Source organism: Kitasatospora sp. NPDC057015, assembly GCF_042673745.1.
GTDB lineage: Bacteria > Actinomycetota > Actinomycetes > Streptomycetales > Streptomycetaceae > Kitasatospora.
Genome location: NZ_JBHUSG010000026.1, coordinates 1 through 57,671 on the forward strand (window position 1 = coordinate 1; position 57,671 = coordinate 57,671).

The 57,671-nt window shown below is 74.5% G+C and carries 42 protein-coding genes (1 of these 42 running past the window's edge); 17 read left to right on the forward strand and 25 right to left on the reverse strand.

The annotated features are described in order from the left end of the window. Positions 1 to 200 precede the first annotated feature (200 nt). Together ACFTWP_RS23170 and ACFTWP_RS23175 are read left to right on the forward strand one after the other, a co-directional pair. Positions 201 to 926, forward strand: a complete 726-nt coding sequence (locus tag ACFTWP_RS23170) for a TetR family transcriptional regulator (RefSeq protein WP_380266578.1) — start codon at positions 201 to 203, stop codon at positions 924 to 926. Positions 927 to 1,295: 369 nt separating this feature from the next. After that, complete coding sequence (locus ACFTWP_RS23175; protein ID WP_380266579.1) at positions 1,296 to 1,778, forward strand: hypothetical protein; 483 nt, start codon at positions 1,296 to 1,298, stop codon at positions 1,776 to 1,778. Positions 1,779 to 1,906: 128 nt separating this feature from the next. Here ACFTWP_RS23175 and ACFTWP_RS23180 read toward each other — a convergent pair whose 3' ends face one another. Together ACFTWP_RS23180 and ACFTWP_RS23185 are read right to left on the reverse strand one after the other, a co-directional pair. Continuing rightward, on the reverse strand, positions 1,907 to 2,356 hold the full coding sequence (locus tag ACFTWP_RS23180) for a MarR family winged helix-turn-helix transcriptional regulator (RefSeq protein ID WP_380266580.1): 450 nt from the start codon (positions 2,354 to 2,356) through the stop codon (positions 1,907 to 1,909). A gap of 465 nt (positions 2,357 to 2,821) precedes the next feature. Then, positions 2,822 to 3,610: an AAA family ATPase gene (locus ACFTWP_RS23185; RefSeq protein ID WP_380266581.1), complete on the reverse strand. Its 789-nt coding sequence runs from the start codon at positions 3,608 to 3,610 to the stop codon at positions 2,822 to 2,824. 292 nt (positions 3,611 to 3,902) lie between these two features. Between ACFTWP_RS23185 and ACFTWP_RS23190 the strand changes: the two genes are divergently transcribed. The 7 genes from ACFTWP_RS23190 to ACFTWP_RS23220 all read left to right on the forward strand — a co-directional run bounded on the left by ACFTWP_RS23190 (position 3,903) and on the right by ACFTWP_RS23220 (position 21,344). Then, on the forward strand, positions 3,903 to 5,765 hold the full coding sequence (locus ACFTWP_RS23190; protein WP_380266583.1) for a N,N-dimethylformamidase beta subunit family domain-containing protein: 1,863 nt from the start codon (positions 3,903 to 3,905) through the stop codon (positions 5,763 to 5,765). Between the two features lie 99 nt (positions 5,766 to 5,864). Further along, positions 5,865 to 7,265, forward strand: coding sequence for a condensation domain-containing protein (locus tag ACFTWP_RS23195; protein WP_380266584.1), 1,401 nt, complete (start codon positions 5,865 to 5,867; stop codon positions 7,263 to 7,265). 127 nt (positions 7,266 to 7,392) lie between these two features. Next, positions 7,393 to 8,916 (forward strand): class I adenylate-forming enzyme family protein, encoded by a 1,524-nt coding sequence (locus ACFTWP_RS23200; RefSeq protein WP_380266585.1) that lies wholly within the window; start codon positions 7,393 to 7,395, stop codon positions 8,914 to 8,916. A 120-nt stretch (positions 8,917 to 9,036) separates the two neighbouring features. Next, entirely contained in the window at positions 9,037 to 12,141 is a 3,105-nt protein-coding gene (locus ACFTWP_RS23205) for an amino acid adenylation domain-containing protein (RefSeq protein ID WP_380266586.1), read from the forward strand. Next, positions 12,138 to 12,440 (forward strand): acyl carrier protein, encoded by a 303-nt coding sequence (locus ACFTWP_RS23210; protein ID WP_380266587.1) that lies wholly within the window; start codon positions 12,138 to 12,140, stop codon positions 12,438 to 12,440. The genes ACFTWP_RS23205 and ACFTWP_RS23210 overlap by 4 nt, the downstream gene beginning before the upstream one ends. Beyond that, positions 12,437 to 18,010, forward strand: coding sequence for an amino acid adenylation domain-containing protein (locus ACFTWP_RS23215; RefSeq protein ID WP_380266588.1), 5,574 nt, complete (start codon positions 12,437 to 12,439; stop codon positions 18,008 to 18,010). Before ACFTWP_RS23210 ends, ACFTWP_RS23215 begins: the two co-directional genes overlap by 4 nt. Next, complete coding sequence (locus ACFTWP_RS23220) at positions 17,997 to 21,344, forward strand: amino acid adenylation domain-containing protein (protein ID WP_380266589.1); 3,348 nt, start codon at positions 17,997 to 17,999, stop codon at positions 21,342 to 21,344. The genes ACFTWP_RS23215 and ACFTWP_RS23220 overlap by 14 nt, the downstream gene beginning before the upstream one ends. A 146-nt stretch (positions 21,345 to 21,490) precedes the next feature. Here the strand turns inward: ACFTWP_RS23220 and ACFTWP_RS23225 are convergent, their stop codons facing one another. From ACFTWP_RS23225 to ACFTWP_RS23245, 5 genes are all read right to left on the reverse strand, one after another. Beyond that, positions 21,491 to 23,752, reverse strand: coding sequence for a DUF4332 domain-containing protein (locus ACFTWP_RS23225; protein WP_380266590.1), 2,262 nt, complete (start codon positions 23,750 to 23,752; stop codon positions 21,491 to 21,493). 247 nt (positions 23,753 to 23,999) lie between these two features. Continuing rightward, entirely contained in the window at positions 24,000 to 25,817 is a 1,818-nt protein-coding gene (locus ACFTWP_RS23230; RefSeq protein WP_380266591.1) for a S8 family serine peptidase, read from the reverse strand. Between the two features lie 292 nt (positions 25,818 to 26,109). Further along, a complete protein-coding gene (locus ACFTWP_RS23235) occupies positions 26,110 to 26,631 on the reverse strand; it encodes a GNAT family N-acetyltransferase (protein WP_380266592.1) in 522 nt (173 codons plus the stop codon). 71 nt (positions 26,632 to 26,702) lie between these two features. Beyond that, positions 26,703 to 27,302 carry a helix-turn-helix domain-containing protein gene (locus ACFTWP_RS23240; RefSeq protein WP_380266593.1) on the reverse strand — a complete coding sequence of 200 codons (600 nt, stop codon included), beginning with the start codon at positions 27,300 to 27,302 and terminating at the stop codon, positions 26,703 to 26,705. Between the two features lie 46 nt (positions 27,303 to 27,348). After that, the gene (locus ACFTWP_RS23245) at positions 27,349 to 28,371 is read right to left on the reverse strand and encodes a LysR family transcriptional regulator (protein ID WP_380266666.1); all 1,023 of its coding nucleotides are present in this window, start codon (positions 28,369 to 28,371) and stop codon (positions 27,349 to 27,351) included. A gap of 207 nt (positions 28,372 to 28,578) precedes the next feature. On the opposite strand from ACFTWP_RS23245, the gene snpA reads away from it, so the two are divergent. Further along, positions 28,579 to 29,238 carry a snapalysin gene (snpA, locus tag ACFTWP_RS23250; protein ID WP_380266594.1) on the forward strand — a complete coding sequence of 220 codons (660 nt, stop codon included), beginning with the start codon at positions 28,579 to 28,581 and terminating at the stop codon, positions 29,236 to 29,238. A 99-nt stretch (positions 29,239 to 29,337) separates the two neighbouring features. Here the strand turns inward: snpA and ACFTWP_RS23255 are convergent, their stop codons facing one another. The 7 genes from ACFTWP_RS23255 to ACFTWP_RS23285 all read right to left on the reverse strand — a co-directional run bounded on the left by ACFTWP_RS23255 (position 29,338) and on the right by ACFTWP_RS23285 (position 36,975). Further along, positions 29,338 to 30,807, reverse strand: coding sequence for a PHB depolymerase family esterase (locus tag ACFTWP_RS23255; RefSeq protein ID WP_380266595.1), 1,470 nt, complete (start codon positions 30,805 to 30,807; stop codon positions 29,338 to 29,340). 391 nt (positions 30,808 to 31,198) lie between these two features. Continuing rightward, positions 31,199 to 32,149 carry an alpha/beta hydrolase gene (locus ACFTWP_RS23260; RefSeq protein ID WP_380266596.1) on the reverse strand — a complete coding sequence of 317 codons (951 nt, stop codon included), beginning with the start codon at positions 32,147 to 32,149 and terminating at the stop codon, positions 31,199 to 31,201. A 40-nt stretch (positions 32,150 to 32,189) separates the two neighbouring features. Further along, on the reverse strand, positions 32,190 to 33,299 hold the full coding sequence (locus tag ACFTWP_RS23265; protein ID WP_380266597.1) for a branched-chain amino acid ABC transporter permease: 1,110 nt from the start codon (positions 33,297 to 33,299) through the stop codon (positions 32,190 to 32,192). Then, a complete protein-coding gene (locus ACFTWP_RS23270; RefSeq protein WP_380266598.1) occupies positions 33,296 to 34,183 on the reverse strand; it encodes a branched-chain amino acid ABC transporter permease in 888 nt (295 codons plus the stop codon). The genes ACFTWP_RS23265 and ACFTWP_RS23270 overlap by 4 nt, the downstream gene beginning before the upstream one ends. After that, positions 34,183 to 34,947: an ABC transporter ATP-binding protein gene (locus ACFTWP_RS23275; protein ID WP_380266599.1), complete on the reverse strand. Its 765-nt coding sequence runs from the start codon at positions 34,945 to 34,947 to the stop codon at positions 34,183 to 34,185. The genes ACFTWP_RS23270 and ACFTWP_RS23275 overlap by 1 nt, the downstream gene beginning before the upstream one ends. Further along, positions 34,944 to 35,738, reverse strand: a complete 795-nt coding sequence (locus ACFTWP_RS23280; protein ID WP_380266600.1) for an ABC transporter ATP-binding protein — start codon at positions 35,736 to 35,738, stop codon at positions 34,944 to 34,946. The genes ACFTWP_RS23275 and ACFTWP_RS23280 overlap by 4 nt, the downstream gene beginning before the upstream one ends. Positions 35,739 to 35,742: 4 nt before the next feature. Further along, positions 35,743 to 36,975, reverse strand: a complete 1,233-nt coding sequence (locus ACFTWP_RS23285) for a substrate-binding domain-containing protein (protein ID WP_380266601.1) — start codon at positions 36,973 to 36,975, stop codon at positions 35,743 to 35,745. Positions 36,976 to 37,297: 322 nt separating this feature from the next. On the opposite strand from ACFTWP_RS23285, the gene ACFTWP_RS23290 reads away from it, so the two are divergent. The 4 genes from ACFTWP_RS23290 to ACFTWP_RS23305 all read left to right on the forward strand — a co-directional run bounded on the left by ACFTWP_RS23290 (position 37,298) and on the right by ACFTWP_RS23305 (position 40,289). Further along, positions 37,298 to 38,059: a CoA transferase subunit A gene (locus ACFTWP_RS23290; protein ID WP_380266602.1), complete on the forward strand. Its 762-nt coding sequence runs from the start codon at positions 37,298 to 37,300 to the stop codon at positions 38,057 to 38,059. Between the two features lie 2 nt (positions 38,060 to 38,061). Then, on the forward strand, positions 38,062 to 38,715 hold the full coding sequence (locus tag ACFTWP_RS23295; RefSeq protein ID WP_380266603.1) for a CoA transferase subunit B: 654 nt from the start codon (positions 38,062 to 38,064) through the stop codon (positions 38,713 to 38,715). Between the two features lie 132 nt (positions 38,716 to 38,847). Further along, positions 38,848 to 39,600, forward strand: a complete 753-nt coding sequence (locus ACFTWP_RS23300; RefSeq protein ID WP_380266604.1) for a VIT family protein — start codon at positions 38,848 to 38,850, stop codon at positions 39,598 to 39,600. A gap of 359 nt (positions 39,601 to 39,959) precedes the next feature. Further along, the gene (locus ACFTWP_RS23305) at positions 39,960 to 40,289 is read left to right on the forward strand and encodes a hypothetical protein (protein ID WP_380266605.1); all 330 of its coding nucleotides are present in this window, start codon (positions 39,960 to 39,962) and stop codon (positions 40,287 to 40,289) included. 102 nt (positions 40,290 to 40,391) lie between these two features. Here ACFTWP_RS23305 and ACFTWP_RS23310 read toward each other — a convergent pair whose 3' ends face one another. After that, on the reverse strand, positions 40,392 to 43,151 hold the full coding sequence (locus tag ACFTWP_RS23310; RefSeq protein ID WP_380266607.1) for a LuxR C-terminal-related transcriptional regulator: 2,760 nt from the start codon (positions 43,149 to 43,151) through the stop codon (positions 40,392 to 40,394). Positions 43,152 to 44,082: 931 nt separating this feature from the next. Here ACFTWP_RS23310 and ACFTWP_RS23315 point away from each other — a divergent pair. After that, the gene (locus ACFTWP_RS23315) at positions 44,083 to 45,054 is read left to right on the forward strand and encodes a collagenase (RefSeq protein WP_380266608.1); all 972 of its coding nucleotides are present in this window, start codon (positions 44,083 to 44,085) and stop codon (positions 45,052 to 45,054) included. A gap of 314 nt (positions 45,055 to 45,368) precedes the next feature. Here ACFTWP_RS23315 and ACFTWP_RS23320 read toward each other — a convergent pair whose 3' ends face one another. Both ACFTWP_RS23320 and ACFTWP_RS23325 read right to left on the reverse strand, forming a co-directional pair. Beyond that, positions 45,369 to 45,824: a DoxX family protein gene (locus tag ACFTWP_RS23320; protein ID WP_380266609.1), complete on the reverse strand. Its 456-nt coding sequence runs from the start codon at positions 45,822 to 45,824 to the stop codon at positions 45,369 to 45,371. A gap of 444 nt (positions 45,825 to 46,268) precedes the next feature. Beyond that, positions 46,269 to 47,303 carry an NlpC/P60 family protein gene (locus ACFTWP_RS23325; RefSeq protein WP_380266610.1) on the reverse strand — a complete coding sequence of 345 codons (1,035 nt, stop codon included), beginning with the start codon at positions 47,301 to 47,303 and terminating at the stop codon, positions 46,269 to 46,271. Positions 47,304 to 47,778: 475 nt separating this feature from the next. Here ACFTWP_RS23325 and ACFTWP_RS23330 point away from each other — a divergent pair, with 475 nt between their 5' ends. Continuing rightward, on the forward strand, positions 47,779 to 47,928 hold the full coding sequence (locus tag ACFTWP_RS23330) for a helix-turn-helix domain-containing protein (protein WP_380266667.1): 150 nt from the start codon (positions 47,779 to 47,781) through the stop codon (positions 47,926 to 47,928). Positions 47,929 to 47,997: 69 nt separating this feature from the next. Here ACFTWP_RS23330 and ACFTWP_RS23335 read toward each other — a convergent pair whose 3' ends face one another. Continuing rightward, positions 47,998 to 49,698, reverse strand: a complete 1,701-nt coding sequence (locus ACFTWP_RS23335; protein ID WP_380266611.1) for a DUF885 domain-containing protein — start codon at positions 49,696 to 49,698, stop codon at positions 47,998 to 48,000. A gap of 198 nt (positions 49,699 to 49,896) precedes the next feature. Next, positions 49,897 to 51,198: an amidohydrolase gene (locus ACFTWP_RS23340; protein ID WP_380266613.1), complete on the reverse strand. Its 1,302-nt coding sequence runs from the start codon at positions 51,196 to 51,198 to the stop codon at positions 49,897 to 49,899. A 207-nt stretch (positions 51,199 to 51,405) separates the two neighbouring features. Here ACFTWP_RS23340 and ACFTWP_RS23345 point away from each other — a divergent pair, with 207 nt between their 5' ends. Further along, the gene (locus ACFTWP_RS23345; protein WP_380266668.1) at positions 51,406 to 51,582 is read left to right on the forward strand and encodes a thiazolylpeptide-type bacteriocin; all 177 of its coding nucleotides are present in this window, start codon (positions 51,406 to 51,408) and stop codon (positions 51,580 to 51,582) included. 89 nt (positions 51,583 to 51,671) lie between these two features. Here ACFTWP_RS23345 and ACFTWP_RS23350 read toward each other — a convergent pair whose 3' ends face one another. The 6 genes from ACFTWP_RS23350 to ACFTWP_RS23375 all read right to left on the reverse strand — a co-directional run. Then, a complete protein-coding gene (locus ACFTWP_RS23350) occupies positions 51,672 to 53,585 on the reverse strand; it encodes a TOMM precursor leader peptide-binding protein (RefSeq protein ID WP_380266614.1) in 1,914 nt (637 codons plus the stop codon). Beyond that, positions 53,582 to 54,334, reverse strand: a complete 753-nt coding sequence (locus ACFTWP_RS23355) for an ABC transporter permease (RefSeq protein WP_380266615.1) — start codon at positions 54,332 to 54,334, stop codon at positions 53,582 to 53,584. Before ACFTWP_RS23355 ends, ACFTWP_RS23350 begins: the two co-directional genes overlap by 4 nt. Next, positions 54,331 to 55,269 (reverse strand): ABC transporter ATP-binding protein, encoded by a 939-nt coding sequence (locus ACFTWP_RS23360; protein WP_380266616.1) that lies wholly within the window; start codon positions 55,267 to 55,269, stop codon positions 54,331 to 54,333. The genes ACFTWP_RS23355 and ACFTWP_RS23360 overlap by 4 nt, the downstream gene beginning before the upstream one ends. 68 nt (positions 55,270 to 55,337) lie before the next feature. Continuing rightward, positions 55,338 to 56,582 carry a peptidase M50 gene (locus tag ACFTWP_RS23365; RefSeq protein ID WP_380266617.1) on the reverse strand — a complete coding sequence of 415 codons (1,245 nt, stop codon included), beginning with the start codon at positions 56,580 to 56,582 and terminating at the stop codon, positions 55,338 to 55,340. Next, complete coding sequence (locus ACFTWP_RS23370; protein ID WP_380266669.1) at positions 56,579 to 57,592, reverse strand: lantibiotic dehydratase C-terminal domain-containing protein; 1,014 nt, start codon at positions 57,590 to 57,592, stop codon at positions 56,579 to 56,581. The genes ACFTWP_RS23365 and ACFTWP_RS23370 overlap by 4 nt, the downstream gene beginning before the upstream one ends. A gap of 76 nt (positions 57,593 to 57,668) precedes the next feature. Then, on the reverse strand, positions 57,669 to 57,671 hold the 3' portion of the coding sequence (locus tag ACFTWP_RS23375; protein WP_380266618.1) for a lantibiotic dehydratase. Its footprint extends 2,892 nt past the window's final position; 3 of the gene's 2,895 nt are visible here — the last part of the coding sequence; the start codon falls outside the window, past its right edge — the gene reads right to left on this strand; it ends in the stop codon at positions 57,669 to 57,671.

Here is a 57,671-nt window from a genome sequence, read left to right on the forward strand (position 1 = left end):
CGGCCGCGAACGGAGCGATCTTCGCCTCGGCCAGCGAGCGCACCGCCTCCCGGAGCATGTCGTGCTCCTCGGTGGTCCGGAAGAGATCGAAGTCCTTGTTCATGGAAAGCTCCCTCGCGATGGCACTCAGTACCCTGAATTATGCACACTCAGTGTCGGCTGTCCCAGTTCGCGAGGGTACTCGGTGCTACCGTCCCTGCATGAGCGAGGTGCGTAAGCAGGATCAGGCCGCGGCGGCGGTCGTCGAGAAGCCGACCATGCGGGACGCGCTGGTGACCGCGGCGTTCCGGCTGTTCATGGAGCGCGGTTTCGAGCAGACCACCATCGACGACATCGTCGCCGAGGCGGGGGTCGGACGCCGTTCCTTCTTCCGGCACTTCCCCTCCAAGGAGGACGTGGTCTTCCCCGACCACGACGGCTGCCTGGCCGAGATGACCGCCTTCCTCCAGGACGCCGACGACGCCGGCGATCCGGTCGAGCAGGTCTGCGACGCGGCCCGGCTGGTGCTGCGCGCGTACGCCGTCAACCCCGCCTTCTCGGTGCAGCGCTACCTCCTCACCAAGAAGGTCCCGAACCTCCGCGCGCACGAGCTGTCGGTGGTCTGGCGCTACGAGCGGGCGCTGGCCGCCCATCTGAGGGCGCGCTACGCGGCCCGGGCCGACGGCGCCCTGCGGGCCGACGTGATCGCCGCCGCCGTCGTGGCGGCGCACAACCACACCCTGCGCACGTGGCTGCGCTCCGGCGGCGAGGGCGACGTGACCGCGGCGGTCGGCGAGGCCCTGAGCTTCGTGGCCGAGACCTGGAGCGGGTCGCCCGGCCCGGGTGCGCCGGAGTCCCAGGACGACGAGGTCGTCGTGGTGGTCGCCCGCCGGGGTACGCCGATGTGGCGCGTGGTGCGCGGAGTGGAGTCGGCCCTGGAGGGCTGAGCGTCCGGGTGCCGACCGGATCGGCCGTGGGCGCGGCGGAGGGCGACCGGCCCGGGCGCCGGTGGCGGCGGGGGTGGACGGGTCGGTCGGGGGCCGGTGGCACTCGGTTCCCCGGCAATAGGCACTGAGTGCCTTTACAGGTCGACACCGAGTGCCATATGGTCCCTGGGTAGACGGGTCCTGGCCGCCGGCTCGGCGCGAGCGGCGGCCGGGGCGCGCCCCACCGGCGGCGATGCGTCTGATCGGCTCCCCCTGCGGTACCACCCGCCGTCCGGCCCGCCGGTCGGGCCCGTCCGCGGTTCGGCACCACCCGCCGACCCCGGTCACGGCCGGCGAATTCGTGTTCTCCTCATCCCTCAAGGAGTCACCATGGAACTCACCATCGCCCCCGCTCCCGGCCTCGCCACGGATGTCGTCCCGGGCTTCCCCGTCGACCGGACGGGCATCGAAGTCGACCTCCCGGACACCGAGTTGACCCACCTGCGCTGCCGCTGGTGCCGCGCCGCGACGGCGTCGACCTGCCTGCTCTGCCCGGTCTGCGGATCCGCCGACCTGCTCACGGAACGCGGTGCCGGCCACGGTACGGTGCAGCGCCTGCTGCCCGCCGCCCAGCGCGGGCAGCACCGCCTGACGCCCTACGTGATCGCTCTGGACGAGGGGTTCACCGTCCGGGCCGCCGTGGTGGGCGCCCTGCCCGGCGCCGTGACGGCGGGGACCAGGGTCCAGCTGGCCACCGTGTCGGGCGCCGGACGGGTCCTCACCTTCCAGGTCTCACCGGACCAGCTCTACGGTCACCTCCGCACCCAGGCGCCGGCCCCGCATTCCGTCCGGTCGAGCCTCTGGGACGTGTGACCACGGCGGTTGCGGGCTCTCCCGCCTCCCGCCTCCCGCCTCCCGCCTCCCGCCCTCGCCCCGCGGGCCCTTCGGCGCTCGGGTCGGCCGGGTGCCGGGTGCCGGGTGCCGGGTCTCGTGGCCCGGGCTCACGGCCGGGGCGGGGTGAGCTCCTCGGCGAGCCGCCAGAGGTCGGGGATGGCCGCCGCGATCCGCTCCAGGGCGTCGGCCGGCAGCGCCGCCAGGGCTCCGGTGACACCCAGGTGGAGGTTGGAGTCGATCCGCCGGCGGGCGTCGAGCGCCGCGCGCGTCGGCCGGAGCTGCGCCGTCCGGCGGTCCTCGGGGTGCGGGGCGCGGTCGAGGAGGCCGTCCCGGACCAGCAGGGTGACCAGGGTGCTGACGTTGTGCGGCTGCATGTGGAGCGCTGCGGCCGCGTCGCGCACGCTGATGCCGGGCTCGTCCAGGACCAGCTGGAGCAGCTCCACCTGGGCGGGCGGTCGGACCGGCTCGCCGCCCGGCGGTCGCCGCGTCTGGTTGAGGACGCGGTGGAGTGTCCAGACCAGGCGGGTGAGTTCGGCGGGCACGTCGCGAGTGCTCATGGTTCGGATTCTACGTCCGTGGAATCCTTGGCCGACCTGGCCCGTTCGCTGACGAACCCACCGATCCGGGCGGCCCGGGCCGCCGGTCGCCGTCCCGTCGGGCAGGCGTAGGATACGGACAGCTCTAGCGATAGAGCGTTCTGTGCGGTGACGGCGGTGCGGCCTCTCCCGGAGCGGGCGGGCCCGTCGTGCCACGCGGGAGCGGTCGGCCGGCCGGGAGTGGAACCCGAAGAGGGACCTGGTCGGACGGCTTCGCGTGCGGGGGAGTCGTGGCCGTCCGCGGCGGCGGCTCCGCGATCGCGCGAGACGGCCGGCACACCGTGGGGACGGGATGCCGGCCGTTCGTCCGCGGCGGGCGATGCCTGGGGGGTGCAGCCCTCGCCGGACCTGGCCCGCGCGGACCCCCCCGGCAAGGGCCGGGCCGCGCGCCGAACCGGGCGCCCGGCACGATCCGCCGGACAGGCCCTAGGCTTCGGTGCTCTCCCGCGCTCCGCCGCCGGGCCGGCCGAAGTCGGCACTCGCGTGCTCCCGCGAGCTCCGGTCGAGCAGCAGCACCGAGGTGGCCTCCGCCAGCGCGGGCGGGACGGGCCCCGGTGCCGGCCGGCTCCCGTCGTCCGCCGGCAGGCTCCGCAGGAGGCGCTCCAGGCCCCGGCGGTGCCGGGCGAACACGCGGGGCGAGGCCCACCGGCCGCGCGCCCGCTGACCGGCCAGGGCCTCGGCGGGGCTGAGGTCGAGCAGGACGAGGTGCAGCTCGCGACCGTACCGGGCGGCGCCTGCGGCCAGCCAGCGGCGCAGCCACGGCCGGCTGCCGCAGTCGTGCACCAGCAGCGGGCCGCCCCGGCGCAGGGCGCCGGTCAGCCGGAGGAACAGCAGCACTCGGGCCCAGGGGCGGTAGGCCGCGTAGGGGATGCGTGCGGGCATGACGGCCTCGCAGGCGAGGTGGACGTCGCGCGGGTCGATGACCGGCGCCTCGGTGGACCAGCGCCGCAGCAGCGTGCTCTTGCCGCTGCCGGGCAGGCCCGAGATCACCACCACGGCGTCGGGCGGGTAGTGCGCGGCGGGTGCCCGGCCGGGGCGTCCGCGCAGGTCGATCAGCCCGTGCTGGTACCCCGGGTGCCGGTCGGGCGGTCGGGCGTCGCGGCCCGCGGTGGCTCCGGCCGCCTCCTCGGGGGCATCCGTCCGGCCCGGCTCGTCGCTCTCCTCGTGCGCCGAGGTCCGCACCCTCGCCGCACCCGCCTTCCGCGTACCGCGCACTGCTGCTCCCTGCCCCGAATTCACTGCTCACAGCCTTGCACAGTGGGTCGAGCAGCCCTCCGGCGGGCGGTCGGCCGGTGGGGGCGGGGGTGGACCCGAACCTTGACGTGATCAATGGTCTATGCCAATCTCCCTGCAGGTCCGGACCTGTGCGGCAGTCCGGAGCCGTTTCAAACATTTCTGACGCGTCGTCAGTGCAGCCCGCACCACGGGGGAAGGATGGCGTGACATGGCCCTGGTGGCCCATGCGGCGGCGACTTCGTGTACGCAGGGCGGGACCCTGCTTTTCACGGTGAAGGGACACGGGCACGGCCGGGTGACGGTGGAGGACGCCGTCGAGGGCCGCCCGGTGCACCGCGCCGAGGTCGACCCCGGCCCGTGGGAGCTGGCGGTTCCGGCCCACTGGCGCAGCTCGCTCTACCGCGCGGTCTTCACCCCGGGAACGGGGGAGGAGAGCGAGGTCTGGTTCGTGGTCCGCCCGGCCGAGCCGGGACTGCGCTCACCCGTCCTGCTGTCCGTCCCCTTCGCCACCTGGCAGGCCTACAACCGGGCCGGTGTGCCCGGGGAGGGCCTCTACTGGACCGAGGATCCGGAGCGCGCGGCCCAGGTCAGCTTCGACCGGCCGGGCGGCGGCCCGCCCCCCGAACGCTGGGAGGAGGGGCTGATGCGCTGGCTCCGGGCGCACGGCCCGGACGTCGAGTACTGCTCCAACCTCGACCTCCACCTCGACCCGCAGGCCCTGCTGCCGTACCGGCTGCTCGTGGTCAACGGGCATGACGAGTACTGGAGTTGGGAGATGCGCGACCGGGTCGAGGGCTTCGTCCGGTCGGGCGGCAACCTGGCGGTCTTCGGGGCCAACACCGCGTGGTGGCAGATGAGGCTGGAGGACGGCGGTCGCACCATGGTCTGCTACCGGGACGCCGCCGCCGATCCGGTCGCGGCGGTGGCGCCGGAGCGAGCCACCGTCGAGTGGTCCAGCGAGCCGGTCAACCGGCCGGAGAACACCCTGACCGGCCTCAGCTTCCGTCGCGGGGCCGGCTGTTGGGGGCCGGGCATGCCGCAGATGTACCGCGAGGCGTACACCGCCGCCTTCGCCGGGCACTGGGTCTTCGAGGGCACCGGACTCGCGGACGGGGACGCCTTCGCCCTCGGCGCGCTCGGCTACGAGACCGACGCCGCCGACCTGGAGTTCACCGACGGCGTGCCGGCCGCCACCGGACGGGACGGCACCCCCGCCTCGTTCACCGTGCTGGCCACCGCCGACCTGCGGCACTGGGACGCGTACGGGCAGGGCGGCTGGGCCGTCATGGGCGTCTTCGACTCCGGCGCCGGGACGGTCTTCAACGCCGGCACCGTCAACTGGGGTGCGGCACTGGGCGATCCGGTGGTGGACCGGATCACCCGCAACGTGCTCAGCCGGCTCTCCGCCCCCGCCAGGGCCGACCGGTGGACCGCGATCGGCGCCGCGCCGGGCACCACGGCGCTGGCCGGGGCCGGATCCTGGCTGTTCGCGGTGCGGGCCGACGGCACGCTCGGCGTCCGACCGGCCGGGCCGCAGAACCTGCCGCTGCGCCAGCTCGGGCCCGCCCCCGGCGTCCTCGCGCTGGCCGCGCCCCGCGAGGCGGTGACCGGCGGACCGTACGCCCTGTACGCGGCGGACGACTCGGGCCGGCTGCTGCTGCGCCCGGCCCGCCCCGAACCGGCCGACTGGACGGCGGTCGACCGCTGTCCGGCCGGGACGAGGGCGCTGGCGGTCTGCGACGGCCGGCTGTACGCGCTGGACGGCCGGGGCGCGCTCTGGTCCGCGCCGCAGGGGCTGCCGGCGGGGGAGGCGGCGCGCACCTGGACGCGCCTCGCACCACCCGCCGGCCTGGTGGCGCTGACCTCGGTGAACGGCCGGCTCTACGCCGTGGACGGCGGCGGCACGCTGCTGCACCGCCGCCCGGTGGCGGACGCCGGCTGGCAGCGGCTCGGGCCGGCCGGCGGCAGCGTGCTGCTGGCCGGGCAGGCGGGCCGACTGGTCGGCCTCGGTGCGGACGGGACGCTGCGCTCGCGCGGCGTGCTGCAGGCCGACGGCGTCGGCGGCGCGCCGCACACCCGCCCGGCCGTCACCGCCGGAGTGCGCAGGGCCGGGCCCGACGGTGCACGGGACTGAGAAGGCACCGGCCCGCCGGGCCGGGCGACACCGGCCACGGCGGGGCGCGCGCACGGGTGCGGCCGGTGGGAGGAACTCGTACGTGAGGAGCGCAGGGTCATGACGGAACACGCCGTGGAGGACCGCATCCGCCTGGAACCGGTGGAGTTCGCCGCCCCGTGGGCCGGCACCGCGCCGCTGACCTGGGGTCAACGGGCGATCTGGTCCGCGATCGGGCGGACCAGGCCGGGGGACTGGTACTTCAACTTCTGCCGGACGCTGATGCTGCCCCGCCGGTACGACCTCCCACAGGTGCTGGCGGCGATCCGGTTCGTCCTGGAGCGGCACGAGTCGCTGCGGACCAGGCTGGTCCAGTCGGACGGCGAGCCGCTCCAGTCGGTGAGCGCCACCGGGGTGCTGGAGGTCGAGGTCGTGGAGGTCACGGCGGGGGACCGCGAGGCGGGCGCACGCGCCGCCGAGCGCCATGCGGCCCGGGCGTTCGACTACGAGCGCGAGTGGCCGGTCCGGATCACCGTCCTGACCAGGGACGCGGTGCCCACCGAGGTGGTGCTGGGGTTCTGTCACCTGGCCGCCGACTACGAGGGCACCGGCTTCCTGCTGAGGGACCTGCGGGCCGCGCTGGCCGGCCGGGGCGCGGCGCTGCCGCCCGCTCCGCGCCCCTCGGCGCTGGCCCTGCACCAGGAGTCGGCCGAGGGGCGCAGGTTCGCCGAGGCGGCCGCCGCGCACTGGGAGCGCTCGTACCGCCGCATCCCGGTGTCGATGTTCACCGAGGAGTGCTACACCCCCGCCGAACCGCGTTTCCAGCGGCTGGAGTTGCGCTCGACCGCGCTGGCCGTGGCGGTGCCGGCGGTGGCCGCGCGGCTGGCCGTCAGCAGCTCGACCGTCCTGCTGGCGGCGGCCGGCGCGGTGCTGCGCGAGCGGACCGGGCACGACACCTGTGCCCTGCTGGCGATCGCGGGAAACCGGGTCGCGCCGCAGACCAGGGAGATCGTCTCGACCATGTCGCTGGAGGCCTTGGTCGTCCTCGGGTTCGAGGGGGTGACGGGCTTCGAGGAGGCCGTCCGGGCCACCGGGCGGGCGGCGATGGCGGGTTACCGGTTCGGCTCGTACGACGAGCGCGACCGGGACGCGGTGGTGGCCGCCGAGAGCGCCCGCCGGGGCGAGCCGGTGCACCCGTACGCCTGCGTGAACGACCTGCGCGGGGCCCGGCAGGGCGCGGGCGCGCAGGCCGCGCCCGAGGGGGTCCGCCCGGCGGAACTACTCGACAGCACAGAGCTGTTGGAGCTCGCCCCGCTGGAGCAGCTGAGCTGCCGGTTCTGCCTGCACTTCGCGGATGTCGACGAGGCGCTGTCGATCCGGCTGACGGCGGACACCGGCTACCTCCCGCTGTCGGGGATGGCCGGGTTCCTCGGGGAGATGGAGCGGCTCGTGGTGGCCGCGTACGACGGTGACGTCCCGCTGCCGGGGCTTGCCGCCCATGTGGGCGCCGATCCGCGGTAGTTCCTCCGGGTCCGATCCTTGACCGCCTGAGTGGTCTATGCCAACCTCTCAGCAGGTCTGGACCAATGTCTCATGTCGAGGCGCCTGGGGCTGATCTGAAAGAACAACGGGGAGAGTGTCGAGTTCCATGCACAGAACCAGATCCGACGACCCTGAAGAACCCTCCGTGCGGACGCCCGCCGGAACGGTGCACGGGTTGCTGGAGGCCAGGTCCCGGACCCAGCCGGACCGGGTGGCCATCACCACCGACGACGGCCGAGCCCTGACCTTCGCCGAGTGGCACGAGCGCTCCACCGCCCTCGCCACCGCCCTGGAGCGCCGCGGGATCCGCCGCGGGGACCGGGTCGGCCTGCTCTTCGGCCTCCGTGAATGGCCCGAATTCGCCGTCTGCTACTGCGCGGTGACCATGGCCGGCGCGGTCGCCGTACCGATCTCGGACCGCCAGCCGGCCGAGGCCGTGCGCCACCTGCTCGACCACTGCTCGGCGGCCGGCCTGATCGCCGCACCCGGCGCCGACGGGCCGGCCGGGCCCTGGTGGACGAGCCGGCCGCAGGAGCTGGCGGCCGAGGCCACGGCCGACCCGCAGGCTCTGCCCCGGGTCACCGCGGGGGACCTCGCGCAGCTGATCTACACCTCGGGAACCACCGGCCGACCCAAGGGTGTCGCGGCCGCCCACGGCAACGTCACGTACGGCACCAGGCCCACCGCCCGGCACCGGCCGCTGGCCCACTCCGAACAGTTCCTGCACTCCTTCGCGGTGGGCACCAACGCCGGCCAGACGATGCTGGTGAACGCGCTCGACGCGCACGCCGGAGCGCTGGTCGCCACCCACTTCACCCCCGGCCGCTTCGCCCGACTCATCGAACAGCGCCGCGTGGGCAGCGTGTTCGTGGTCCCCGCGATGGCCGCCGAACTGCTGCACGCCAAGGTGCAGACCCGCTTCGACCTGTCCTCGGTCCGGCTGCTGGGCTCCACCGCCGCGGCGCTGCCGCCGAGCGTCGCCACCGGGCTCACCGAGGCATTCCCCAACGCCACCGTGGTCAACTACTACACCTCCACCGAGGCCGCGCCCGCCCAGACCGCGATGGTCTACGACCCGGCGCGCCCGACCGCGCTCGGCCGGGCCGCCCAGGGCGCCGTCATGGTGGCGGGCCCCGACGGCCGGCCCCTGGCCGCGGGCGAGAGCGGCGACGTCCACCTGCGCTCGCCCGGAGCCCAGCGCTCCTACTACCGGGACGCCGAGGCCGGCGCCGCCGTCTTCCGCGCCGGCTGGGTCCGGATGGGCGACGTCGGGTTCCTGGACGAGGACGGCTACCTGCACCTCCTCGACCGTGAGTCGGACGTCATCAAGTCCGGTGCCCACAAGGTCTCCACGCTCCAGGTCGAGGCCGCCGCACTGGAGCACCCCGCCGTCGCCGAGGTGGCCGTGGTCGGCCTCCCGCACCCGGTGCTCGGGATGAGCGTGGGAGCCGTCGTCGTCCCCGCCCCCGGAACCCCCTTCGACCCCGCCGACCTGCGCGCCTTCCTCACCCTGCGACTGGCCGCGCACGAGATCCCGACCCGGATCACCACCCTCGGCGAACTGCCGCGCAACGAGGGCGGAAAGCCGCTCAAGCGCGCCCTCCGCGAGCTGCTCGGCGCCCTCGCCTGAGCCCGCCGCGCGTGGCCGGAGCCGCCCGGGCCGCCCGCCCCGGCTTCCGCACCCGTCTCCTCCGTCGTCCTTCCCCAGCCTCCACGCCTCCCGGCACACCGATCCCGAAGTGAGCACCTGATGAACCATCAGAGTCCGGAGCGCACCACCACCACGGCCAGCGCCGCCCAGCAGGGGGTCTGGCTGACCGAGCGGCTCGGCGCCGCCGGCGACACCTACCACATGCCGGTGCTGATCAGCTTCGACAGCATCGACACCGCCGCCCTCACCGCCGCCTGCGCCGCCGTGGTGGCCCGCCACCCGGGCCTCGCCTCGTCCTTCGCCGAACGGGACGGCCGGATCGAACTCCGCCACCACGAGCAGCCGTTCACCGTCTCCGAGATCGACGCCCGGACGGACGGTCCCGACTCGCTGGCGAAGCGGCTGGCCGAGGAGTGCGGCAGGCCGTTCGCGCTGGACGCCGGGCCGCTCGTCCGCTTCACCCTCCTGCACGGCCCGCGCGGCCGCGCCGACCTGTTGGTCGTCGCCCACCACGCCGTCTTCGACGGCATGTCCAAGGACGTCCTGGTCGCCGACCTCGCCGCCGCGTACAACGCCCTGGTGGCCGGCCGGCCGCTGCCGATCGGCGTACCGGGCGCCGCACCGGCGAGCCCGTCGGCGCCCGCGGAGGAACTCCTCCGGGAGGCGGCCGCCTGGTTCGGCCCGCACTGGTCCGACCCCGCCGAGGTCCTGCTGCCCGGCGGTCGCCGCACCGTCCGCGGCGCCGGCCCCGGCGAGCAGGTCACCCGCCGGATCGACCACACCGCACTCGCCGACGCGGCCGCCCGGGCCGGCGTGACGGGCTTCGAGTTCCTGCTCACCGCCGTCCACGCCCTGCTGCGCCGCTACGGCAACGCGGACACCCCGGTGGCCGTCTCGATGTCCACCCGCACCCCCGAACTCGCCGCCGAGACGGGCTGCTTCGTCAACGAGCTGCCGCACCACGCCCCCGAGCCCGCGGCCGGCGCGAGCTTCGCCGCCTTCGCCGCCGGCGTCCGCGGCCGGCTGCGCGAGCTGTACCGGTTCCGCAGCGTGCCGTTCGGCGCGGCCGTCGGCGGGCTGAGCCCCCGGGTCGGCCTGACGCCCGTCTCGCTCGGCTACCGCCGCCGCGGCGCCGAGCCGCGGTTCGACGGCACCGGCTCCCGGGTGGACTGGATGGTCTTCAACCGGACCGCCCGCAACACCCTGCACATCCAGGTGGTGGACGCCGACGACAGCTGCACCGTCAGCCTCCAGTACGACCCGGCCGTGATCCCGTCGGAGGACGCCCGCCGGATCTCCCGCCAGCTGGACACCCTGCTCGGCGCCGCCGTCGCCGACCCGGCCGCCCCGCTCGACGAACTGCCGCTGCTGGACTCCGAGGAGCACCGGCTGGTCACCGAGGCCTTCAACGACACCGAGCGCTCGTACCCCGCCGACCGCACGGTGGTGGACCTGTTCGACGAGCGGGCCGCCGCCTCGCCGGACGTCGTCGCCGTCGCCATGGGCGGCCGCACCCTGACCTACCGGGAGCTGCGCGAGCGCTCCACCGCCCTCGCCGGGCGACTGACCGCGCTGGGCGTCGGCCGGGGCGACCTGGTGGCCCTCTACCTGGAGCGCACGGCCGAGCTGCCGGTCGCCCTGCTCGGCGTCCTGCGCACCGGCGCCGGCTACCTCCCGCTGGACCCGGGCTACCCCGTCGACCGGCTGGCCTTCGTCCTCGCCGACTCCGGCGCCGCGCTGCTGCTCGCCAACCGGGAGCCGGCCCCCGAGGTGGCCGCGGCCGCCCCCGCCGTGCTGCGACTGGACGCCGGCGCCGCCGACGGCGCCGGGCCGGACGCCGCCGCGGACCCGGCCGGACTCGAAGCGCCGGCCGCCCGCCCCGGGCCCGCCGACACCGCCTACGTGCTCTACACCTCGGGCTCGACCGGCCGGCCCAAGGGCGTCGCGGTGGGTCACCGGGCCCTGGTCAACCTCCTCACCTCCTTCGCCGGCCGGCTCGGCTCCGGGGCGCAGGACGTCTGGCTCGGCCTGACCTCGCTGTCCTTCGACATCTCGGCCCTGGAGATCTACCTCCCCCTGATCACCGGCGGCCGCCTGGTACCGGCCCCGGACGGCCTGGCGGTGGACGGCCCCGGGCTGCTGGAGCTGATCGGGCGCGAAGGCGTCACCCACGTGCAGGCCACGCCCTCCGGCTGGCGGGTCCTGCTCGGCGCCGACCCCGGCCGCACCGCACTGACCGCGCTGGTCGGCGGCGAGGCCCTGCCGCTGCCGCTGGCCCGCGAACTGCGGGGCGCCGTGGCCCGGTTGTTCAACGTCTACGGCCCCACCGAGACCACCATCTGGTCCACCTGCGCCGAGATCCCGGCCGACCCGGAGAGCGTCACCATCGGCCGCCCGATCGCCAACACCCGCGCCCACGTCCTGGACGAGCTGCGCCGTCCGCTGCCGATCGGCGTGCCCGGCGAGCTGTACCTCGGCGGCGACGGCGTGGCCCAGGGCTACCTCGGCCGGCCGGAGCTGACCGCCGAGCGCTTCGTCGAGGACCCGTACGGACCGGACGGCGCCCGCCGCTACCGCACCGGCGACCTCGCCGCCTGGACCGCCGACGGCGAACTCGACTTCCTCGGCCGGATCGACAACCAGGTCAAGATCCGCGGCCACCGGATCGAACTCGGCGAGATCGAGGCCCGGTTGCTGGAGCACCCGGCGGTCGCCGAGGCCGCGGTCACGGTGATCGAGGACCCGGCCGGCGATCCCCGCCTGATCGGCTACCTGGTGTCCGCCGGCCCGGCGCCGGCCGCCGCCGAGCTGCGCGAGCACCTGCTGCGCACGATGCCCGCCGCGATGGTGCCGCAGGTGTTCGTGCCGCTCCCGGCCATGCCGCTCACCCCGAACGGCAAGCTCGACCGCCGGGCGCTCCCCGCCCCGGAGCCCGCCGCCACGACCGAGGACACCCCGGTCGGGCCGGCGGCCGAGGCCGGCGACCCGGTGGAGGCCGGGCTGCGCGAGATCTGGTCCGAGGTGCTCGGCATCCCCGAGATCGGCCTCGACGAGGACCTCTTCGACCTCGGCGGCCACTCGCTGACGATCATTCAGATCTCCGCCCGGATCCGCAAGGCGTTCGGCGTGGACGTCGACTTCGACGTGTTCTTCGACTTCCCGACCGTGGCCGGCATCGCCGCGGCCGTCAAGGAGCTGCTGTGACCGACATCCCAACGGCCGCCACCGCGCCCGGCGGGCTGCGGACGGCACTCGCCGCGCTGGCCGCCGACGCCTGCGACGGCGAGCCGTCCGCCACCGAACTGCTGGCCGCCGCGAGCACCCCCTTCGTCCTGCTGGGCGTCGGATCACTGGCCCAACTGCGCCTGCTGGACGCGGTGGAGAGCACCTACGGGGTGTACTTCGACCTCGCCGGCCCGAACGGCTTCCCCGGCAGCCTGGACGCGCTCGCCGAAAACCTGGTCGCCGAGCACGGCGTCACACACCCCGAGGACACCGCATGAGCGACACCCAGGCCCGCGCCACCACCCTGTCCGACGCCAGACGGGCCCTGCTCGCCCAGCGGCTGCGCGGCGGCGCCGCGCCCGTCCGGGTGGTGGGCCCCAGGCCGGAGGGTACGGCGGCGCCGCTCTCCAGCGGGCAGGAACGGCTCTGGTTCATGGAGCAGTTCGCGCCCGGCAGCACCGCCTACGCGCTGGCCCCGTCCCGCCGGCTGCGCGGTCCGCTGGACCGCGCCGCGCTGGACGCCGCGCTCACCGACCTGGTGGCCCGGCACGAGGCCCTGCGGATGGCCTTCCCCACCACGGAGGAGGGCACCGCCGAGGTCACCGTCGCCGAACCCGCCGCGTTCGCCGCGCGGTTCGTCGACCTGTCCGAGCACCCGGACGCCGAGCTGCGCGCCACCGACCTGGTCGGCGCCGAGGTCGCGGTGCCGTTCGACCTGGCCGCCGGTCCGCTGCTTCGCGCGCTGTTGGTCCGGATCGCCGACGAGGACCACGTGCTCTCGCTGGTGCTGCACCACATCGTCTGCGACGGCTGGTCGGTCGACCTGATGCAGCGCGAGCTGGACGCGCTGTACGCGCAGCACGCGCACGGCACCCCGGCCGCACTCGCCGAACTCCCGGTGCAGTTCGGCGACTACGCACACTGGCAGCGCGGCCGGCTGACGGACGGCCCGCTGGCCGCCTCGCGCGAGTACTGGCGCAGCGAGCTGGACGGCGTCCCGGCGCTGGAGCTGCCCACCGACCGGCCGCGGCCCCCGGTGCTGACCTTCGAGGGCGCGGGGCACGGGTTCCGCTGGGACCGCGAGGTGGCCGAGCGGATCGGCGAACTCGCCCGTACCTACGGCGCCTCCGCCTACATGGTCGTCCTCGCCGGGTTCCAGGCGCTGCTGGCCCGGCACAGCGGGCAGTCGGACTTCGCCGTCGGCTCGCCGGTCGCCGGCCGGCTGCACCGCGAACTGGAGGGCGTGGTCGGCGCCTTCGTCAACATGCTGCCGATCCGGGCCCGGCTCGGCGACGACCCCTCCTTCGGCCGGCTGGTCAGCCGGGTGCGGGAGCACACCCTGGACGCCTACACCCACCAGGAGGTGCCGTTCGAGCAGATCGTCGCCGACCTCGACGTCGAGCGGGACGTCAGCCGCTCCGCCGTCTTCCAGACCACCTTCGCCTTCCAGAACTACGGCGAGCGCGGTGTCGGCCCGGCCGCCGGCGGCCTGGACACCGAGGTGTTCGGATTCCGCGGCGCCACCACGCACTTCGACCTCGCCCTGTACCTGAACGAGGGGGAGGACGGCTACTACGGCCTGTTCACCTACCGGACGGACCTCTTCGACGCCGGCACCGTCGAGCGGCTGGCCGAGCGCTTCGGCGTGCTGATGGCGGGCGCGCTGGCCGACCCCGAACTGCCGGTGTCGCGGCTGCCGCTGCTGACGGAGACCGAGTCGGCGCTGGTGCTCGGCGAGTGGGCGGTCGGCCCCGAGCTGCCGGCGGACGGCCCGGCGACGCTGACGGAGCTGATCGAGCGCAGCGCGGCGGCCGACCCGGGGGCCCCGGCGCTGGTCTTCGCGGGCCGGACGCTGTCGTACGGGGAACTCGACCTGCGGGCCAACCGGTTGGCCCGGCGCCTGCGCGACCTCGGCGTCGGTCCGGACGCGCGGGTGGCGGTCTGCCTGGAGCAGTCGCCGGAGCTGGCGGTGGCCCTGGTGGCCGCACTGAAGGCCGGCGGGTGCTACCTGCCGCTGGACCCGGAGGCCCCGCCGGCGCGGCTGGACGCGCTGGTGGCGGACGCCGACGCCACCGTCCTGGTCACCGACACCGCGCTCGGGGCGCGGTTCGCGGCGTACCAGGGGGCGCGGGTGCTGGTCGACACCGAATCCCAGGAGGGCGACGCTTCGCCGCTCGCGCAGGTCTCGGGGCCGGACGACCTGGCGTACGTGATCTACACCTCGGGCTCCACCGGCACCCCCAAGGGCGTCGCGGTGCAGCACCGGCAGATCCTCAACTACCTGGCCGGCGCCGGGGAGCGGCTGCGGATCGTACCGGGGGCGGCGTACGGGCTGCTGCAGTCACTGTCCTTCGACTTCAGCATCACCATGCTCTACCTGGCGCTGGGCTCGGGCGGACGCGTCCACCTGCTGCCGCGCCGGATCGCCGGCGTGGAACTGGCCGAGCAGATCGAGGCGCTGGGCATCGACTACCTGAAGATGACCCCCTCGCACCTGGCCGCGCTGACCGCCGACGTCCCGGTGGAGCGACTGCTGCCGCGCCTGGCCCTGGTGCTGGGCGGGGAGGCGAGCGCCTACGGCTGGGCGCGCGAGCTGGCCGACCTGGGCCGCTGCGCGGTGTTCAACCACTACGGGCCCACCGAGGCCACCGTGGGCGTGACGGTCCACGAGGTGTCGGCGGGCGGCGGCGACGCCCCGGCGGCCGGCAGCACCCCGATCGGGCGTCCGCTGGCGGGTGCGCGCTGCTACGTCCTGGACGGGAACCTGGGACCGGTCGCACCGGGCGTGACCGGTGAGCTCCACCTGGGCGGCGACCGGCTGGCCCGCGGGTACCTGGGCCGGCCGGACCTGACCGCGGAGCGGTTCCTGGAGGACCCCTTCGCCGCTCCCGGCGGGCGGATGTACCGGACGGGCGACCTGGCGCGGTGGCGGGCGGACGGGACGCTGGAGTTCCTCGGCCGCGGCGACCACCAGATCAAGGTCCGCGGATACCGGGTGGAGCCGGGCGAGATCGAGGCGGCGCTGACCGCCCTGCCGGGCGTCACCCAGGCGGTCGTCCTGGCCCGGGGCGAAGGCGTCAAGCAGACCCTCGTCGCCTACCTGGAGCGCCCCGAGGCGGACGGGCCGATCGTCCCGGCCGAGATCCGGGCCACCCTGCTGGACCTGCTGCCGGACTACATGATCCCGGCCCGCTACGTCTCCTTGGAGCAGTTCCCGCTCCAGGCGCACGGCAAGGTCGACCGCAAGGCGCTGCCCGCACCCGAGGACGCCCCGCTCACCGGCTACCAGCCCCCGCAGGGCGCGGCGGAGGAACTGATCGCCGCGATGTGGGCGGACCTGCTGGACCTGCCCCGGGTCGGCGCCCTGGACGACTTCTTCGAACTCGGCGGGCACTCGCTGCTGGCCACCCAGGTGGTCGCGAAACTACGCCGGGCCTTCCCGGAACTCCCCGTCCCGGTCGGGGTGATGGACCTCTTCCAGCACTCCACCGTGCGGGCGCTGGCCGCCCTGGTCTCCTCGCCGGCGGCCGACCGCGGCCCCCGCAAGCTGCTGCACCGCCTCACCCCGCAGCGGCAGGTCACCGCCAGCATCGTCTGCGCGCCCTACGGCGGCGGCAGCGCGCTGATCTACAAGCCGCTGGCCGACGAGCTGCCGGCGGACTGGGCACTGCACTCGCTCGCCGTCCCCGGACACGAACTCGGCGAGGAGGCACGGCCGTTCGACGAGGTGGCCGCCGACTGCGCGCAGGAGATCCTGGACGACGTCCAGGGCCGGGTGGTGCTCTACGGGCACTGCGGCCTCGGCGTCATGCTCACCGTGGAGATCGCCCGCCGGCTGGAGGAGGCCGGCCGCGAGGTGGAGGCCGTCCACCTGGGCGGGATCTTCCCGTTCGCCCGACCCAAGGGCCGCAGCGCCGAACTCGCCGACCGCTGGGCCAGGTTGGCCGAGCGGCTGCGCAGCGACCAGGGGATGATCAACGCCCTGACCGCGGCCGGCATGGACGTCGACGAGGTCGACCGGGAGCAGCTGCGGCTGATCGTCAGCAACCGCCGCTCCGGCACCCGGGAGGCCGAGCGGTACTTCAGCGAACTGTTCGACACCGAGGGCGGCACCCTGCGGGCGCCCGTCTACTCGGTGGTCGGTGACCGCGACCCGGCCACCGAGTTCTACCAGGAGCGGTTCCGCGAGTGGCACCGGATCACCGGGACCACCGGGGTGGTCGTGCTGGACGAGGCCGGCCACTTCTTCCTCAAGTACCGCGCCGCCGAGCTCGCCACCATCCTCACCGGCGTGCACCGCTCGATCGCGGCCGGCACCGAGGACGAGCACCGGCGCCGGGAGGACTCGACCTGGTGGCTGGAGGACGTCTCGCGCTCCCCGCGGCCGGCCGCCGACTCCCCGCCGGCGGTGGCCGACCCGGAACCGGCGGCCCGACCCGACCCCGACCGGGAGGCGGTGCGCGGCCCGGCCCGGGCCCGCGGGCGCCGGGGGGAGGTGCGTCCGAGCATGGGCCGGTTCCTCACCGTCGCCACCGGCCAGCAGCTGTCCATCATCGGCTCCGCGCTCACCGAGTTCGCCCTGCCGGTCTGGATCCTGCTGCACACCGGCTCGCTGGCCCAGTTCGGCCTGCTCGCCGCGTTCGGGCTGGTGCCCGGGATCCTGGTCGCCCCGCTGGCCGGAGCCGTGGTGGACCGCGGCGACCGCCGCCGGATCATGCTCGCCGCCGACCTCGCGGCCGGCGCCACCCAGGCCCTCACGCTCCTCCTGGCCGTCACCCACACCCTCCAGGTCTGGCACGTCTACCTGCTGATCTCCACGCTCTCGCTGGCCCTGACCTTCCAGCGCTTCGCGTGGGGTTCGGCCGTGCCCCAGCTGGTGCCCAAGCGCTACCTCGGTCGGGCCAACGGCGTGGTGCAGATGGCCTTCGGCTTCGCGCAGTTCCTGGTACCGCTGTTCGCGGTGAAGCTGCTGGCGGTCGTGGGGCTGAGCGGAATCCTGGTGTTCGACGTGGCGAGCTACGCCTTCGCGGTCGCGGTGGTCGCGCTCGTCCGGTTCCCCAAGACGATGGCCTGGAAGCGCCGCGAGTCGATGAGCGCCGAGATCCGCGCCGGGTTCCGCAGTTCGCTCGGCAGCCGGCACTTCCGCGCGATGCTGGTCTTCTTCGCGGTGCTGAACATCTTCCTGTCGCCGCTGTTCCTGCTCACCTCCCCGCTGGTGCTGTCCTTCGCGGGGCTGCAGGACACCGGCTGGGTGGCGATGGGCGGTGGCCTCGGCGCGCTGCTGGCCGGTCTGACCATGCTGGTCTGGGGCGGCCCGCGCCGCCGGCGGCTGCGCGGCGTGATGCTCTCCACGCTGGTGCTGGCCGCCGCCGCGGCGGTGACCGGACTGCGCCCCACCCTGCCGGTGGTCGCCCTCGGCGCCTTCGGGATGGCCTTCGGCCTCGCCCTGGTCAACGGCGTCTACGCGACGATCATCCAGACCAAGGTCCCGCAGCGCTTCCACGGCCGGGTGATCGCGGTCAACACCATGGTCGCCTGGTCGACCCTGCCGATCGGCTTCGCCGTGGTCGCGCCCTTCGGGCCGAAGCTGCTCCAGCCGCTGATGGACGACGGCGGCCTGCTCGCCTCCACGGTGGGCCGGGTGATCGGCACCGGTGACGGTCGCGGCATCGGGCTGCTGTACCTGGTGTTCGGCCTCGCCATGGCCGTGCTGGCCCTGATCTGCCTGCGCCTGCCCGTACTGGCCCGGTTCGACCGTGACGTGCCCGACGCGGCGTCGGACGACCTGGTCGGACTGGAGACCCTGCAGTCCCTTACCACCGGTGAGGTGTCCCGTGCCCGACAGTGACCCGACCCGCGCGGTCCGGACGCCGTCCGGACCGTCCGGACCGTCCGGCCCGGCCGCCGACGCCGGGGGCCTCGGCCCCGACGTCGTCCGCAGCTACCCGCTGACCGCCGAACAACGACGGCTCTGGTTCCTGCAGCAGCTGCGCCCCAAGGACGCCGGCTACAACATGTACCTGGCGCAGCGCTGGCGCGGGCCGCTCTCCGTCCCGGCGCTGACCGCGGCCCTCGCCCGGCTGGTCGCCCGGCACGAAGTCCTGCGGACCCGATTCGAGATGGTGGGCGACCAGCCGCTCCAGCTGGTCGGCCGACCGGCCGCGATCGCGGTCGAGGTGGTCGACATCGAGCCGCCGGGCGGCGAAGGGGCACCCGTCCCGGACGAGTTGATCACCGAGGTGGCGGGGCTGCGGGCCAACGCGCCCTTCGACCTGGCCAGCGGGCCGCTGCTGCGGCCCACCGTCTACCGGCTCGGCCCGGACGACCAGGTCTTCACCCTGGTGATGCACCACATCATCTCGGACGGCTGGTCCGCCAAGATGATGTGGGAGGAGCTGCTGGCCGGCTACCGCGCGGAGCTGGCCGGCGGACCGGCGGTCGAACCACCGCCGGTGCAGCGGCAGTTCGGTGACTACGCGCTGGCCGAGGCGGAGCGCCTGGCGGGCCCCGCGGGCGACGCGGACTTCGCGTACTGGCGCGAGAAGCTGGCCGGGGTGCCGCCGCTGCTGCTGCCCACCGACCGGCCGCTGCCCAAGCGGCCGGGCCACGAAGCCGAGTTCACCATGATCCGGCTGGACGCCGAGCTGACGGACGGGGTGGAGCGGCTGGCGCGCGAGCAGCGCTGCACGCCGTTCATGGTGCTGCTGGCCGCGTACCAGGTCCTGCTGTCCCGCTGGTCGGGGCAGCACGACTTCGCGGTCGGCACCCCGGTGGCGGGCCGCAACGAGGTCGAACACGAGGCGATGCTCGGGTACTTCAGCAAGACCGCGGTCGTCCGGGCCGACCTCTCCGGAGACCCGGACTTCCGTACGGTGCTGCGCCGGGTCCGCTCCGCCACCATGGGGGCGCTCAGCCACCAGGACGTACCGCTGGAGCGGCTGATGCCGGCGCTCGGCATCGCCCGCGAGCGCAACCGGCCGCCGGTGTTCCAGACGCTGTTCGTGCTGCAGAGCCAGAACGAGGTCACCGGGGGAGCCACCGAGGCACCCGAGGGCGTCGTCCTGGAGCCGGTGGACGCGGGCTTCGCCCAGGCCAAGTTCGAAGTCCTGCTGGACATCTGGCGGGACGCGGACGGCATGCTCGCCTCCTTCTGCTTCAGCCGCGAACTGTTCGACCGGCAGACGGTGGAGGCGGTGACGGACCGCTACCGCGAGCTGCTCGCCCGCGTGGTGGCCGACCCGCTGCTGCCCGTCCACGGGGACTGGCTGGTCGGCGGCGAGGAGCGGGCCCGGCTGCTGGAACTCGGGACGGGGCCGGCACTGCCTGCGTCGGTGCCGACCGCACTGGAGCGGTTCGCCGCGGCCGTGGCCACCACCCCGGAGGCGGTGGCGCTGGAGTGCGACGGGGAGACCCTCTCGTACGCCGAACTCGACCGGCGGTCCTCGGTGTTGGCCGGTCAGCTCGTCGATCGGCTGGCCGGTCCGCGTCCCGCCGACCCCGAGGTGGTGGTGGCCGTCCGGATCGAGCCCTCCTTCGAGCTGGTCACCGCCCTGCTGGCGGTCTGGAAGGCGGGCGCGGCGTACCTGCCGCTGGACGACGCGCACCCGCGGGAGCGGCTGCGGTTCATGGTCCGCGACAGCGGCGCCGCGCTGCTGCTGAGCACGGACCGGGACCCCGAACTGGACGTCCCCGTGCTGTCGGTGCCCCGGCAGTGGCCGGACGGTGTGTCGTCGCCGACGCTGCCGGAGGTCGGGCCGGACGCGCCCGCCTACCTGCTGTACACCTCGGGCTCCACCGGGGTGCCCAAGGGGGTGCTGGTCGACCACACGGCGCTGGCCGCACGGGTGCACTGGATGGTGGGGGACGGCTACGGCATCGGCCCCGCCGACCGGGTCGTCCAGTTCGCCTCGGTGGGCTTCGACACCCACGCGGAGGAGCTCTGGCCCGCCCTCGGCGCCGGTGCCCGCTGCGTCCTGCTGCCCGGCGGCGGCCGGATGCTGCCCGACTTCCTGCGCTCGGCCCGCGCCGACCGGGTCACCGTGCTCGATCTGCCGACCGCGTACTGGCACGAACTCGTCGACCTTGGTGCCGAGGTGAGCTGGCCGGCTGACCTGCGACTGGTCGTCCTGGGCGGCTCGGAGGCCCGGGCCCAGGCGGTGGCGGCCTGGCGGGACAGGCACGGTGACCGGGTCCGTCTGGTGAACACCTACGGCCCGACCGAGGCCACCGTGATCGCCACCAGCACCGACCTGGGGGCCGCCGACACCGCGGGCCGCCCGCCGCTCGGCCGCCCGCTGCCCGGAGTCCGGGCGTACGTGCTGGACGAGCAGGGGCGGCTGCTCCCGCACGGGGTCGAGGGCGAACTGGCCCTCGGCGGCGCCGGGTTGGCCCGGGGCTACCGGGGCAGGCCGGAGCTGACCGCGGAGCGGTTCCGGGTCGACCCGTTCGCCGAGCAGGTGGCCGGCCCGCCGGTCGGGCCGGGCGCCGGGCCGATCGGCGCGGGCCCGGCAGCGCGGATCTACCTCACCGGCGACCGCGCCCGCTGGCGCAGCGACGGGCGGCTGGAGTTCCTCGGCCGGGCCGACGACCAGGTGAAGATCCGCGGCTACCGGATCGAGCCGGCCGAGATCGAGGCCGCGCTCGGCGAGCACCCCGCCGTCGCCCGGGCGGCCGTGGTGGTCGCGGACGGCAGCCGGCTGCTGGCCTACGCGGTACCGGAGCCGGGCGCCGCCGCCGACCCGGCGCACCTGCGCGACCACCTGGCCCGGCTGCTGCCGGCGTACATGGTCCCCGCCGGCATCGCCCTGGTGGACGCCCTGCCGCTCACCCCGAACGGCAAGCTCGATCTGGCGGCGCTCCCGGAGATCGACCCGACGGTGACGGTCCGGGAGTACCTCGCGCCGCGGTCGGACGCCGAGACGCTGATCGCCGAGATCTGGCAGGAGGTGCTCGGCGTCGACAAGGCCGGGGCGCTGGACGACTTCTTCGACCTCGGCGGGGACTCGCTCCTGGTGACCAGGGTGGTGGCCCGGATCCGGTCGGCGGCGGGCCTGGAGGTTCAGGTCCGGGACGCCTTCGACCGGCCGACGCTGGCGGCGCTGGCGGAACGGGTCGAGGAGCTGCTGATCGACGAGATCGCCGGCCTGAGCGACGGCGAGGTGCAGAACCTGCTCGCCGACTGACCTCCACCGGAGCACCGCCGCGGAGCCCCGCGGGAGTGCCGGCGCCCCCGTCCCGACCGTTCCAACGGCCGGGGTGGGGGCGTCCGGTGGCGTGGGCCCCGCGTCGACGGATGGTGGCGGGGTGAGGTGAACGCCGATCGAGGCACTCAGCCGACGCTCGCGCCCGGGGCGGTCGGCAGTCGCTGAGTCGACTGCCGGACGACCCCGAGAGCGGTTTGCCAGCCTTCCGGAGCCGTGAAGGCGGACAGGCCGTTGAGGCCGTAGCGTTCGGTTGCCTCCGTCGCGAGCTCGCCGACCAGTCCGCCGTTCGCCGCCACCCGACGTCTCAGCTCACTGCGGCTGGCGATCCCGGCGTCCAGGAGGAGCTGGAGCACCTCCACACTGGACAGATCACGGTGTGTGGTGGCCAGTTCCGCGATTTCCGCGAGGTGGGAGACGACCAGGGGAGAGGCGTCCAGGTAGGCCGCCAGGGTCGAATGGGCGTCAGTGCCGTTCAATCGCCGCTGCAACTGTTCGAACGTGGTGATGCCGACGGCGGTGAGCCTGTCCGAGTAGGCCCTGAACGGCGGCAGATCCAGCATGCCGGGCGGCTTCAGGCCGAGGGCGCTCTCGACAGGTTTCCTCCTGCACGGGTCGCGCATGAGCTTCCAGAACGCGGGGTCCTGTCGGAGGAACCGGCGGTCCTCGGTGGTGGCGCAGGCGAAGGCGAGGTGGGCGAGCGTGTCGCCGAGATCGCCGCGCTGAATTCCGTACTCGTCCACCAGCCCGGCCAGCGTGGCGTAGTAGCTCGCGACCAGAGGGGAGGGGTACCGGTCGGGCTTGGGAGGGGGCCAGGTCCACTGCCCGCCGTTGAGGAGCTGTCGGACCTCGTCGACGAGGAAGGCGATCGCGCTCTGCAGGCTCTCCGCCTGCGGCCGCATGTAGTCCGCGAACTGGCCGACGTCCTCGCTGCTCCGATAGCGGTTGCACACCTCGACGAGCTCTCCTGCGGCCGTGTCGGCCTTGTCGAGCACGTCCTTGTGCCGGCTGCTCAGCTGCTGGATCCGCTGTTCGCCTGCGCTTCGTGCCATCAGGTAGGCGTTGACCCGCATCGCCGCCCGGCTGTACTGGATGTGCATGTGGATGAGCTCCCACCCTCCCTTGATGGACTTCTTGTCCTTGGTCAGGGTGAGCGGGAGCTGCGCGTCCATGAGTTCGGCGAACCTGAGCCGGTTCTCGATGGTCTTGGGTGTGACGGCGATGAGCGTCTCCAGGTAGTTGAGGCGGCCCGGGCCGTACCTCGGTTCCAGGGTCACGGAGTCCTGCAGCAGGGTGAGCCTGGTGTCGAGATCGTCCGTCAGCGCCGGTTCGGTGGCGATCACCTGGAGTGCCACGCTTCTCCACTGCCGTGCGCCGCACAGGCCGGCTCGGAGATGCGGGTGCGTGCGGCTGAGTTCGACGAGGATGCAGGCGGCGACGCCGGTCAGGAGTTGGGCGCGGGCCCGGCCCCTCTCCTCCTCCAGCTCTGGCGTGTCCTTGGCGGCTCGCAGCGGGGCCAGTCCGAGGTTCCGCCGGCTGATCACGTCGCTCCTCACGTGCTGGCCGTTGCGGGTGAGGGTGATCGTCACGCGGTTGATGTCGACGAGGGTGATCCGGGCGCGCCAGGTGAGGCCGGGGCGGAACGCGTACATGACGCGCGCCACCGTGGATGCGACCGCACCGGCCGGAATGGCGCTGAGGTTCTCGCTGAGCAGGTTGCTGAGCTGATTGGCCCGGGAGACCGGAAGGTCGGGCACCTTGGAGCCGAGTGACTGCAGTCGGGCCAGCACGTAGTCGGATGCGGCGCCGTCCGCGTTCCCGTCCGCCCCGTGCGCCTCGATCTCAAGGCGCAGGTTCTGCCCGAGGGCGGTGGCCGTGGCGGTGATCCCCAACACGGCCAGGGCCACGTACGCGACCAGCAGGCGGTCGTGCACCCCCCAGGAGAAGAAGCAGGAGACCAGGAGCGCCCACACCAGCAGGAGGATCCAGGACGTCGGCCGGGGCATCGTCACCGGTCTGACCATGTCGACCCTGATCGGGTAGCGGATTCGTAGCCCGGAGGCCAGCACGGCCAGGGTGACACCGGGAGCCACCACTCCGAACAGGAACGCCCAGGGCAGCCACCGGCCGTCGGCGAAGGGATGGAACATCGGGTAGACGGAGAGGAAGGTGGCGGCGGCGAGCACGGCCAGGCCGCCCACGACCGACCAGAAGGATCGTGCGGGCCTGCTCCAGGCCAGTGCGTCCCTGTGCACCACGAACCGGGTGAGGAGGCCGCTGACGGCGACCAGGACGACCAGGGCGATCGCCAGTGGGATGAGGAGTTGTGCGACTGGTCGCAGCCAGGAGCTGTAGAAGGCGTCCCAGTCGCTCGTCCTGAAGGCGATCACCGAAGCTGGAGTACCGGCTAAGGGCATCATCTCGGCACCTCGGTCCTGCGGAAACACTCCCTGGGATCGACGCTAGGCCATTCCGGTGAGGTGTGCACACCGAGTCCCGGGGTCGGCGCTCACAGTTACGCAGGGTCATCCGGTCGGCCGGCGCTCGGCGGTCGACTGCCGGCCCCGGGGTGTCCGGGGCCGGCAGCGGCGGGGTCTGGAACGCTGTCCAGAAGGTCGCCGGGATCTGGAACGGCGTCTAGAAGGTGAGGTTCCAGGCGTCGATCGTGCCGGTGTCCTGGGTGGCGATGTCGCGGACCCGCAGCTTCCAGGTGCCGGCGGCGACCTCGGCGGAGGCGTTCACGGTGTAGGTCTTGGCGACGTTGTCGGCGCTGTCGCTGTCGGTGAAGTCCTCCAGGAGGTAGACCGTGCCGTCCGGCGCGACCAGGGAGACCACCAGGTCACCGCGGTAGGTGTGCTTGATGTCCACGCCGACCTTGAGGGTGGCGGGCGCGTTGCCGCTCACCCCGGTGACGGTGATCGGGCTGTCCACGGTGGTGTTGTCGGGGACGGCCACGTCGGTGAGGTTCTCGAAGTAGCTGCCGGGCGGCGGGGTGGCGCCGACGGCCTTGAGGGCGTCGACCTGGCCTTCGCCGAAGAAGCCGTTGACGGCGGTGGTGCCGGTGCAGCGGCTGTCGGCCGGGCAGGCGGTGTCCGCGGCCTGGGCGGCGAGCTTGGCGCGCAGGTCGGCCGGGGTGGCGCCGGGGTTGGCGCTGGCCAGCAGGGCGGCCACGCCGGTGACGTGCGGGGAGGCCATCGAGGTGCCGTTCTTGCTGCCGTACTTGCCGCCCGGGAGGGTCGAGTACACGCCGTTGGCGCCGTCGCCGCCCGGGGCCGCCACGTCGATGACGCCGGTGCCGAAGTTGGAGTACGAGGCCTTGACGTTGCCGCTGCCCATGGCCGCGACGGTGACCACGCCCGGGAGTTCGGTCGGGATGTCGATGCAGGCGTTGGTGATGGTGCGGGTGGTGGCGGTGGAGTCGTTGGGGCTGGCGGTGTCCGTGGTCTTGTGGGCCAGGTCGTAGTTGGCGTTGCCGGCCGCCGCGACCTGCAGCGAGCCCTTGCCCTCGGCGTAGGCCTGAGCGCGTCGGACGCCCTCGATGATGGCGGCCTGGTCGACGTTGTCGGGGCAGTTGAACTGCCACGGGTCGGTGTAGTAGCTGTTGTTGGTGACCTTGAAGCCGTGGTCGCCGGCCCAGACGAACCCGCAGACGGTGTTCTCCGCGAAGAACAGCGTGCTGGTCGGCTCGGCGATCCGGACGGAGGCTATCTTCACGCCGGGTGCGACGCCGACGACGCCCTTGCCGTTCTTGGCGGCGGCGATGGTGCCGGCCACGTGGGTGCCGTGGGTGTCCACGTCGCGCCAGGCCCCGGTGCGGGTGTCGGCCTTGCCGTAGGCGCAGGAGACCGAGTCGGCGGCGTCGAAGTTCGGGGCGAGGTCCTGGTGCAGGTCGTCGACCCCGGTGTCGAGGACGCCGACCTTGACGGTCGGCGAGCCGGTGTTCACGGCCCAGGCCTGGTCGGCCTTGATCTGGGACATGTCCCAGCGGGTGGTCTCGGTCAGCGTGGTGGCGCTCTGCGCGGGGGTGGCCGGCAGGGCGGGGTTGTAGGCGTCGGCCGGGACGTCGGAGGTCCGGGTCGCGCCGACCTGCTGGACACCGGCCGCGCCGCGCAGGGTGGCGGCGAAGGTCGCCGATGTCGAGTGGGCGACGATCACGCCGATCGCGTCGTAGCCGGCGAAGACCGTCCCACCGCCGGCCGCCACCGCGGCCTGCACGGCGGAGGTGTCGCCCGGTGTGGTGATCACCAGGTAGGCGCGGGTGCCGGCGGCCCAGGCGGAGGCGGCCGTGGCGGACGTCGCGGAGACCGGCGAGGAGGCCGACGCCGCCGTGCTGTCGGCCGCGGGCGAGAGTGCGCCGGCCTGGGCGATCCCGGTGGGGGCGACCAGGGCGACGGCCGCGCCGAGGGCGGCGGCCGCGGCGGTACGCCGCAGCCGGCCGGCTATGTGGGGATTCAATGCGTCCTCCGGAAGCCATGCGGCTCGGTGGTGCTGGTGGCACCCGATGAGCCATGTACATGATGTGGTGGACGCAAGATGTCAGATTGTCACCCCGGAAGGGAAGTCCCCTTGTCCTATGCGTATTTCATCTGGGTGCGACCGAATGCCCCCGCCAGGAAGCCGAGTTCCCGGGGTGCGACGCGGCGCGGCGCCGCCCCGGCCGGGCTCGGGGCGCCGGAGAAGTCCCCGCCGGCCGAGCCGGCTCGGGGCGTCACCCGCACGAAGTCCGTTGGTGAGGTAAAGGGTTGAGTCAGTCGAGCCGCTTGTAGTAGAAGGAGCAGTCGCGGAGCGAGCCGGCCGGATCGGCCGCGTAGTCCGGTACGACGCCGTACCCCGTCCAGCCGGCGGCCTGGTAGAGCAGGTCGGCGGCGCTGCCGGTCTCGGTGTCCAGGAGCAGCAGCGTGCAGCCGGCCCGGGCGGCGGCCTCCTCGGCGGTGCCGAGCAGGGCGCGGGCCAAGCCCCGGCCGCGGGCGTCCCGATGGACCATCAGTTTGACGATCTCGCCGCGGTGCCGGCCGTTGGGCTTCTGTTCCAGGACGAGGGTCGCGGTGCCGCTGACGCCCTCCGGCCCCGTGCTCACCCAGACCGTACGGCTGCCGTCGGCCACCGAGGGGAGCTGGGCCAGCCACCACCGCGCCGCCGCCTGCGCGTCGAACGGGAGGAGGAAGCCGAGCGAGGCTCCGCCGGCCACGGTGTCCGCCAGCAGGCGGGCCAGATCCGGTACGGCCGCGGGGAAGTCCTCGGCGGACAGGCGGGTGATCTCGGGCGCCATGGATCCTCCTCGGACGGGCCCCAGGCCGACGGTGTCCGGCGCGGGCTCGCCGGGGGCGCTGCCGGGCCGGCTCACGGCAGCACGACCAGCACGGCGTAACGGGCCGGGACGGTGCCCGGGTTGAGGAACCGCGAGCGGCCCCAGAGGCGGAACCGCAGGCAGTCCCCGGCGTGCAGGAGGTGCGCCCGATCGTCCGCGGTGACCTCCAACTCGCCCTCCAGGAGCCAGATGTGCTGCTCCAGGCCGGGGACGGGCGGGCCGTCGTAGGAGATGTCCGCGCCGGGCCGCAGGGCCCCCTCGACGACCTCGCCGCGAAGGCCCGGGTGCGGCGGGGACACCGAGCGCCGGGTGAACCCCGAACTCTCGTCCCGCCACACCGCCTGCCGGTCGGCGGGGACGAGCTGGGGTGGCTCCGACTCCACCTCGGCCAGCAGTTGGGACATCGTCCGCCGGTACGCCGAGCAGAGCCTGCCGAGCAGGCTGGCGGTCGGGCTGATCTCCGCCCGCTCCAGCCGGGAGAGGGTGGAGCGGCTGATCCCGGTGCGCCGGGCCAGGTCCTCCAGCGACCAGTCCTGCTCGACCCGCAGGGCCGCCAGTCGGGCGGCCAGCCGGGAGTCGAGCCGCTCCTGGTCGGCCTCCTCGGGGCTCGGCCCCTGCTCGGTGATTCTCATGATGGAGAGACTATCCCAGATCTGGGACGGGATGGTCGCGCGGCGCTCAGTCGCCGGGGTACTGCGAGGGAGCCTGGAGAGTCGGTGGGGTCTGGAGGGGCGGGCCCAGCAGGTGCAGCAGGGAGCGGTTGTGCTGCAGGAGCCAGGTGAGATAGGCGGGGTTCACCCGGGCCAGGTCGATGTAGGCGGCCCGAAGGTCGGTGTAGAGGGCGTCGAGCGCGGGGCCGCTCAGCGCCCGGGGTCTCCAGGCGAGCAGCAGGCGTACCGCGAGCGGGTCGCCGTGGATCGGCCGTACGACGGTGCCCGGCCCCGGGGCGGAGGTGGGCTGGCACGGGCGGACGGCCTCGCCCGAGGCCACCAGTTCGGCGGCGGTGGTGTTGTCACGGATCTGCAGGACGCGCGGATCCAGCCCGGCCCCGGAGAACACCCGGCGCATCGCGGCGTACTCGTGGTCGGCCGATGGGTCCACCATCCAGGTGTCCTTCGCCAGGTCGGCCAGCCTGACCACGGGCTGCGCGGCGGCGGGGTGACGGACCGACAGGGCGACGAACTGCGGTTCGCGGGCGATCACCACGCGGTGCTCGGCGCCGGCCGGCACCCGCAGCGGGAACCCCTCGCTCTCGTGCACGAAGGCGATGTCCAGCTGGTCGGCGCCGACCATCCGCAGCAGGGCGATGGCGGAGATGTCGATGTGGATCGTGGTGTCCGTCTCCGGCAGCCGGTCGTGCACCCGGCGCAACCAGGCGGCCACGGCCCGGCTGCCGACGCTCCCGATCCGCAACTGCCGCTTCGCGGCGCCCGACGCCTCCTGGCGGGCGGCGGTGACCAGGGTGGCCAGTTCGGTGATGATCGGACGGGCCCGGGAGAGCACCGAGTGGCCGAGGGGGGTGGGCTGACTGCCGGTCTGCTCGCGGGTGAACAACGGGCCGCCGATGGTGCGTTCGATGCGGTGCAGCTGGGTGGTGAGGGACGGCTGGGTCATGCCGAGCTGCTGGGCGGCCTTTCGTACGCTGCCGGTGTCCGCGATCGCGCACAGTACCCGGAGGTGTCTCACGTCGAGCTCCACCAGCCGAGCATAGCGAGATGCCAACAGAACGCCAAGGACATGTCAAATGCAGGTTGTGTGTGGACGGGATATTGGTCGGAGCTATCGCCGATTGGCATCATCCGCTCGCCCGCCGGGCTGAACGAAGCTCTGCGCATCAGTAGTTCACCCGCCGTTCCACGGTCACCGATCACCCCCAGGGCCGTGGGACACGCGAACGGAGTCCCCCACATGAAGCGCTCCATGATCTCCCTGTCGCTGACCCTCGGGCTGGCCCTGGGCACTGGCCTCGCCGCCGTGCCCGCGTCCGCCGCGTCCGCCGACACCGCTCCCCGCCAGAACTACACCGCCTCCTCCTACGCGGGCACGGCCGAGGAGGAGGCGGGCAACAAGGCCTTCTACGAGGCCGTGATGAAGTCCGCGCTCGCCAAGCAGGCGGCCACGCCGTTCCTCAAGGCCGTCGTCGTCACCTACGACGCCAGCAGCGCGCCGACCTTCCGCAACCAGATAGCCAGCAGCGCCCAGATCTGGAACGGTTCGGTGACCAACGTCCAGCTGCGCTCGGGCACCAATGCCGACTTCCGCTACTACGAGGGCAACGACTCGCGCGGCTCCTACGCGAGCACCGACGGCCACGGCCGGGGCTACGTCTTCCTGGACTACCGGCAGAACCAGCAGTACAACTCCGTCCGCGTGACGGCGCACGAGACCGGCCACGTGCTCGGACTGCCGGACCACTACTCCGGTCCGTGCAGCGAGTTGATGTCCGGCGGCGGCCCCGGCACCTCCTGCACCAACGCCTACCCGAACAGCGCCGAGCGGAGCCGGGTCAACTCGCTCTGGGTCAACGGCCTGAGCGCCACCGCCGGCGCGCTCACCACGGTGCGCTGACCCCGACCCGACGCTACCCGACCTGCCGCGCACCGCGCCGCGGCACCGGACGGCCCGGCCCCGATCGACGGGGGCCGGGCCGTCCGGTCGTACGGCGGGTCAGGCCGGGCAGCCCGCGTCCGCGATCACGTAGTAGCCGGGGGAGGTCTGTGCCAGGGTGTGGGTGACGAAGGTGTTCCACAGGCCCATGTTCTGGTTCGAGCCGTTGGCGTACGCCACGCCGCCGCTCTGGTGGGCCCGACCGGCGGCGACCTGGGCGTAGTTGCTGGCGGTGAAGCACTGGACCGGCGTGCCGGTGGTGGTGGCCGTCACGGCCGCGGAGCGGGCGCCGGTGTTCCCGGCGGAGTCGACCGCCGCGACGGTGTAGCCGTAGGAGGTGGCGCCGGACAGCCCGCCGTCGGTGAACGAGGCCGTCGCGGCGCTGCCGACCGCGGCGCCGTCGCGGTAGACGGTGTAGGAGGCGGCGCCGGAGACGGCGCTCCAGGAGAGCGAGACGGAACTGGCGGTGGTGCCGGTGACGCCCAGTCCGGTCGGCGCGGGCAGCGAACCGGTGCCGCCGCCGCTGGGGGCGCCGTCGAGGCCCCAGAACTTCGCCGTGTGGTAGGTGGAGCAGATGGTGTTGAGGAAGTAGGCGCCGGTGCTGCCGCACTGGTCCGCGCCTGACCCGGGGGCGATCGCGAGGCCGTGGCCCATCCCGGCCACCGAGTACAGCTCGACGGCCGGCTTGCCGGCGGTGTCGTTGTAGACGGACAGCGTGGTGCCGCCGGACAGGGTCTGGGTGGCGGAGGGGCTCTGGCCGATGCCCCAGACGTTGGTCCACTGGTCGCGCAGTTCGGTCGCGTTCACGGGGTACACCGTGTAGTCGGAGCCGCCCTGCCAGATGGCCACCCGCGGCCACGGTCCGGTGTAGCCGGGGTTGGCGTTGCGGACCTTGTCGCCCCACTGGGCCGGGGTGAGGTTCTGGTTGTTCTGCTGGCAGCCGGAGGCGGCGGTGAGCGTGGTGGCGCACTGGGCCGGCAGTCCGGAGTCGACCGCGCCGCCCGCGAAGACGTCCGGGTAGGCCGCCAGCAGGTCGGCGGTCATTCCGCCGCCGGCCGACAGGCCGGTGACGAACACCCGGTGGGTGTCCGAACCGTACTGGGCGGCAGCGGTGTTGACCATCTGGACGACGGAGGCGGCCTCGCCCTTGCCCCGGGTGTCCTTGGTCGCGTCGAACCAGCTGAAGCAGGAGGAGCTGTTGTTCGCCGAACTGGTCTGCGGGAAGACCACCGCGAACCCCCACAGGTCGGCGTACTTCTGCCAACCCGAGTGCGAGAAGTAGTCGTTGGCACTCTGCGTACAGCCGTGCAGGGCGACCACCAGCGGCGCGCCGGCGGCCAGACCGGCCGGGGCGTACTCGTACATGGCCAGGTTGCCGGGGTTGGAACCGAAGCCGGTGACCTGCTGGAGGGTGCCGGCGGCGGCAGCCGGTCCGGTGCCGGCGGTGGCGGCCAGCCCGGTGGCGGCCAGCCCGAGGGCGGTGGTGAGGGCGAGGCGTCTGACGAACCTGCCCAGGAGGGAGGGGCGCACGGGAACTCCTTGAGTGGGGTGGGGGAGGCGGCGACACCGCGGTCGGTCCGGACCGCGGCGCGGGGGCCGCCCACTCGGTTGCTGATGCCGGACGGTACGGCCCGTCCGACCTGGGCCGATACGTGGCCGGGGCACACTGCGGGCGATCACGGATGGCAGGGCGCGCCATTGCCCGGGACGCTCCGGCGCCTCGGGTGTTCCGGTCGCGGTGGCGGCCGCAACGCACCGAGGGCGACGGCCCGGACGGTGTCTCCGTCCGCGCCGCCGCCCTGACCGGTGCCCCGCCGGGCCGCCCGCCTCCTTCATGCACCGCCCCGCCGTCCCCGCACCGCCCCGCCCCGGCCGCCTCGCCGAGGCCGCCCCGGGTCAGCCGGTGCCGGTCGGGCCGGGGTCAGGCCGGTTCGGCCGGCAGGCCGGCCGCCGCGAGGAGGTGGCGGGTCACCACCCGGGCGCCCTCCTCCCCGACCAGCAGGCTGTAGTGGTTGGTGCCGGGCACCAGGTGGGTGGGCACGCGCGCGCGGTCCAGCCCGGCGGCCACGAAGCGCTGCTCGTCGTACAGGCCCTGGGGCTCGTCCAGCAGCCCCCGTTCGGCCCACAGCATGGCTGTGGGGAGGGTGAGCCCGTGCACGGCGGCGAGTACCTCGGGGCCGAACAGGCCCACGCCGTCCACCCGTACGGCGTCGATCAGGCAGGAGGAGCGCAACTCGGGCTCCCGGCCCACCAGGTCGCGCTGGACGTAGTCGTCGGCCCAGGGCGACCAGTCGGCGCCGAAGGCCGGGTGGGCCTGCCAGAAGGCGCGGTAGGAGTCGCGGTCGGGGAAGGTCATCGACAGGCGCCGCATCGCCGGTCCGATCACGGCGGTGATCAGCTCGTCCGGGCTCAGCTCGGTCGGGGCGGGGAACCCCACACCGCCGTCCACCAGCAGTACGGACGCGAAGCGCCCCGGGTGCCGCACGGCCGTGAGGGCGGCCACGAACGCGCCCATCGAGTGGCCGGCGAGCACGGCGCCCTCCAGGCCCAACTCCCGTGCGAGCGCGGCGACATCCTCGGCGTGCGCGGGGATGCCGTACGGGCCGGGCACCGCGGCGCTGGCGGCCCGGCCGCGCAGGTCCGGTGCGACCAGGGTGACCCGCCCGGCGAGCAGGTGCGCGACCCGGCCCCAGGACAGCGCGTTGGCGGTGATCCCGTGCAGCGCGAGCACCACCGGCGCGTCCTGGCGGGCGGCGGGCCAACGGAGCACGGCCAGCTCGCCGCCGGTCACGGGGACCTTCAACTCCTCGTACCCGCCGACCTGGTGGGTGACCGGCAGGTGCGGGCCGCCGGTGCTCTCGTCAAACGTCATGGCAATCTCCTTCGGACGGTCGGCCGCCCGGCCGTCCCGGTCAGGGGGCCGCGCGGCGGGCACGGTCGCGGGCGGCCCGCAGGCGTCCGGGCAGGCGGACCACGCCGCCCGGCAGCAGGTAGACCACCAGGACGAACAGTGTGCCGAGCAGGAACAGGGGTTGCGAGAGCGGGACCCGCAGCACGGCGGGCAGGTCGGCGACGGCGCCGGATCCGGCGAGGTCACCCAGGCGGTGGTCGGCCCAGGTGTAGAGGACGCCGCCGACCAGCGGCCCCCAGCGGGTGCCGGAGCCGCCGAGGACGACCATGACCAGCAGCGAGAGGGTGAAGTCCGAGGTGGTGCTCTGCGGGGTGGCGCCGCCGGTCAGCAGCAGGTAGACGACGCCGCCGAGTGCGGCCAGTGCGCCGGCCAGCACGAAGGCCACCAGTTTGAACCCGTAGGGGCGCAGCCCCAGCACCTCCACCCGGCGCTCGTTCTCCCGGATGCCCTCCCAGACCCGGCCGGTGGGGGAGTTGACCGCCCGGTGCACCACGGCCAGCGTGAGCACCAGGTAGGCCAGCGCGATCCAGTACAGGTTGGCGGTGTGCTCGATCCCGACCAGGGCCGACGGCAGCCGGCCGGCGGGGGCGGCCCGGCCCTCCTCGCCGCCGGTGATGCCGCCCGGATCGCGCTCGACCAGGATCGAGCCGGCCTGTGCGAACGCCAGGGTCACCATGGAGAACCCGATGCCGCTCATCCGCAGGCTGACCGAGCCGAGCAGCGCCGCCAGCGCCACCCCGGCCAGCAGCCCGAGCAGGGCGGACGGCGCGAACGGCAGACCGGCCTCCAGCATCAGGGTGTTGGTGGCGTAGGTGCCGGTGGCGAAGTACAGGGCGTGGCCGAAGGAGAGCAGCCCGGTGCGGCCCAGCAGCAGGTCGTAGCCGGTGGCGAGGGCGCCGAACAGCAGGCACAGGGCGATCAGTTGGAGACTGCCGGGGCTGCCGATCGGGCCGTCCAGCAGGCCGGGCACCGGCAGCGAGCTGTACGGTGCGGTGAGCAGGACGAGCAGCAGCGCGGCGGGCCACCAGCGGGCCAGCGCGCGCAGCCGCTCGGCCGTGGGGGTGGCGGGCTGGGTGCTCGCGCGGGTCTTCTCCGGTGTGGCGGTGGTCATGCGAGTCTCCCGGTGAGGCCGCTCGGCCGGACGAGCAGCAGGGCGGCGAGCAGGACGACGACGGCGAGGTCGCCGAGCCCGGCGGTGGTGTAGTAGTTGGCGAACTGCTGGACGAGTCCGACGCCGACCGCGGCCAGCGCCGCGCCGCCGACCGACCCCATGCCGCCCATCACCACGACCACGAAGGCGAAGACGAGCAGCGAGGTGCCCTGACCCGGGTCGACGGAGCCGAAGTAGAGGCCGCCGAGGGCGCCGCCTAGCGCGGCCGCCGCGCCGCCGATGGCGAAGACCAGCGTGAACGCCCGGCGGACGTCGATGCCGAGTGCGGTGACCATGGCGCGGTCCTCGACGCCGGCGCGGACCACGAGGCCGTGCCGGGTGCGGCCGAGGAACAGCTTGAGCACGGCCAGCACGACCACCGCGGCGACGATCAGCACCAGACGGTTGACCGGCACCTGGGCTCCCAGCAGGCCGAAGGTCCCGCTCAGCGCGGCCGGCCCGGGGAACGGCCGGGCGTCGGTGCCCCAGATCGCCGAGAGCAGCGCCGGCACGGCGAGGCCGACACCGACGGTGGCCAGCACCTGCTCGCGCGGGCGCTCGTACAGCGGTCGGATGACGGCGAGTTCGAGCAGGACGGCGGCGAGCGTGCCGACCGCCGTCCCGAAGGCGACCGCCAGCACGAAGCCGAGGCCGCCGGAGCCGGCGCCCGGCAGGTTCCCGGAGGCGGCCCACCAGGTGCCGTAGGCGCCGACGGACAGCAGGGCGCCGTGGGCGAAGTTGAGCACGTCCATCAGACCGAAGATCAGCGACAGGCCGGAGGCGATCAGGAAGTACAGCGCTCCCAGCCCCAGCCCGGTGAGGGCGAGCAGGACGACGGTCGACATCAGCGTTCCCTGTCGGTGTGGGTGGCGGCGGCCGGCGCGCCGGCGGCGTCGGCGTGGTGGCGTCCGACGCCGAGCAGCCGGCGGGTGGCCTCGGCGTCGGTGAGCAGTTCGTCGGCGGGGCCCTGGTGGGCGGTGCGGCCGTCCGCGAGGACGACGCAGTGCCCGGCCAGCCGGCGGACCATGGCGAGGTTCTGCTCGACCAGCAGGACGGGCACCGCCTCGGCGGCGCGCTCCAGCACCCGGGCGACCTCGGTGACGACCCGGGGCGCCAGGCCCTTGGTGGGCTCGTCGGCGATGATCAGCCGGTTGCCGTTCAGCAGGGTGCGGGAGATCGCCACCATCTGCTGCTGGCCGCCCGAGAGCGTTCCGGCGCTCTGCCGGGCGCGCTGCTTCAGCTCCGGGAAGAGCTCGTGCACCAGGGCGTAGGCGGGCTCGCCCGCGCCCCGGCGCTCCGCCAGCCGCAGGTTCTCCGCCACGCTGAGGCCGGCGAACACGCCGCGGTCCTCGGGGGCGTAGCCGATGCCGCGCCGGACCAGGGCGTGGGTGGGCGTGCGGACGGTCTCGGCGCCGTCGAACAGCACGCTGCCGGTGCGCGGCACCAGGCCGAGGACGCCGCGCACGGTGGTGGTCTTGCCGGCGCCGTTGCGGCCGAGCAGGGCGGTCGTCCCGCTCGCCGGGACGTCCAGGTCGACCCCGTGCAGGATGTGCCGGCCGCCGATGACGACCCGCAGGTCCCGGACCCGCAGCAGGGGTTCGGCGTTCACAGTTCCTCCCCGAGGTAGGCCTGCTGCACGGTGGCGTCGGACATCACCCGCTGCGGGGTGTCCAGGGCGAGCAGGGTGCCGTGGTGCATCACGGCGAGGCGGTCGGCGAGGCCCAGCAGCACGTCCATGTGGTGCTCCACCATCAGCACGGTGCGCCCCTCCTCGCGGTGCAGCGAGCGGATCAGTTCGGTGAGCGCCGGCACCTCCTCGGCGCTCACCCCGGCCATCGGCTCGTCCAGCAGCATCAGGCGGGGCTCGCCGACCAGCAGGACGGCCAGTTCGAGCTTGCGCTTCTCGCCGTGCGAGAGCTCCCGGGCCGGGGTCTCGGCGCGGTGCCCGAGCCCGGTGCGCTCCAGCACGTCCGAGACCTGGCGGGGGTAGGCGCCGGCGCGTCGCCAGATCCGGTACGAGCCGCCGGCGGCCTGCGCGGCCAGCCGGACGTGGTCGGCCACCGTCATGGCAGGCCAGAGACTGGACGTCTGGAAGGTCCGCCCGAGGCCGCGGCGGGCCCGGGCGTGCGCGGGCTGTGCGGTGATGTCGGCGCCGTCGAGCTCGATGCTGCCGTGACCGGCCGGGTTGAGGCCGCTGATCAGGTTGAACAGGGAGGTCTTGCCGGCGCCGTTGGGGCCGATGAAGGCGAGGAACTCGCCCTCGTGGACGTCGAAGGAGACGTCCTCGACGATGGTGGCGCCGCCCACGCTCCAGCCGAGGCCGCGCAGCCGGAGCACGGGGGGCGGGGCGGTCGCCGCCCTGCCCGGGGCGCCCGGAGCGGCGGTGTTCGCGGATCCCACCGGGTCAGCCCGCGATCGACTTGACCGTCGGCGCCGCCGCCGACATGGGCAGGGTGTGCAGCAACTCCGGCTTGGCGTCCGCGCCCTGGCCGTTCAGCTTGGCGGTGAACATCGGCTGGAGCAGCGCGTGGTCCTCGGCCCGGACCTGCTCCTCGCCCTTCGGGCCGGCGAACCGCCAGTCCTCCAGTGCCTTGACCATCGCGGCGGTGTCGGTGGCACTGCCGGCCTCGATCGCGTGCACGATCATCTGGGCGGCGGTGAAGCCGTCCGGGTTGAACAGGTCGGGCGTGCCGCCGGCCTTGGTGACACCGTCCAGCATCGCCTTCTCGACCTCGTTGCCGCCCGCCGCGCCGGGGAAGTAGTGCGCCAGGAAGGAGATCTTGCCGGCGGCCGGGCCGAAGACCGGGTACGAGGCGGTGCCGGCCAGCCCGGTGACCACCTTGCCGGAGTCGAGCACGCCCTGCTGGTCCAGTGCGGTCCACAGCGCGGGCGCGGTGGCGCCGGCCCAGGCCACGTACACCAGGTCGGGCGCACCGGACTTGACCTGCTGGGCGAAGGGCGTGAGGTCGGTCGCGCTGGGCGGCGCCAGGACGGAGGTCACGGTCGCGCCCTGCCCCTCCAGCGCCGCCTTCACGGCGGCCACGTTGGCCTGGCCGAAGGCCGAGTTCTGGGACAGCACGGTCACCTTCTTGTCCTTGGCGCCGAGCAGCAGGGTGCCCGCCGCCAGGATGTCCTGGTAGGACTGCCGCCCGGAGCGGAAGGTGTACTTGTTGATGCCCGTCAGGGCGTCGGTGGCGGCGGCGCCGCTGACGAAGAGCAGCTTGTTCTGCGCGGCCAGCGGCGCGACCTGCAGCGCCACCCCCGAGTCGGTGCTGCCGGCCAGGATCCGGTAGCCCTTGCCCGCCAGGTCCTTGGCGGCGGCGACGGCCTTCGCCGGGTCCCCCGCGTCGTCCTGTTCGGTGACCTCGACCGGGTGGCCCGCGACCTTGCCGGTGCCCTTGGTGGCGTACGCCAGACCGGCGGTGAAGCCGTCCAGGTACTGCTTGCCGTAGGCGGCGAGCGGGCCGCTGCGCGAGTAGACCAGGCCGACCCTGACGGGTGAGGAGTCGCCGGCGGCGGCCTTGTCGGAGCCGGCGGTGCCGGCCGCCGCGCACCCGGTGAGGACGGCGCCGGCGGTCAGCAGGGAGAGCGCCTGCAGGGGTCTGCTACGGACGACGTGTGCGGTGCGCATGCGCATGGTGGTCGGCTCCCGGGGGGCTCGTGCCGTCCACCGCCGCCCGGGGCGCGGGACCGTCCGTGCGGACGCTCCCGAGGGTCACGCTCCGGGTGGCGGTGGGGTCATGGTGGGTGGTTGCTGAGACCTTAGGAGCGGCCGGCGGGCCCGGACATGTGGGCGGATGCAACACCTGGGCCCGGCACCGTGTGGCGGGCGCACATGGCCGAGCCGCCGGAGGTGCCGGAACAGTGAGGAGGGCCTCACCGCCCCGGCCTGCGCGGATCCCGCCGCCGGGGGGAGGCAGAGGCCACACGGCTCCCCGGACGGAAGGCAAGGACAGGACATGGACAAGGTGGTGAGCCCGGCACGGGCGGTGGCGGACATCCCGGACGGGGCGACGCTGGCCGTCGGCGGCTTCGGCCTCTGCGGCATCCCCTCCACGCTGATCGACGCGCTGGCCGGATCCGGCGCCACCGGCCTGCGGGTGGTGTCCAACAACTGCGGCGTGGACGACTGGGGCCTCGGCCTGCTGCTCCGCGCCGGCCGGATCGCCCGGATGACCTCCTCCTACGTGGGGGAGAACAAGGAGTTCGCCCGCCAGTACCTGAGCGGCGAGCTGGAGGTGGAGCTCACCCCGCAGGGCACGCTCGCCGAGCGGCTGCGCGCGGGCGGCTCCGGCATCCCGGCCTTCTTCACCCCGGCCGGCGTCGGCACCCAGGTGGAGGAGGGCGGGCTGCCCTGGCGCTACGCGGCCGACGGTTCGGTCGCACTGGCCTCACCGCCCAAGGAGGTACGCGAGTTCGGCGGCCGGCGGCACCTGCTGGAGGAGGCGATCAGCACCGACTTCGCCCTGGTGCGCGCGGCCGTGGCGGACCGCCACGGCAACTGCGTCTTCCACGCCGCCGCCCGCAACTTCAACCCGCTCTGCGCGATGGCCGGGCGGATCACCCTGGTGGAGGCCGAGCGGATCGTCGAGCCCGGCGAGCTGCCGCCGGACGCCGTCCACCTGCCGGGCGTGTACGTCGACCGGGTGGTCGCCGCGGGCCCCGCCGAGAAGCGCATCGAGCGCCGTACCGTCCGCCCCGCCGCCCCCGAGGAGAACTGACCATGCCGCTCGACCGCGACCAGCTCGCCGCCCGCGCCGCCCGCGAACTGCGCGACGGACAGTACGTCAACCTGGGCATCGGACTGCCCACCCTGATCCCCAACCACATCCCGGCCGGCGTGCACGTGGTGCTGCACTCCGAGAACGGCATCCTCGGGGTGGGCCCCTACCCGTACGAGGGCGAGGAGCACCCCGACCTGATCAACGCCGGCAAGGAGACCGTCACCACCGCCGCCGGCGCCGCGTACTTCGACTCGGCGTTCTCCTTCGGCATGATCCGGGCCGGCCGGATCGACGTCTCGGTGCTCGGCGCCATGGAGGTCTCGGCCTGCGGCGACCTGGCCAACTGGATGATCCCCGGCAAGATGGTGAAGGGCATGGGCGGGGCGATGGACCTGGTGCACGGTGCGCGCCGGCTGATCGTGGTGATGGAGCACACCGCCCGCGACGGCTCCCCGAAGATCGTCCGGGAGCTCACGCTGCCCGCCACCGGCCGCCGGGTGGTCGACCGCATCGTCACCGACCTCGCCGTCGTCGACGTCGACCCGGACGGTCTGCGGCTGGTCGAACTCGCCCCCGGCGTCACCGTGGAGGAGGTCCGCGCGGCCACCGGCGCGGAGCTGACCGTGCCCGCCGACCTGTCCGTCGGCGTCTGACCGCCCGCCCGGCCCGCACGGAACCCCGGCCCGCCGTGTGTCGCTGGGCCGGAACACCGGGCCGGGCCGGGAGGATGACGGGGACCGGGGCCCGCGGGCCCGCCCGGGCGGGACGGACGGAGGGGTGGCCGCGTGCCGGAGACCGAGGAAGCGGGCAGGCCCGGCAGCGGCCCGGAGGAGGACGACGGACACGCCGAGTCGCACGGCGGGGCGCTCGGACCCCGGCTGAACTGGCTGCGCGCCGCCGTCCTCGGTGCCAACGACGGGGTGGTCTCCACCGCCGGCCTGGTGATGGGCGTGGCCGGCGCCACCACCTCCGAGAGCGCGCTGCTCACCGCCGGCCTGGCCGGGATGCTGGCCGGCTCGCTCTCGATGGCGGTCGGCGAGTACGTGTCGGTCAGCAGCCAGCGCGACTCCGAACGGGCCGCGCTGCGTCAGGAGCAGCGCGAGCTCGCCGAGGACCCGGAGGCCGAACTCGCCGAACTGGCGGGCTTCTACGAGGCGAAGGGGCTGCCGGCCGCACTGGCCCGCGAGGTCGCCGTCCGGCTCACCGAACGGGACCCGCTCGCCGCCCACGCCGAGGTCGAGCTGAAGATCGACCCCGAGGAGCTCACCAGCGCCTGGCAGGCCGCCTGGGCGAGCTTCGTCTCCTTCACCGTCGGGGCGCTCTGCCCGCTGCTCGCCGTCCTGCTGCTGCCGTCCTCGGTACGGGCGCCGGCCACCGCCGCCACGGTGCTCTGCGCGCTGCTGGTCACCGGCCTGCTGAGTGCCCGCCTGGGCGGGGCGCCGCCCAGGCGGGCCGTCCTGCGCAACGTGCTGGGCGGCGGGCTGGCGATGGCGGTCACCTACGCCCTCGGCGTCGGCCTGGACGCGGCCGGTGTGTGAGGTGGGCCGGGGCGACGTACCCCCGGTCGGCCGCCCGGCCGGATCCTGCGCCGACGATCCGTCGACCTGCTCCGGTGCGGGAGCGGTTCCCCCGCGCCACGCCGGGCGCGAGGAAGCCCGGGCCGGCGGCCGGGCGGGGTCCGCACCCCCGGTGCCGGGCGGTGGGCGGCGCGGAGCCGTCGGGATTTCGCAGGTATGGCGATGTCCGGGGCACGGATATTCACCCGCGCCGTGGCGTCCTAGGTTGGTTCCCGCCGGCCGACCGGGTGCCCGGTCCGTAACCGGAGGGCCCCGGACCGGGCACCCGGTCGGGCCGGATCAGCAGCCGGTACGACGGCGCGACACAGGGAGATGACGTCATGGACCGGCTCTACTTCCAGGTGGACGTCCCCACGAGGAACACCACCCGGCCCGGGCAGCTCGGCCACCACGTCTTCACCGGGCCGGCCGACACCGGGTCGCAGGCCCTGCGGATCGCGCGTGAGACGTGCGAGGCGGCGCTCGCCGCCCAGGCGGCGGGGACGGCGATCCCCCTCAGACGGCCGGACGGTTGGGGAGCCCGCGGAGTGCGGCCCGGCTGGGCGTTCGACTGGGCGCGGGCGACGGTGGCCACCTGGGACTGCAACAGCTTCCTCGGGTCGTACGACCTCGTGGTCCGCAGCGGCCAGGGCATCGTGACCACTCGCTGAGGAAGGCGGTGCACGGCGCCGTCGTCCACCGGGCCCCGGCGCCCCCGCCTCCGGGCCGGCGGGCCGTGACGGCGCCGGAGTACGAGGCCGCCTCGGGGTCCGTCACGGCCGGCGGGGGGTGAGGTCGTGCCGGGAGAGGGTGCCGGTCTTGCGCATGGCGCGGGCGATGTGCTGCTCGACCGTCCGGGGGGAGAGGTGCAGGGTCGCCGCGATCTCCCGGTTCGTCAGCCCGCTCGCCGCGAGTTCCGCCACCTCGCCCTCCCGGGGAGAGAGCTCGTCCGGGTGCGAGGGGCGGCCGGGTGGGCGCCCCTTCCTGGCCGGCTGCTCCGTGCGCAGCAGGGCGCGGGCGCGGGCACTGTCCCAGGTCGCCCCGAGGTCGCCGAACTGCCGGGTGCAGGACTCCAGTTCGGCGATCGCGCGCGCCGTTGCCCCGCCGGTGGCGTTGCTGCCTCCGTCCGCCCGGGGTGCTTCGACGGACTCCTCGGCCGGGGTGTCCGTGTCGGTCGCCTGCCCGCTCGCCCGCCGGGGGGATCCGGCCAGCAGGCAGCGCGCCGCGCCTTCCGTGGTCAGGGCGTGGGCGTACGGCCGGGGCAGTGCCCCGTAGGCCGCCGCCGCCTCCCGGTACAGGCCCGCGGCCTCCTGCTGCCTGTCCTCGGCCTCCGCCAGTGCGGCTCGGCTCCAGGTGAGCGCGGCGCGGGCGGCGGGCATCTCGCGATTCTCGATGCCCTGCCCGAAGTCCCGCACCATGGCCCGGGCGGCCGGCACGTCGCCCGCGCGTGCGGTGGCCTCCACGGCCCAGGGGGCGAGTTCGGCGGCCCACGCCCACACGCCCTTGCCGACCACGTCCGACCAGGCCGTGCGGGCCAGCTCGGCCGCGGCGGGCACGTCCTGCCGGGCGAGCGCCAGCCGCACCAGGGTGCCGGACACCGTCGCGGCCAGCGGCGTGGGCATGCTCTCCGGCGCGATCGCCTCGCGTCCGGACAGCCAGGAGAGCGCCGCCCCCCAGTCGCCCTGGGCGAAGGCGAGCAGGCCCCGCACCACGCGGGCGTCGGAGGCGATGAACGGCATGTCGGCGGTCGCGGTCACGAACTCCTCGCACCGCTCGGCCAGGCCGGCCCACCGGCCCGTCCACCACTCCAGCAGCAGCCGCGTCCCCAGGGCGGTGTGCTCGATGTACGGGGCGCCGCTCTCGGCGGAGAGGTCGAGGCCCTCGGCCAGCAGATCCCGCGCCCGCTCGTAGAAGCCCAGCCGGACGGCGGCGTCCGCGGCGTTGCACAGGCCGCGCGCGGCGTGCTGGCGGCACAGCGGGTCCGGGCTGTCCGTGGGAAGTGCCTTCACCAGCTCCCACGCGTCCCGGTCACCGCAGTCCAGGGCGGAGGAGGCCCGGTTGGCGAGGACCGCCGCCCGCAGGGCCTCGTCCCCGCTCGCGTCCGCGACCGCCACGGCCTGGCGCAGCCACCGCTGGTGGACCTCGATCGAGGGGCCCGGCCAGTTCGGCATCGCCAGCGCGGCCATCGCCCGCCCCGCCAGATCGGGGCGGACGTCGCGGAGCTCGGTCGCCGCGGTCTCCAGCTCCCGCCACCCGGCGGCGAACCGGCCGACCTGGTTGCAGAGCAGGAGCGCCAGGTCGAGCCGCAGCTCACCGCGGACGACCGCGGGCAGGGACGGGTCCCGCACGATCTGCGTCAGCACCTCGACGGTCTGGTCCGAACGCAGGGCGACGACGGCGTTGCGGGCCAGCAGGGGCGCCAGCCGGGCCCGGACCTGCGGCGGGACCAGCGGAGAGGCAAGGGTCTGCTCCAGCAGGGCGATCGCCTGTTGGTGGCCGCCCGACTCCGCGGCGGCACGGGCCGCTCGCTCCACCGCCCGCAGCCAGCCGCTGACCTGGCCGGAGGCCCTGCGGTGCAGGGCCACGGCGGTCCACGGCACCGGCTGCCTGCGGGCCAGGACGTCAGCCGCCCGCTCGTGCAACTCCTGGCGCAGCGGCCCGTGCACGGTGTCGTGCACGGCACGTGCGGCCAGTGGGGCGCAAAGCCCGTAGTACGCATCGCCCAGGTCGGTCAGCGCCGCACCCGCCAGCGCGGCCAGCAGGGCCTCCCTGCCGGCTTCCGGCCCGAGCCCCGACACGGTGATCAGCTCGTCCCGGCCGGCGGGCTCGCCCAGGACGGCGGCCGCCCAGACGATCGGCCGGTGCGCCGGGGGCAGGACGGCCGTCCTGCCCAGGACCAGCTCGGCCAGCCGCACCGGCACCCCGGCCGCGTCCACGTCCTCGGCCGTGCACCCGGGCCCCGGGCGCACGCGCAGCGCGGCCAGCAGATCGACGACCACCCGGGGCACCCCGCCGGAACGCTCGGACAGTCTGCCGACCGCCTCGGCCGTACAGTGCTCGCCCAGCGCCTCCACCGCGGCCCGGCGCACGCGGTCCTCGTCCCAGGCGGCCAGCGGGTGCCGGAGCACCGTCAGCTCGGGCGGGTACGCCGCGGCCGGTGCACCCAGCGGCAGACCGGGCACGGCCAACTCCTCCGGACGGTAGGCGAGCACAGCCGCCAGCCCGGGCCGGGGCCGCTCCAGCAGACGACGCAGCTGTTCCCGCTCCGTCTCGTCCGCCCTGTGCACGTCGTCCACCAGCAGCAGGACCGGCCCCTGCCAGCCGTCCTCCGGCGGCTGCGCCCCGGGTGTTCCGCACCGCCACAGCACGCGGGTCGCGTCCGCCGCCTCGGGCAGGCCGCTCAGCCGTCCGAGGAGGTGGCTCTTGCCCATGCCGGCGGCGCCCTCCACCAGGACGAGCACCGGCCCGGCACTCTCAGCGGCAAGAGTGCGACCCAGCAGGGACCGCCAGCCGAATCCGTGGGCTGTGGTCACGTCGCCGCCTCGTTCTCGGTTTCGGTTTCCCGACGAGCGGAGCACGTCGGGAAGGCTTGCTGACAAAGCGGAGCACGTCGGGAAAGCCGCTGACAAGCGGAGCAGGTCGGGAAGTTCTGCCGGCACGGGAGTGTCGGGACGAGCCTTCCCCGGTGGGGGCGTGTCCGGTGCCCGGTCGGGGCGCGGGCCCACCGACGGCCCCGCGGAGCGTTCGCGCCCACCGAGCTCCCGGGGGTGGCGGGCACGTCGGCTGCTCGGCCGTGGTGGACGGGCCGGAGTGCTCGGGCACCCGCGGGAACTCCGCGCCGTAGTGCCGCAGGCCGCTGCGACCGGCTCCTGGCGAGCGGGGCGCGACACCGGTCGGCCGGGTAGGTCGGACGGGCGCGGCACCCGGCCCGGTTCGCATGCCCGAGCACGGGGTCGGCCGACCGAGCCGGTGGCCAGGGATCGCCTGACGGCTCCTGCGCGTCCGGTGGGCCGACGACCGAAGGCTACGGCGGCGAACGGTTCGTCGACCATCCGGGCGGGTGGGATCCGGATACGCAATCAATCACGTCACCGGGTACCGGACGGGTCGGCCGGGCTCCAGCGGGAACGGATCGCCTCGGAGTGGTCGGGCGCCCGGCTCGAAGGCGGCCCGTCACACCCGCGAAGCCCCACCGCCGAGGCCTCCACCGGGTCGCAGCGGCCTTTGTTTGCGTATCCGGAACCGGCCGGTACGGCATTGCCTCCGTCTCGGGCGCCCCGCACAGTTCAGTCACTCGGCGATCGACACCGCCGCGGCCAGAAGCCGCGTGAACCGTCGCCGGGCACGAGGAGCGCCCGGGACCACCCCCACCGGGCGCTCCGCCCCCACCCCCCACGCCCCACCCCCCCACGCCGACGGCGGGACTCCCTGCCCAAGTCGGCCGCCACAGCCCCAAGGAGAACCATGTCCGCAGTCCCGGTTCGCCGGCGTCTCACGCAGATCGCGGTCCCGGTGCTGGCGATGTGCGCCGCGACGGCCCTCACGGTCGTCCCGGCCTCGGCGAGCACCGCGCAGACCACCACCGCCCCCATCGCCCCCGGTGCGGCGACATCCGGCCCCGCCGGCCCCTCCACGCTGCCCGCCGCCCGTTCCAGCGCGCCCAGTCAGGTCGCCACGCAGGCGGCCGACGCCACCCTGCCGGTCAACTACGCCTGCAGTGCCACACTGCGCGTCCGGGCCCAGCGCCTCAGCGCCCAGCAGCTCACCGGCACCTGCGACAGCCTCGCCGGCCAGGACTCCTTCTTCCACACGGTCGTCAAGGACAGCGGCCAACCGGTCAGCGGCGACCGGAACACCACGCTGGAGCTCGTGGTGTTCGACTCGCGCTCCGAGTACGTGCGGCTGGCCGGCTCCCTGTACGGGGTCGACACCAACAACGGCGGGGTCTACCTGGAGGGCAACCCCGCCGCGGCCGGGAACCAGGCCCGTTTCATCACCTACCGCGACGAGACCTCCCAGGCCTTCGCGATCAAGAACCTCAACCACGAGTACACGCACTACCTCGACGGCCGGTACGACATGTACGGCGACTGGAACGCCAATGTCTCCACGCCGACCCTGTGGTGGATCGAGGGCCTGGCCGAGTACGTCTCGTACACCTACCGGGGCGTGTTCAACTCCTGGGCCGCCACCGAGGCGTCGAAGCAGACCTACGCCCTGAGCACCCTGTTCGACACCACCCAGCAGTACGACCAGAACCGGATCTACGCCTGGGGCTACCTCGCCGTCTACTACATGGTGGAGAAGCACCCCGGCGACGTGGCGAAGATCCTCGGGTACTACCGCACCGGCTCCTGGCAGGCGGCGCGCACCTACCTCAAGCAGACCATCGGAACCCGCTACGACGCCGACTTCCGAAGCTGGCTGCTGACCTGACCCAACGGGCCGCGTGAGCACCACGGGCGAACGCCCCGCCCGCCGGCCACCCTTCGGGGGCGGCCGGCGGGTGGGGCACACGGCGTCCCGCATCCGCGGTACTGACCCGAGCCCGCCCGAAGCCGCTCGAACGACGCGTCACCTCGGCGCCCGGCCCGCGAGCGCCCCGCGGCCGGACCGGCCACTTCCGGACAGGCCAGCACAGGACCGGCCGGCACCGGAGCGGCCAGGACGATCACCGGCAACCACAGCAGCGACCACGGACCGCCGGTTCGCCGGATCCTTCGGTGCCGGCCCGAGACCGCGGACAGACCTTAGGCCTGGTTCCTGGCCGCGGCCAGGCCCCGGCCATGTGCCGCCGGGCGCTGGAACAAGCGTCCGAGGGCAAGGGTGCCGGGACCGGTCACCGCGATGGCCAGGAACGCCCAGCAGAACAGCACGGCCAGCTCGCCGCCGTTCTGGATCGGCCACAGCGCCTTCTCCTGGTGCACCGAGAAGTAGGCGTACGCCATCGAGCCCGAGCAGACCAGCGCCGCCGGCCGGGTGCCGAGCCCCAGCAGCACCAGCACCCCGCCCGCCAGCTGGATGAGTGCGGCCCACCACCCGGGCCACTGCCCGACCGGCACGGTGCCGCCGCCGCGGGTGCCGCCCAGCACCCCGAACAGCGAGGCGGCGCCGTGGCAGGAGAACAGCAGGGCGGTGACGATCCGGAACAGTGCCAGTGCGTGGGGCTTGGCGGGGTCGAGCACGGTACGGGGTTCGAAGGACACGGGGACTCCTCGGTCGGCGTCCGGCCGGCGGCCGGTGCGGGATCGTGCGGACCCGGCGCCGGCCCCACTCCGGCGCCGTCGGGCAGTCCGGTCGACGACCACCCGGCGGCCCGCCCCGGCCGGGAGCACCCGTGGCCGCGCCGCCAAGGCGCGGGACGGGTGCGCCGCCCGGACGGGCGTCGGTCCGGCCCGCCGGCCGGCGACCTCGGTGCCCGGTGCGGCGCTACGGGCTGCACCGGGTGATCGATTGACCTGACTCCGACAATTCTGGTGCACCGTCAGGTGTCCGCGGCAGTCCTGTGAACCTCAAAGGTTTCTCAAGTCGCCGTTCCCCGTCCGGAATCCGCCGCGGCGCGTCCGGCGGTGGACGCGCTCCGGCGCCCGGTCGCCCCCGGTCGGCGCCCGCCCGGTCGCCCCCTGCCCTCCCCGCTCGGCGGTAAGGACTCAGACCCGGCGGATGGTGTTGATCGGCATCGCGTCGGCCTTCATCACCTTCACCACGTCGCCGGTGTGCGGGGCGTGCACCACCAGCCCGTCGCCGATGTACATCCCGACGTGGTGCCGGTCGCTGCCGTAGATCACGAGGTCGCCGGGCTGCGCCTCGGCGAGCGAGGGCACCCGGGCGCCGACGTTGCCCTGCTCCTGGGAGGTGCGCGGCAACGAGACGTTGGCCTGGCGGTAGGCCCACACCATCAGGCCCGAGCAGTCGAACTGGTCGGGGCCGGCGGAGCTCCAGTGGTAGGGGGCGCCCTGCTTGCTCATCGCCTTGGCGACCGCGACACCGGCGTAGCCGCCGGCCTGCGGCAGGGTGCCGAGGTCGACGCGGACGGCGTCGCGCGAGGCGCGGCCGTCGCCCTGGAGCACCGAGGCGCGGTCGGTGGCGCTGAGGGTGTTGAGCAGCGTGTTCGCCTCCTGGAGCTTCTTGGTGATGTCCGTCTTGGCCTGGTTCAGGTCCTTGGTGGTCTCGTCGAGCGAGGAGAGGACGGCGGCGGCCTCGATCTTCTGCTGGTCGAGCCGGCGTTGCTGGTCCTCCAGGCCCTTCAGTGCCTCCGCCTGGCTGGAGGTGGCCTGTTGGACGCTGGTGGCCTGCTGGAGGTAGCCGGAGGGGTCGGCGGTGAGCATCAGCTGGACGGAGGGGTCGATGCCGCCGGTGCGGTACTGCTCGCCGGCCACCTCGGCCAGGCCGATCTGGAGCCGGGTCATCCGGTCCTGGCCCCGGGCCACCTGGTCCTGGAGCTGGTCGGCCTGCTTGCGCAGCTGGTCGGCCCGCTCCTTGGCACCGTTGTAGCGCTCGGCGGCCTGCTCCTGTTCGGCGTTGAGCCGGTCGACCTGCGCCTTCACGTCCTCCTTCTTGGAGGGGGTGGTGGGCGCGGCGTGCGCGCTCATCTGGGCGGACAGGGCGACCGTGGTCGCGGCGGCTGCGGTGAGCACCGTCACCCGTGCGCGGGTCGGCTGCTTGGGACGGCGGTGGGAGGCCAAAGACCCGCTCCTTCTTCCTGTGGATTCACCCGAACGAGTGAAATCCGGAAAATAAGGTTTGACGACAACCTAGTGAAGGTCGGTGCTTCCCACTACTCGCGCCCGACCGTGGACGTGGATCTCCGAAGGGAATTCACTCGTTCCACACACGAGCGGGACGACGCGACTGACCGACGGTCAGTCCCGCGGTTCGTCCCGGAGGCGAGATCGCCCGTCCGGGCCGACGGCCTCCCGCGCGGCCGTGCGCACCGGGCCGGGCCGGCCTCCGCGACCCGGATCAACCACCGCACCCGCACGCCCTCTTGACCACGCCCGCTGCGGTACCCCGGCGCCTAGCCGTCGCGCAGGATCCGCTTCGCGACCGGCGGACAGATCCGCACCAGCGGCAGCAGGATCCGGGCGGCCCCGACCGGAACGACGTCCCGGCCGCGCTCGATGCCGCGCACGACGGCCCGCGCCGCCTCTGGCGGTCCGGCTGGACGTCGTCGCCCGGCTGATCCGGCGGACCGGCCTGCCGCTCGTCGAGATCGCGGCGGCTGCGGGCTTCGCCGACCACCCGCACCTCACCCGCCGCTTCCGCGAGCGTTTCGGCCGTGCCCCACGGGAGTTCCGGGCCGAACGGTGACGCCGAGGGGCGGGCCGGCCGCCGTCCGCGGCCGGCTCACCCCTCCGAGCACCCGATCCCCGAACCCGCCTACAGCGCCGCCAGGTTGCCGGTCAGGTCGTCCAGGCCGAGCGAGCCCTGGGAGAGTGCCTTCATGTGCCAGGCCTTCAGGTCGAAGTCGGCGCCGAGGCGCGCCCGGGCCGCCTCCCGGCCCCGCAGCCAGGCGCGTTCGCCGAGCTTGTAGCCGATCGCCTGGCCCGGCCAGCCCAGGTACCGGTTGATCTCGCTGGTCCGGGTGGGCTCCGGGCTGCCGTTGTACGTGGCCATGAACTCGGTGGCCAGGTCCGGGGTCCACGTCTCGCCGGGGTGGAAGCCGGAGCCGGCCGGGACGGGGAGGCGCAGGTGCATGCCGATGTCGATGACGACCCGGATGGTGCGCAGCATCTGCTCGTCCAGGAAGCCCAGCCGGTGGGCCGGTTCGGCGAAGAAGCCGAGGTCGTCCATCAGGCGCTCGGAGTAGAGGGCCCAGCCCTCCAGGTTGGCGCTGACCTTGCCGAGCGTCACCTGGTAGGTGGAGAGCCGGTCGGCGACGTGGTTCCACTGGGCGAGCTGGAGGTGGTGGCCGGGCACCCCCTCGTGGTACCAGGTGCTGACCAGCTGCCAGGTGGGGAAGGTGTCGCGGCCGAGCGTCGGCAGGTAGGTGCGGCCCGGGCGGCTGAAGTCGAGGCTGGGGGCGGAGTAGTAGGCGGCGGCCGAGCTGCCGGGCGGCGCGATCCGGGACTCCACCCGGCGGACCGGCCCCCGGATGTCGAAGTGGGTGCCGTCGAGGGCCTCGATCGCGCCGTCCATGAGCTGCTGGAGCCAGTCGCGGACGGCCTCCTCGCCCTTGATCGCGTGTCCGTTCTCCTCCAGGTGGCGCATCGCCTCCAGCGGTCCGGTGCCCGGCAGGACGCGCTCGGCCTCCGCCGCCATCTCGCCGCGCAGCCGGTGGAACTCCTCCCAGGCCCAGTCGTAGGCCTCGGCCACGTCGAGGTCGGCGCCCGTCCCGAAGCGGACGGCCCGCAGGTAGCGCTCCTCGCCGACGGCGTCCGGGACTCCCGCGGCGGCCGGCAGGTAGGTGGCGCGGAGCCAGTCGCGGAACCCGGCCACGGCCGCGGTGGCCCGGCGGGCGGCGGAGTCCAGCTCCGGGCGCAGGCGCTCGGGGCCGCCCGCGGCGAAGCCGACGAACCAGCCGTCGCCTCCACCGCGGCCCGCCGCCTCGCCGGTCCAGGCGGTGAGCTGCTCGGCGACCACGGCGGCCTGGCGGGGCGCGGAGAGCAGCCCGCGGGAGATGCCCTCGGCGAGGGTGGCGCGGTAACCGTCCAGTGCGCCGGGCAGGTTGCGCAGCCGGCCGGCCACCGCCGCCCAGTCCTCCTCGCGGTCGGTGGGCATCAGGGTGAGGATCTCGCGGACCTGGTGGACGGGCGAGGCGACGTTGCGCAGCTGGCGGAGGTTGTCGCCGGCGTCCTGGACGGCCAGGGCGGCGGTGAGGCGCTCCCGCAGGAGCCGGGCGCAGACCTGCTCGGCCGGGTCCGGCGGGGTCGCGCCGGCGGCGGCCTCGGCCGCGTCCAGGTCGGCGAGGGCACGCCGGTTGAGCTCGGCCACGGCCTGGTAGCCCTCGGGGGAGAGGTCGGGCTGGCGTTGGTCCTCGGGGTGCAGTCCGAGCCAGGTGGAGACCATCGGGTCCAGGGCGGCGACCCGGGCCACGTGCTCGTCGGCGATCCGGCGGGGGGTGATCGTCTCATCTGCCATGCCGTCATCCTGACGCATCGTGACCTTCGGCGGGAGGGATTTGTCGGTGTTCACGTCAGGCGGCTCTCCGGTGCCGTGGGGCGCGGCGTCCGCCGGTCGTTCACCCGCCGTCGGCCGCCCGACCGGTGGCCGTTCAGCCACCGCCCGGCCCCGCCGCGTCCCCCCGTGGCGTCCGTCCGCCGCCGCTACCGGCAGCGTTCACCCCTCGTCGGCCGCGCCCGCCGGCGGCAGCAGCGCCGTCGCCGCCGTGACGAGGGCGGCGATCCCCGTGCGCAGGGTCAGGCCGAGATGCGGACGGAACTCCGGCGAGTGGTTGGGAGGCAGCGCCGCCAGCTTCTGCGCGGCGGTCGCCCCGGGGGCGGCCGCCCACTGCCCGGGGCCGACCATCCCGAGCATCCAGTACGCCGTCCGGATGTCCGGCACCCCGTGCAGGGCGGCGCCGGGCGCGCCGAACAGCGGGAAGTCGTCGGTGGCCATGGACGGCGGCCAGTCGGCCACCCGCTGCGGGCCGAACGCGCCGAGATGGGCCTCCCGTACGGTCGCCGTGAGCCGCGGGTCGGGCAGGTTGGCGCCCGAGCGGGAGGTGATCTCCACCGTCGGCTCGGTCGGGCAGCCCGAGGCCAGCGCCTCGGCCCGGACGATCCGCCGGACCGCGCCGACCACCCGGTCCAGCACCGGGTCCGAGAACGCCCGGACGGTCACGCCGAGCACCGCCCGGTCCGGCACGACGTTCGCCGGGCCGCCGGCCCGCAGCGAGCCCACGCTGACCACCACCTGCTCGGCGGGGCCGCACTCCTGGGAGACGACGCCCTGCAGCCGCAGCACCATCGCCGCCGCGGCCAGCAGCGGGTCGACCGCCAGGTGCGGGGCGGCGGCGTGCCCGCCGCGGCCGTGCACGACGACCTCCAGGGTGACGCTGGCGGCCGTCACCGGGCCGCCGGCGTGGGCCACCATGCCGGCCGGCAGCGGGACGGTGTGCTGGGCGAGCACCATGGAGGGCGGCTCGAAGCGGCGGTACAGGCCGTCCGCCAGCATCGCCCGCGCGCCGCGCAGGGTCTCCTCGGCCGGCTGGCCGACCACCAGCAGGGTGCCGCGCCAGCGGGAGGGATCCGCGGCCAGCGCGGCGGCGGCGCCGGCCAGGCAGGCCAGGTGGGCGTCGTGCCCGCAGGCGTGCATCACCGGCACGTCCTCGCCCTCGTCCGTCCGGGCCCGCGCGGTACTGGCGTAGGGCAGGCCGGTCCGCTCCAGGACGGGCAGGGCGTCCAGTTCGGCGCGGAGCATCAGCACCGGGCCGGGGCCGTTGCGCAGCGCGCCGGCCACCCCGTGACCGCCGATGCCGGTCTCGACCCGGTACCCGGCCGCGGTGAGCCGGGTCGCGAGCGCGGCGGCGGTCCGTTCCTCCTGGCCGGAGAGCTCGGGGTCGCGGTGCAGGCCGAGATAGAACTCGGCGGCGCGCGCGGTCCCGTCGTCGGGGCCGCCGTCCGGTGCTGGCGCGGTCATCGAATCGGGCTCCGGTTTCCGGACGGGCAGGCCGCCGGCCTGCGGTGTCAGTGAGGTGACAGCGGACGGCAGGCAGGTCTGCCAGTGCCGTCCCGTACAAAGGTCGGGTGGCGTCGCGGGCCCACCCCGCGGGTGCCCGTGCTCTGCCCTTCCCGGCCGGTGCGGCCGGGTTCCCCGCGCCCTGAAGGAGTCCCCGTGGCTGCGAACATGATCGCCGACACCAACCTCGCCTCCCTCGCCCAGGAGATCCTGAACCTGGAGTCGGAGACCTTCGAGATCAGCGACTACTCGGACGCCAGCGAGGTCATGCTCGGCTCGTCCACCAGCTGCTCCAGCACCAGCACCTGCTCCAGCACCACCAGCACCACCAGCTGCACCGCCTGACGCCTGCCGTCCGACCGCCGGCCCCCTCCGCACGGAGGGGGCCGGCGGCCGTCCCGGGCCCGCGGCGGCGGGGGCGGCCCGGACGGGGCTCACGGGAAGGGATGCGGCACCAGCCGCAGGTCCGCCTCGGTGAGGTCGTCCTCCCGCAGCCCGCCGCGCCGCAGCGCCGTCCGCAGCCGGGGCAGGCCCAGCGCGCGCTGGCGCGACCAGCCGAAGTCGATCGGCAGCAGCCCGGGGACGATCGTGCACACCGTGCTGAGCCCCAGCCGCCGCTGCTCCGGCGAGGTCTGGTCGACCACGATCACGTCGAAACCGGCCCGGACCAGCTCGTCCCGGCAGAACAGCAGGTCGTCCAGCAGGTCCCCGGTCCGCGGCCGGGCCTTCGCCCAGTCCTCGTACACCTCGTCCAACGACCGTACGGCCGGGGGCTCCAGGTAGCTGTCGGCGTGGTGGGCCATCTGCGGCAGGCCGAACAGCGCGGCGTGGTCCGGCAGTCGGCGCACCAGGTCGAAGTCCTCGGCCATCGCGGCGAGTTCGGCCGGCCGCTCGCGCACCTGCCCGGGCAGGTGCGGCAGGTAGGTGAGGATCTCGGAGACCGCGGACTCCACCGCCTGCCCGGGGTCGAACCCGGCGCCCGCGGCGAACGCCAGCGTTCCCGGCCCGCCGTCCCGGCGCACCGCCAGACCGGTGACCACCGGCACCGCGAGGTCCACCCGGTTGTCGAAGGCGTGCACCTCGTACCCCTGCAGCGACGCCCGGTCGACCATCGCCCGCAGCGCGCCGCCGCCGCACGAGTCGAGGTCGATCTCGGTCAGCCGGGCGCCGCCGTACCAGCCGAGCAGGAAGGAGTCGCGCTCGATCAGCTCCAGCAGTCCGAACAGGATCGCCTCCTCCAGGCAGCTGCCGATGGCGCAGCCGTTGGAGCACTCGAAGACGAAGTTGTCCGCGGCCAGGCCGGCGCTGTAGTAGCAGAGCCGGGCCGGCACCAGCACTGGGCGCCCGTCGCGCAGCGAGCACCCGCGCACCCAGGGGATCGGGCGGTCCGGGTCGAAGGGGCTCACCATCGGGTCGTCCCGGTACGTGCGCGGCGCGTAGAGGCCGCACTCGCGCGGGTCCAGCGCGTCGCCGGCCAGGTTGGCGTACGAGTCGAGGACCATCTCGGTGCTGCGCCGCCGGTGCGTGCCCGCGTACCGCTCCAGGCCCTCCAGGAAGGCCAGGTCGCGGCTGGCCCGGAACGAGTTGGCCTGTCCGCTCCAGGTCACGTCGGTCAGCCCGGCGTAGCCGCGCATGAAGACGCTGCCCGCCACCGGCGCCGTGGTGGGCGAGGTGACGTCCGGCCAGGTGCCCGCGCCGAGCACCCCGCAGACCGGGTTGGCCAGCGCCTCGGCGGGCAGCGCGTACGAGGAGGGCGAGCGCAGCCGGTAGCCGCCGGTGCCGGGCCTCGGGCGCGGGTGCAGCGGCAGCACCGGGCCCTCGCCGCTCTCCTCGCCGGCCCCCGCGCAGGCGGGGCAGAGCGGCTCCGCGAGCAGCGGGACGACCCGGACCTCCAGGGTCTCCAGGTCCAGCCGACCCACCCGGGGGAGGTCGGAGGGCGGCGCGTCCCGGTCCAGCAGCAGCCGGCACAGCGACCAGACGGCGTCCAGCGCGTACTCCGTCAGCCGCGGCCAACGGGCGTCCACCGCCGTGGTGGCGAGCCCGGTCTCCAGGGCCTCGCGCTCGGTCCGGCTGCGCAGTCGCTGCCAGCGCATCGCCAGGCAACTCCCGCACGCCGCGGGGGAGTCCGGCGCGCCGCCGACCGGCCCGACCAGCACGGCCGACGCGGTCAGGTGCACGGTGGCGGCGGCCCGCAGCAGCGCCGGGCCGGCCTGCCCGGGGCCCAGGACGTCCGTCCCGCCCAGGGCGGACACGGCCGGCGCGGGCAGGCCCGCGGCGTCCGCCCGGGCGGTCAGCGCGCGGGCCAACTGCTCCCGGGCGGCTTCCAGCGGCAGGGTGTCAGGGGTCATTTCCGGTTGCTCCAGCGGAAGGTCCGAGCGGCGAGCAGGGTGAAGAGGCCGGCGAAGACGGCCAGGGCCAGGCAGGCCGTCGCCGGGCCGAGCAGGCCGCCGCGCCCGGCGAGCGCGTCGGTCACTCCGTCGACGAACCAGCGCAGCGGCAGCACCCGGGAGAACACCTGCAGCCAGCCCGGCATCAGGTCGATGGGGTAGAACGCACCGGAGAGGAAGGCCATCGGCACCATCACGCAGTTGGCGATCGCGGCCACCGCCTCGGGGGTGTTCGCGAGGCCGCCGACCACCAGGCCGACGGCGACGAAGGCGGTCACCCCGAGCAGCAGCACCGGCAGTGCCAGCGGCCAGGAGGCGCTGAGGTGCAGGCCGAACACCGGCAGCAGCGCCACGCCGGTGAACAGGACGGCCTGCACCAGCCCGGTGCCCAGCGCGACCGCGTACCGGGAGGCGAGCACCGTGGGCAGCGGTGTCGGGGTCCGCCAGACGAGCCGCAGCAGGTCGTCGCGCCGCCAGTGCATCAGGGTGAACGCGACACCGAACAGCGCCGCGTTGCCGATGCCCCAGGCGAGCACGCCCGGTGCGATGTAGTTGATGTACGCCAGGTCGCCGTTGACCTTCTGGCCCCGGAACAGCAGTCCGAAGACGACCAGGAACAGCAGCGGGAAGGCGAAGGTGAAGAAGACCGACGTGCGGTCCCGGGCGTAGGCGAGCCAGGTGGCCCTGGTCATCGCTGCGTAGGCGCTCACGGGCGGTGCTCCGATCCGGTCAGTCGAAGGTAGGCGTCCTCCAGGGTCGCGGTGCGGGTGCGGACCGACTCCATGCCGACCAGCGCACCGACCGCGACCAGGACCCGGTTGGCGGCCCTGGTCTCGATCACGACCTCGCCGCCCTCGACGGTGACCCGGTCGACCCCGTCGAGGCCCTCCGCGTCCGCCACCGTGAGCCGGTCGGCGGGGACGAGCAGCCGGGCCGGGGCGGCCAGCGACCGCACCAGGCTGCCGGGGGTGTCGAGGGCCAGCACGCTGCCGCGCGCGACGATCGCCACCCGGTCGCAGAGCGCCTCGGCCTCGTCCAGGTGGTGGGTGGTGAGGACGACGGTGCGGCCCTCGCCGCGCAGCGACCGCAGGAGGGCCCAGAGCGAGCGCCGGGCCTGCGGGTCGAGCGCGGCGGTCGGCTCGTCCAGGAAGACCAGGTCGGGCCGGTGGATCAGCGCGGTGGCCAGGGCCAGGCGCTGGCGTTGACCGCCCGACAGGTCGTCGACCCTGGTCCGGGCCCGGTCGGCCAGGTCGACCTGCTCCAGGGCCCGCCCGGCGGCCCCGCGGTCGAGGCCGTACAGCGCGGCGACGGTCGCCAGGTGTTCGCCGGCCGTCAGCCGGGTGAAGAACGCCGAGGCCTGGGTCTGCACCCCGATCCGGCGCAGCAGCGCGGTGTCGCGCGGCCAGGGGCTCGCCCCGAGGACGGACACCGTGCCCTCGTCCGGCCGGCGCATCCCGACCATGATCTCCACCAGGGTGCTCTTGCCGGCGCCGTTGGGGCCGAGGATGCCGAAGAACTCCCCCTGCCCCACCGTCAGCGAGACCCCGTCGAGCGCCCGGACCTCCCCGTAGCGTTTGGCCACGCCGTCGAGCCTGACGGCGGGCCCGGGCGTTCCCGCGCCGGGCGTACTTCCGGCTGAACTCATGCTGTGCTCCCCATCGTCGTGCGTCAGGGCGGCCGGTGCGGCAGGTCCGCGAGCTTCGGGGCGGTCCGTCACGGCGTACCGCCGCGGGCCCGCCGGGCGGCCCTGGCGAGCATGCCCACCGCCCACAGCAGCAACGCCGCGCCGGCCAGCAGGGCGGGGGCGTAGTCCGCCAGGCCGGCCAGGCGGGCCGGCAGCAGGTGGTGGCAGAGCGGACCGGTGGCGATCAGCGCCGCCGCGGCCAGTGCCGCGCAGCCGAGCGCGTAGCCGCCGAGGACGAGCCGCAGCCGGACGGGATACCCGGCCCGGAGCAGACCCAGGGCCGCCCCGCCGTCGCGCCGCAGTGCCACCCGGGCCAGCAGTGCGACGAACGTGCGGCTGTCGGTCGCCAGTTGGACCTGGCCCAGGGCGTAGCCGAGGATCTTGTAGCCGTCCAGCGGGGGCAGCGGCAGCAGGTTCGCCAGCGCCATCACGGTGCCGAGCAGCAGCAGGCCGCCGAGGAACGGGCGGGCCTGGGCGTGCTCGGGCAGCAGCGCCCAGACCGGGTAGACCGGCAGCAGGAGGACGAGGTTCATCAGCACCCCCGCGCCCGCGGTGGCGATCTGCTCCCGGCGCCGCGGGAAGACCCGGACGTCCTCCATCTCGCAGTACAGGTACGTCACCAGCAGCCACCGGCGCAGCCCCATCTCGGTGGTCCGGCCGCCGAACGCCCGCCCGACCGCGCCGTGCGCCACCTCGTGCAGGGCCAGGCTCACCCAGAGCGTCGCGCCGACCGCCGCCAGCGCCACGGGCTGGTGGGTGAGGGCGGCCGTCTCGTCGACCAGCCGGCCGAGCCCCGCGGCGACGCCGGCGAGCAGCGCGGCCACCAGCACCAGCAGCGGCGCCAGGAAGCCGGGCCGGCGGGCGAATCCGGTGGCCCGGTGGATCCGGTCCAGCAGCTCCGGCGGGTCCGCGACCATGCGGACGCTGCCGCGCAGCAGCGTGGACCGGGGCGCCGGGGGCGGCTCGGCGGCCGGCGCCGGCGCGCCGTCCGCGAGCAGTCCGCGCCCGTACAGCAGCCGCAGCATCTGCTGCCACTGCTCGCCGCCCAGGCGCGCGCGGAAGTGCCGCGCGTACTCCTCGCCGATCTCGTCCAGCGACCGGGCGCCGTCGAGGCGGGTGATGATGAACTCCTCCTTCACCCCGACCTCCAGGCGCCTGCCGCTGCCCGGTTCCAGGAGCAGGTGGATGGTGGCGGTGCCGCGCCGCAGCGGGCGGCTGATCCGCACCCCGGGCCGGATCCGGGGTCTCAGCGCGAGCAGCTCCCGTTCGCTCACGGCGCCGCCGCCGCACTGGGCTCGCGCAGTGCGCGGCCGAGGACGTAGCTGAGGAAGGCCTCGTCCCGGACGGTCACCGACAGCCGGTTGTTGGTCATGTGCAGGTAGGGGGAGAGCAGCATCGGGAGCGACCCGGTCGGATCGCCGACCAGCAGGTCCCGGGTGCCGTCCCAGGAGCGGAACACCAGGTTGCCGCGCCGGGTGAGGTCCAGGACCCGTTCGCGCAGGTCCAGGCAGTGCTCGGCCCAGCCGCGCAGGACGGCCGGCAGCCGCTGCGGCGCGCCGTCGGCGACGGCCTCCCGGATCATCCGGAAGCGCTGCGGCAGGGTGGCGCCCATCGAGCCGTAGGCCCGGTCGTAGCCGTCCTGGGCGGTGTAGTTGGTGCCCGCGAACGCGCCGTTCCAGAAGGCGTGGTAGCGGTCGAGGAAGGCCAGCAGGGCGTCGTCCTCGCGCAGGAAGCAGCCGGACATCGTCATCATCAGCTGGGCGGCGAGCCCCAGGACCACCGTCCGCAGGTGCACGTTCATCGTCCGGGCGGCCTCGATCACCAGGTCGCTGGAGCGCTGGAAGTGCCACTCGGCCAGTTCGACGCCGGCCGGTCCGCCGTACTTGCCGTACTCCGGCTCGTACGGTTCGGCGCTGAAGGAGTTGTTCGGCCGCAGCCGCATCCGGCCGTCCTCGCCGAGCAGCCGCCCGCGCTCCTCCTCCGGGTACTCCAGCTCGAACAGGGTGTTGTACAGCTCCGCCAGGAAGCCGCCCTTGACCTCGTACAGGGCCGGTCGCCGGCGCAGGAAGGCGGCGATGGCCGCCTCGGCGCGCTCGCGGACGAGCGGGGCGGCGGCGGGCGAGGAGGGCCGCAGCCGCAGCCGCAGGTGCGGGCCCTCCAGCCAGTAGTTGATGAAGAAGTAGCCGGCGAGCAGGCCCTCCTCGGCGAGTTCCGCGGTGAGCGGGCGCACGCACTCCAGCAGCAGCGGGCGCGGGCTCGCGGCGTAGAAGACGTGGAAGGCCAGCCAGTCGCCCGGGGCCGCCGCGGGCCCGGGTCGCGCGCCCGGGCCGGTCGTCGGGGTGCCGGCGGGTACGTCGGTGTCA

What these genes read in the sequence shown, in the direction of transcription:
- ACFTWP_RS23315 (WP_380266608.1), top strand. Translation starts at nt 44,083, where the DNA reads ATGTCCGCAGTCCCGGTTCGCCGGCGTCTCACGCAGATCGCGGTCCCG.
- ACFTWP_RS23350 (WP_380266614.1), bottom strand. Translation starts at nt 53,585, where the DNA reads ATGACCCCTGACACCCTGCCGCTGGAAGCCGCCCGGGAGCAGTTGGCC.
- ACFTWP_RS23235 (WP_380266592.1), bottom strand. Translation starts at nt 26,631, where the DNA reads ATGGCGCCCGAGATCACCCGCCTGTCCGCCGAGGACTTCCCCGCGGCC.
- ACFTWP_RS23270 (WP_380266598.1), bottom strand. Translation starts at nt 34,183, where the DNA reads ATGTCGACCGTCGTCCTGCTCGCCCTCACCGGGCTGGGGCTGGGAGCG.
- ACFTWP_RS23360 (WP_380266616.1), bottom strand. Translation starts at nt 55,269, where the DNA reads ATGAGTTCAGCCGGAAGTACGCCCGGCGCGGGAACGCCCGGGCCCGCC.
- ACFTWP_RS23285 (WP_380266601.1), bottom strand. Translation starts at nt 36,975, where the DNA reads ATGCGCATGCGCACCGCACACGTCGTCCGTAGCAGACCCCTGCAGGCG.
- ACFTWP_RS23335 (WP_380266611.1), bottom strand. Translation starts at nt 49,698, where the DNA reads ATGGCAGATGAGACGATCACCCCCCGCCGGATCGCCGACGAGCACGTG.
- ACFTWP_RS23260 (WP_380266596.1), bottom strand. Translation starts at nt 32,149, where the DNA reads ATGACGTTTGACGAGAGCACCGGCGGCCCGCACCTGCCGGTCACCCAC.
- ACFTWP_RS23340 (WP_380266613.1), bottom strand. Translation starts at nt 51,198, where the DNA reads ATGACCGCGCCAGCACCGGACGGCGGCCCCGACGACGGGACCGCGCGC.
- ACFTWP_RS23195 (WP_380266584.1), top strand. Translation starts at nt 5,865, where the DNA reads ATGACGGAACACGCCGTGGAGGACCGCATCCGCCTGGAACCGGTGGAG.
- ACFTWP_RS23295 (WP_380266603.1), top strand. Translation starts at nt 38,062, where the DNA reads ATGCCGCTCGACCGCGACCAGCTCGCCGCCCGCGCCGCCCGCGAACTG.
- ACFTWP_RS23265 (WP_380266597.1), bottom strand. Translation starts at nt 33,299, where the DNA reads ATGACCACCGCCACACCGGAGAAGACCCGCGCGAGCACCCAGCCCGCC.
- ACFTWP_RS23305 (WP_380266605.1), top strand. Translation starts at nt 39,960, where the DNA reads ATGGACCGGCTCTACTTCCAGGTGGACGTCCCCACGAGGAACACCACC.
- ACFTWP_RS23290 (WP_380266602.1), top strand. Translation starts at nt 37,298, where the DNA reads ATGGACAAGGTGGTGAGCCCGGCACGGGCGGTGGCGGACATCCCGGAC.
- ACFTWP_RS23170 (WP_380266578.1), top strand. Translation starts at nt 201, where the DNA reads ATGAGCGAGGTGCGTAAGCAGGATCAGGCCGCGGCGGCGGTCGTCGAG.
- ACFTWP_RS23345 (WP_380266668.1), top strand. Translation starts at nt 51,406, where the DNA reads ATGATCGCCGACACCAACCTCGCCTCCCTCGCCCAGGAGATCCTGAAC.
- ACFTWP_RS23200 (WP_380266585.1), top strand. Translation starts at nt 7,393, where the DNA reads ATGCACAGAACCAGATCCGACGACCCTGAAGAACCCTCCGTGCGGACG.
- snpA (WP_380266594.1), top strand. Translation starts at nt 28,579, where the DNA reads ATGAAGCGCTCCATGATCTCCCTGTCGCTGACCCTCGGGCTGGCCCTG.
- ACFTWP_RS23180 (WP_380266580.1), bottom strand. Translation starts at nt 2,356, where the DNA reads ATGAGCACTCGCGACGTGCCCGCCGAACTCACCCGCCTGGTCTGGACA.
- ACFTWP_RS23240 (WP_380266593.1), bottom strand. Translation starts at nt 27,302, where the DNA reads ATGAGAATCACCGAGCAGGGGCCGAGCCCCGAGGAGGCCGACCAGGAG.
- ACFTWP_RS23215 (WP_380266588.1), top strand. Translation starts at nt 12,437, where the DNA reads ATGAGCGACACCCAGGCCCGCGCCACCACCCTGTCCGACGCCAGACGG.
- ACFTWP_RS23175 (WP_380266579.1), top strand. Translation starts at nt 1,296, where the DNA reads ATGGAACTCACCATCGCCCCCGCTCCCGGCCTCGCCACGGATGTCGTC.
- ACFTWP_RS23205 (WP_380266586.1), top strand. Translation starts at nt 9,037, where the DNA reads ATGAACCATCAGAGTCCGGAGCGCACCACCACCACGGCCAGCGCCGCC.